The sequence below is a fragment of the uncultured Thiodictyon sp. genome, assembly GCF_903946935.1.
Classification (GTDB): Bacteria; Pseudomonadota; Gammaproteobacteria; order Chromatiales; family Chromatiaceae; genus Thiodictyon.
The window spans coordinates 1-43,921 of record NZ_CAJAXH010000318.1; the positions used below are offsets into that span (position 1 = coordinate 1).

Genomic DNA, 43,921 nt, shown 5'->3' on the forward strand with positions numbered 1-43,921 from the left:
GACGACCTTTGCCAGAAAATCAAAAACTTCATCGACTATTTCAACAAGACAATGGCCAAACCATTCCGCTGGACCTACCAAGGCAAGCCGTTGGCAGCCTAGCTTGACATGGTCCGAGCACTTTCATCCTGCGGTACTAGTGAGGAGGCGGCGATGGGCCTAGGCAGGCGTTGGTAAAACCGAGGGACACGGTTTTACGTGCAATTTACGTCCGCCCTGCGGCCTTGCGGTTAGACTGGTACGGCAAGCGTGACTCCCCCTAAGTAGGCCCTGTCCCCCTCTGCGTCTCTGCGTCTCTGCGTCTCTGCGTGAGACCTCTTGAAGAATCTCACGCAGAGGCGCGGGGGCGCAGAGAAGAAGGAAGGTTCCGTCTATCCCGCTTTAGGCGTCACTTGCAAGCTACGAGTGCTTATTGTTATTCAATCGGAATTTGAGGTTACCAAAATGAAGGCCGCGCATCGATCGATAACGCTATCCGTCACTGCCGTTATTGGCTTAATCGTAGGCATCGCAATTTCGCCATTAATTACGCACCCTACCGCTAATGCCGCCGCTCAAAGCGGTTTTGTGTTTACCGGGCGACTTCCAATCCCAGATGGTTCCAACGAATTTGATCGGTTCGAAGACAAAGAGTCTGGGGTCATCTGTTATTTAGGGAGCTCCCTTGTGAGTCCCTTGTTCAACTGCGTAAGAAAATAGCCCGTAGGTTGGGGTGAGGAACGAACCCCAACATCTTTGAATTGTGGGCCACCGCTAAACCGTGTTGGGCTTGGCAAAGCTCACCCCAACCTACAAGTGATTGCCATGCGCCACCCCATCGACCCCAAGATCGACTGCGTCTTCAAGGCCCTGCTCGGGACCGAGAACAACCGTCGGCTGTTGCTGCACTTTCTGAACGCTGTGCTGGGTACCGATCTGCCCGCGCCGGTGGTCGAGGTGGAGATTCTGAATCCCTTCAATGAACGCGAGTTCATCGACGACAAGCTGTCCATTGTGGATGTGAAGGCGCGCGACGAACAGGGGCGGATCTACCAGGTCGAGATCCAGTTGCTGGTCGTGCCTGACCTGCCGGCGCGTATCCTCTATGGCTGGGCGGATCTCTATAGCGCCCAACTCCAGAGCGGTCAGGACTACGGCGCGCTCAAGCCGACCTATTCGATCTGGTTGCTCGGCGAGAATCTGAGACCCGCGGTGCCTGAGTATGTCCATCGCTTGCGGATGCGCGATGAGCAGGGCCGCGGCCTGATCGATCACGGCGGTATCTGGCTCTTGGAGCTGGGCAAGTTCGCCGCCGGGCAAGGCGCGGGCGCGGAGGTCGATACCGAACTCAATCGCTGGCTACGATTCTTCACCGAGGGCGAGCGGCTCGACGAGAGTGAACTGCCCAACTGGATGCAAACCGAGGAGATGCAACAAGCCATGACGACCCTGAAGGGCTTCTCCGAGAAAGAGCGCGAGTATCACGCCTACCAGTCGCGCCAGAACTACCTGCGCCAGCAGCGCAGCATCCAACGCCATATGGATGAGTTGCAAGCGGCGGAAGAACAGGCGCGCGCAGCGGCAGAACAGGCCCGCGCAGCGGCAGAACAGGCGCGCGCGGCGGCAGAGCAGGCGCGCGCGGCGCAGGAACAGGAGCGGGCCGAAAAGGACGCCGCGCTGCAACGCGAAGCGGCGGCCCTGGCCGAGATCGAGCGGCTCAGACGCCTTTTGGCAGACCGGCCGGGCGACGAGTAAACCGAGTGATCACGGCCGCTTGCGGTATCACCGCTGTACCATGACCAAACGCCCCCGCATGCTGCTGATCGAGGACGAGGAGCCGATTCGGGTCGGACTCACGGACCTGTTCGTCTTCCACGGATTCGAGGTGCAGGGCGCGGCGGACGGCCCGACCGGGCTCAAGCTCGCACTCTCGGGGACCTTCGACATCATCCTGCTGGATGTGATGCTCCCGGGCCTGAACGGATTCACCATCTGCGACCGGGTGCGGGCGGTGGATCGTACCCAGCCGATCATCCTGCTGACCGCGCGGGGGGCGGACGAGGACATCATCCATGGGCTCAAGCTCGGTGCGGACGACTACGTTGCCAAGCCGTTCTCGGTCACTGAATTGGTCCTGCGCGTCCAGGCGGTGCTGCGCCGCAGTCAGGGTGCGACCGTTGAGACCGAGACCCTGCAACTCGGCGACCTCACCCTGGATGCCGCCAACCTGGTTGGGCGGCGCGGCACTCACGAGGTCCCATTCACTCGCCGGGAGGTCGAGATCCTGAAATATCTGGCGGCCAACCCCGGGCGCGCGGTGCCTCGGGACGAGCTGCTCACCCGGGTCTGGGGGTATTCCCGGGGCTGCGGCATCGAAACCCGCACCGTGGATATCCATATCGCCAAGCTGCGTCGCAAGATCGAGCCGGACCCGGCGCTCCCGCGGGTGCTCGTCACGGTGCGGGGGGTTGGCTACCGGCTGCTGGTCGGGGCCGCCGCGGTCTTGGGATGAGCCGCGACGACACCGATCGGGCACGCACGCGCCTGCGGGTGTGGCTCGGGGGCTTTTTCGTCGCCCTGGCCCTGCCCAGTGCGGCCCTGGTGGACCGGGCCTACGATCAACTCAAGTGGGAGTCTTTCAGAGTGCAGCAGGTCGCCGCCGAGGACCTGGCCGCGCGGGTCGACCAGCGCCTGAGCGAGCTGGTGCGGGTGGAGGACGCCCGCCCGGTGGCAGACTATGCCTTCCTGGTGGCCGACCCGGCGTCGCCGCAGGGCCGCCGCTCGCCGCTCGCGGCCCTGCCGGTGACCGCCGGTCCCCCGGGGTTGGTCGGCTGGTTCCAGGTGGCGGAGGACGGGCGCTTCAGCAGCCCCTTCCTGCCTGAGGGGTCCGCCGTCGTTGGCTTGGCCCCCGCTGAACTCGCCGAGCGTCAGGCGCTGGCCGCGCGCATCGAAGGGGTGCTGATTGGTAATCGGCTGGTGGAGCGGGGCCGGGGTGGCGATGAACCGCCCGGTCGGTCGCTCGCTGACACCGCCGAGCCCTTGCCCGCGCCGGCCACTAACCGGGTGGCCGAACAGGCGCAGGGCGCGCTCGACCGGGGCGCCGCGGGGGCTGCCACCAAGGCGATGGCCGCCGCGCCGGCCAAGGCGCAGGCACCCCGGGAGCGACTGTCGCAGCAGGCATTCGAGCGGTTGGGTACCCAGCGCCAAGCCGCTAGTGCCGCTGCCGAGTCAGACGCCGAATACACCCAGCACGCGCCAAACGCCCCGGTGCAGGGGCTCGGGCGGGTCGATGAACTGACCCTGGACTCGGCCCTGGCCAAGCGCGCCGCGCCGGCCAAGGCAGCGCCGCCGGCACCCGCAGCGGCGCTCCGTGCCGAGCCGCCGGCACCGGCCAAGACCGCTCCCACACCCGTCGCGGGCGTGAGCCGGTCCAAGGACGAGCGCGCCCGTGCCCCGCTGGGTCTGTTCGCCAACGCGGTGCAGCCGTGCGAGCTGGGCCTGCTCGGCAGCGGTCACTTCGTGCTGTTCCGTGCGGTGCGCCAAGGCGGGGGGCGGATCATCCAGGGGCTCCTGATCGAGCAGGGACCCTTCCTCGCCGCCGTCCTCGCCGAGCCCTTCCGGGCGACCTCGCTCGCGCGTACCACCGACCTGATCGTCGCCTTCCGCGACGCGGTACTCACCGCCTTCCGCGCCGCGCAGGGGCGGGAGTATGTTTCCAGCGCCCGCGAACTGACCGGCGCGCTGCTCTATCGCACCCGGATGCGGGAACCCTTCGGTGGGCTGGAACTGATCTTCAGCGTCGGCCGGTTGCCGGTGCCTGCTGGGGCGTTGGTGATCGGCTGGGTGGGCGGGCTGCTCGCCTTGGTCTTGGTGATCGGGACCTGGTTCATGTACCGGCTGGGCCTCAAGCAGATCGCCCTGGTGCGCCAGCAGCAGGCCTTCGTCTCCGCCGTCAGCCACGAGCTCAAGACCCCGCTCACCTCCATTCGACTCTATGCCGAGATGTTGCGTGCCGGCTTTGCCGAGGAGGATCGCCGACAGGTCTATTACCGCTACATCCAGGAGGAGAGCGAGCGCCTCTCGCGCCTGATCGCCAACGTGCTGGCGCTCTCCCGGATCGGCCGGGACGCATTGACCGTGTCGCCCCAGGAATTGGACCTGACGCAGTTGATGACCCTGGTACAGGAGCGGGTGGCGTCCCAGGTCGAGCGGGCCGGCTTCCGTCTGGTCGTTGCGTGTGCGGCGGGCGGCACGGTGCGCGCGGACCCGGACGCCTTCGTCCAGGTCCTGATCAACCTGGTGGACAACGCGCTCAAGTTCGCCGCCCAGGGCACCGAGAAGACGGTCGAGATTCGCTGCGAGCAGCCGCGCGCCGGCTGGGTGCGCATCGCCGTGCGCGACTTCGGCCCCGGGGTGCCGCGTGAGTTGCGGCGCCGGGTCTTCCAGCTCTTCTACCGTGGCGCGGACGCCGGGGCGCGCGCCATCCCCGGCACCGGTATCGGTCTTGCCTTGGTCGAGCGCCTGACGCTGGCCATGGGCGGACGGGTGGATGTGGTCAACCGGGAGCCGGGGGCGGAGTTTCGGGTCGAACTACCTGACGAATAGCGCGATCAGAATGATGATTGGAATCGGGACGCCGAGAAAAAACAGGAGTATTGAGCGCATGATCGTCTCTGTGGGTGGGGTAGGTCTGAGGGGCCTCGATCATCGTTGCTGCCAGTCCGCTGTAATCTGCGAGTCTGCGGCAGCCGAGCGGTTGCCTTCCCTGGCCTGGATTCCGGCGTCCCGGCCGGAATGACGATCAAGGCCGTCAGAGGGCTGGTCAGCAATCGCGCTGCCGACCGCCGTAAGTCGCCGCGAAGCTGGCAACGAAGGCACCGCTGAGCAGCGAGATGAAAAGCCACAGCGACGCCGAGGCGGTCGTCTTGCGCGCCGTGTCGGCCGCTGCTTTGGCCGCGATTGCCGCAGCACTCTGGCGCATCTGCCAACGCAGGAGCGTCTGCGTGACCCGCTGCTCGGCGTCCGCCTGAGTCAGGCCCGTCCGTTGCGCAACGACCTGCCCAACGTAGCGAAGGTCTTCCTCGGGCAAGGTCGCTGTCGGCATGACATTGGCGAAGATCCGCGTCACTTCGGCCGTGGTTTGGTCCGCGCCGGCGGCGGATAAGGCGTCGCGTCCAGCGGGGAAGGCGGTGGGTGTCACCCCATTGCCGTCGCTTCTGAACAGTGAATCGATGAAGTAGCCGCCACCGTCACGGTCGGCGCGCGCCGGCGTGGTCCCAGGCGCCGTCGCCGTACTGGCCATGCCGTGGTCCCGGGGCACAGGCGGGGCAGCGCCGATGATCGATGCGATCACGGATGTCAGCAGCGCGGCGGTCGCCAGCGACGCGATGGCCCAGGCCAGGAAGCCGTGTGCGGTGTCGCGGAAAAAGACCTCGTCCGCCTGGACGGCAATCCAGCGTGTCCTCAGCCGGCCGGCGAGGTAGCCACCCATGCCGGCGGCCGCGACTTGAGTGAAGGTCACCCACAGAATGGTCGAGACACCGAAGGTCGTCGCACTTACCCCTTCGCGTAGCCAGGGTGACACGGAGGACAGACCTAGACCGGTTCCCAAGATCAAAAGAATCAGCGATAGCGCCGCTGCCGCTGCCGCCCCTGCCAGGATGGCGGCCCAGGATACTGCGCTGGTCTGTACCGCCTGGGGTGGCGCTTCCAGGAGTTCCACCTCAAGCGCTGGCGAGGTGCGTTCAATGGCAAACCGGTCGACAGTCGCGACTTGGGACAGGGGCATGGGGAGGCGTCTCCGGGAGGTCAAGGGAGACACAGTATCCTGTGCGTCGCGGCGGCGAATCGGTACGCCAGCGCACAGAGGGTGAATAGGCGCTGCCGCTGGGGCTGTGCGTATTCACAGCGATTCGGACAGGAGCGGCGTTTTTGCGCCGCGGAGGTCATGGACCTTGGTATAGAATCAGCTGCTCCGGCGCAGTTGCTCGGTGAGTTTCTCGAACTCGCGCCGTAGCTCCAGGTTCTCGAATGGCCGCAGCGCCGGAACCTGGCGGTTCATCAGTCCTTCGAGCAACTGCCGGCTGGAGCGCACCAGCCCGACCAATTCGCCGGAGACGCGTACCGTCTCATAGGTGTTCCAGGCGGTGGCGATGTCCTTCGCGAGGTCGGCGCGGGCGCGGCTGACCTGCGCCTTCTGGTCGTTGAGGTATTGACGATAGACCTGCGCCGCCTCAATGGTGAGGCGTTGGGCCTCCAGGTTGGCGGCCAACAGGTCGCGCTTGGCCGGTGAGCTGCGTTGCAGTTCCCGCGTCTCCCCGGTGAGTTGCTCGGCGCGGGTGATGATGCCATTGATCTGGGGGATGTATTGTTCGCCGATGGCGCCTTCGATCTGTTGGTGCATCCGCTCCAGTGCCCGCAGCAGGACCACATACATGCCGTAATAGCGCCGCGCGCTCTGGAGGTCTTCGCCGCTCTGCGCGACCAGGTGCTCCAATTGGGCAGTCACCGCCTTGACGTTGTCGAACAGGATGCCGAGATCGACCATATTGTCGCCGACGACAGTAGAGAGCAGGAACTCCACCTGTTCGTCTGAGAGTTCCACCCCCAATTGGCGCACCGCCGCGGCGAATTCACGCTTGACCGCACCGAGTTGGTCGGTGAGCCGTTTGATCTCGGCCTCCTGCTCGGCGATCAGGCGATCGTAGTCGGCGACGGTTCGCTTGATGCTGGACTCGGCGGGGGCGGAGACGCGCCGCTGGCGGTATTCGGCGATCTCGGCGCGGGCGGTCTCGATCGCCTCCTGGACGGTCCGGATGCGTTCGCGAAAGCGCTGCACCGGTGAGGTGGAGAGGATGGTTACCGCATCGTCGAGCAGGGCGTCGATGGCGGCCTGGTTGGAGACCTTGTCGGTACCGACCCAGGTGCTGTCGGGCAACCCGGGCTGGCGTTCCTCCAGCACTAGGGTTTCCTCCAGTTTGGGGACCACGCCCTCCCACACCTGGGGGAAGCCCTGCGGCTGGGGCCCGATGAGTCCCTGCGCATCCTGCATCGCCTGTCCCGCTAGGTCGCGCGAGCGCTGCCACCAGGCCCCGGCGCCCTCGCGGGTGCGTTGCCAGAGGTCGGGGTTGCTGCCGGCGGCCGGCGGTGGCGACTCCAGGACGAGCGGTTTGGTCTCGGCGGCTTGCGTACCGGCCGTGCCAGTCAACAGTGCAAGCAATAAGGTCCAAGCGGTACAGGGTCGAAGGTGAGACATAGTGGGCCTTGAGTGGGAGTATGGTAACCGTTCCGGCAAATACAATTTACTTGACCGCTGCCTAATGCGTATCTACAGTATGCCCATGATCACCTATGACGAAGCCAAGCGGGTCATCAATCGTCAGCGCCATGGGTTTGACTTCGTCGGCAGCGAGGTAGTGTTCGCGGGCTTCACGGTGACCCGCGAGGATGGACGCGACGCTTACGGCGAGATGCGGATGCAAACTTTGGGCCTATGGAAGGGTGTCGTCGTGTTCGTAGTCCATACCCCCCGCGGCGACCATGACCACATCGTTTCCATTCGCAAGGCCGAAAAACATGAAGAGCGCCTCTACTGGACCTATGCCCCTGGTTGATTGCACCGACTGGCCGCGGGTGCGCGCCATGACGGACGCCGATATTGAGCATGACGCCGACAGCCCATCCACGACGACGGCCGACTGGGATGGGGCGGTACTCAAGCAAGGCGGTGTCGCTGTGGGTCGGGTGCGGGCACGCGGTCCCAACAAGCGCCCGACCAAGGAACAAGTGGCGATCCGGCTCAGCCCCGATGTCTTGTCTGCGTTCCGCGCCGACGGTCCCGGCTGGCAGACGCGCATCGATGCAGCGCTGCGCGACTGGCTCAAGACACACCGCACTTCGGCGGGGAACTGAACATACGCCATCACTCCAGGACTCGATTCACATCCACCGCGACGGTGAGATCATGGGCGCCGCCGCCGTAGAAGATGCCGCGCATGGGGGTGACGTCCTGGTAGTCGCGGCCCACCGCGGTGGTGATGTGCTGCTCCCCGGGGATGAGATTGTTGGTTGGGTCGAAATCGACCCAACCTAAGTCCGGGATCAGCAGCGAGAACCAGGCGTGGGAGGCGTCCGACCCTTGGAGCTTGACCTGACCGGGGGGCGGCAGGGTTTCCAGGTAGCCGCTGACATAGCGGGCGGCGAGCCCCAGGCCGCGCAGCCCGGCGATGGCCAGGTGGGCGAAGTCCTGGCAGACCCCGCGGCGATGGGCCATCACCTCGGCCACCGGCGTACTGATGCTGCTGAACTGGGGGTCGTAGGCAAACTCGTGGAAGATCCGCGCCATGAAGTCGTCGGCCGCCTCCAGGATCGGCCGCCCGCGGGTGAATGACAGGGCCGCGTACTCACGGGCGGCGACATTGAGCGGGACCAGCGGGGAGGCGAGGGTAAAGACCAAGGCCGCATTCATCGCCGGCTTGCGTCGCTGGTGCAGGCAGTCGCGGGCCACCTCCCAGGCGGGGGTTTCCGCCGCTTCGGGCAGGCTCGGCGCACTCACCTCGACCTCGCTCACCGCGGTGACCTCCAGTACGTTATGGGACTGCTGGATGGAGAAATAATTGACCCGATTGCTAAAAAAGTCCTCGTGCTCGCGGTTGACCGCGGGCCCGGGGCTGATCCGCAAGGTACTGGACAGGCAGCGTTGGTGCGGACACTGGCGCGGCTTGAGGTGGACGATGCTGTGACACAGCGAGACCGCGTCCGTGTAGTCATAACGGGTCAGGTGACTGACGCGGAGCCTTATCATTTGACCACCCCGATGCGCCGCAGCAGACTGTGCGGCTGCTCCTCGTGACGGAAATATTGGGCGGTCAAGGCGTCGGAGATGGCCGCCAGATCGGCCTCCAGTTCCTCCAAGAACTGCTCCAGGACCAGCCGACGGTGCGACTGCGGGTCCGGCTGGACCAGTGTATCGAGTTCGGCCAGCCGCACGCGGGTGAGTGTTTTCAACACCAGTTTTTGCGTCAGACTGCGTCCCACCGCCAGTTCGCCCTTGGGCATCTCAGTCACCAGCCGCTCGAGTGCGACCAACTGATAGGCCAGCGCCCGCGGATTGCCCTCGTCCTGCAACACCAGGTCCAGCAGGGCGCCGACCCGGGTGCCGACATGATAGCGCCGCCGATAGGTGATGATGCTGTCGGTCACGCCGAGCACGGCCTCGATCAGAGTGGTCTCGTCCTGTTCCGGGGCGAGCGGGGTCAGGGTGGAGCGCAGCAGGGCGGTCAGTGCCGCGCCGCGCTCCAGCCGACGGCCGGTCTCCAGGAAGTGCCAGCCCTCATTGCGGGTCATATTCTCCTGGGTCAGCCCCGAGAAGGCGACCAGCGAGGTGACCAGTGGGTCGAGTTCGTCCAAGGCCTGGGAGGGTTGGGTGGGCGGGTTGCTGGTGAGGGCGCCGAGCCGCGACTCGATGTCGCTGACGATGCGCCAGGTGTCGACCGACAGGCGCTCGCGCACCGAATAGGCGGCATTACCCAGGGCCTGGAGGGTCTGTGGCAGCCCGCCCAGGCGGCGCGGGTCGGCGATCAGTGACAGCAGCTCCGGCAGCGGGTCGCGCAGACGCTCCTCGGCCCCCTCGCCCAAAAACCCGGGAAAGGACTGGGTCTGTTGGGTCAGTGCCTCGAGCAATGAGCGCAGATACACCTGCGCTGGGGGGACCGTGTCCACATCGATCCGCTCCGACAGCTTGAAGATGATCATGCGCAGCAGTCGCACCAGTCCCTCGGCCCGTTCCGCATACCGGCCGATCCAGAACAGGTTGTCCGCCACCCGGCTCGACACCTCGTTCTCCTGGATGACGGTCGGGCTCTGGTTCTCGCCGCTCACGAGCAGGCTCTCCTGGCGCTCCGGCTCGGAGGCGAGCACCCAGGCATCCTTGCCCAGACCGCCCAACTGATTGCCTACCAGGAGCGCATCGTCGGTGAGCGCCACCCGCCCCAGACCGCCGGGCAGCACCGTGTAGCCCTCGTCCTCCGCACACAAAAAGGTGCGCAGCGTGATCGGCCGCGGCTCCAGGCGCTGGCCGATCAGCACCGGGGCGGTGGACGGCTTGATCCGCTCCTGGGCGACGAACCGGTGCGGGGCGGCCTGGATGGACGCAATCAGGGCCTCGCGCGCATGGGGCTCCAGGCTGGCCGGGAAGACCCCGCGCTGGCCTGGGGGCTTGCCGGCCTGCTTGATCGCCAGGATGTCGAGGTTTTCGAGCACAAAGGCGCGGGCCTTGGGCTCGCCGCACCACCAGGTGGCGATGTCGCGCAGCAACAACTCCTCGCCCAGCAGGTGGCGGCACGCCTCGGGCAGAAAGGCCATCAGCCCCGGGTGTTCCAGGACCCCGCTGCCGAGCGCATTGGCCACCACCAGGTTGCCGGCACGCACGGCCTCCACCAGCCCAGGGACCCCGAGATTGGAGTCCTCGCTCAACTCCAGCGGATCGCAGGCGCTCCCGTCGATCCGTCGCAACATGGCGTCGATGCGCTCCAGCCGGCCCAGGGTCCGCAGCCACAGGGCGCCGTCGCGCACCGACAGGTCCCCGCCCTGCACCAGGGTGTAACCCAGATAATTGGCCAGGTAGGCGTGCTCGAAATAGCCCTCGCTCTGCGGGCCGGGGTTCAAGACCACCACCCGGGCGTGCCCGTCGCGCCCCGGGGAGAGCCGGGTCATGGTGCGGCGCATGGCGCGGAAGAAGCCGGCCTGGCGATGGACGTGCGAGTCGCGAAACAGGCTCGGCATGACGCGCGAGAGCACCACCCGGTTCTCCAATGCATAGCCGGCCCCCAGCGGGCTCTGGGTGCGGTCGCTGATTACGCGCCAGGCGCCGTCCGGCATGCGGGTGAGGTCAGCCGCGTAATTGACCAGCGGGCGCCGGCGCGCCACCTCCAGCCCGTGACAAGGAAACAGATATTCGCGGTAACCGTCGATCAGCTCGGCCGGCAGCAGCCCCCGGTTGATCAGCTCGCGCGGGCCGTAGAGGTCGAGCAGGATCTGGTTGAACAGCTCCGCGCGCTGCATCAGGCCCCGCTCCAGCTCCGCCCACTCCTCGCTGCGGATCAACAGCGGCAGCAGGTCCAGTTCCCAGGGCCGAGACATGCCCTGGGGGTCGCCGTTGAGGTTGTAGGTGACGCCGTTGTCGCGAAACATCCGCGCCGCCTCGCGTCCGCGCTCGGCGATACCGGCGGGGCCCAGGGTCCGCAGCGACTCCAGCACATAGCGCCACTGCGGGCGCACCTGCCCCTGCGCCGGCCGCATCTCGTCGAAGCAGCCGGGAATCGGCACGTAATCGTCAATCAGCCCGGGGCGGGCCAGGGCGGCGGCGAGGTTGGGGACAGACATGGGCACGGGCTCTCGGGGTGTCTCAAGGTCCGATTAGACACGCCAGGGGCTGGGGTGGCAAGACGCAATGTCCCCATGCCGGCCACCGCGCCCCGCGTCGGAGCGGCCCCCCGGCCGCGACGGGTCGCGATGACGGCCCGGTGGTTAGAATGGTGACCAAAGCCGGTCTTGCCTCCATCGCCGTCAGCCGACACACTAAATTTAGGTGCAGGTACCAGTCGTCGTTGTCTTCACGGAGGCCCCCCCGGTCGCGCCGATGCGGACCTGGCGCTCTTGCTTGCCGAGCGGCGCGTTGCGGCAGACTGTTAGCACGGCCTGGGTCCGCGGATCGACCCCGGTGGGGTAGAAGACGAGGCTGCGCTGGTTGGCCGTGGCCGTGCCGATCTTGAATCCGGCCGGCAGCGCCGGTTGGTACTGAAAAATAATCGCAGAGCTCCCGCCCGTCGTACAGGTCACGCTGGTGCTGGTGGTTGAAGGGCACCTGACGATCCACCCCTGTTCCCATCCGCCCGCGGTGGCGCAGGTGCTTCCATCGGTCGAGACGCAGAGCGTGATCAAGGCATTGCGCTTGATCGCCTCGCCTCGGGCCAGATAGGCGCTGGCCACCAACCGGTTGGCATAGGCGCTGAGCTTGCTGCCCAGCGTGGCCTCGTTGAACGACGGGGCGGCAAGCAACACCAGGATCGTCATGACCGTGACGGTGAGCAGTAGCTCGACCAGGGTAAAGCCACCGCTCCGACGATCGATCTGCCCCATCATTGTTGAATATACCAGTAAATCGTGCCCTTGGCCTGGCCGGCGCCGGCGGGGGCGGTGGGCTGCCGGGGCTGCAGGGGCGAATCCGGGTCGCCACCAAACAGGACGGGAACGATCGTGCCGTCATCCAACCGGACCTGTCCCGCCACCGGCGAGGGCGGCAAGCCACCCCCGGTCAAGGTCTCGAAGCGGGAGCCGGTGCCATTGTTACTGGCCGCCGTGACATAGTCGATATTATAGACCAGGGTGGTGCCCAGGTTTGCGGTGCATGCGCCGGCGACTGGGACCACTGGGATGTGGGTACTGAAGGTGGTGGTGCCGAATACCGTGACCGAGCTGGTGACCACCTGTTCGTGGGCGCTCAGGCCGAGATACCAACCCTTCGGTTTGCTATCGAGTTGGGCCTGGGTGGGGGTGTCCGTCGTCGTGATCGGCAACAGTGAGTTCAGGCAGATGCCGTTGTAGCCGCATCGGCCATTGTCCGTCCTCTCCGACGACAACCAGTCAGTCACCGTTGGCTTGTCGATTACCTTGAAGAAATAGTTATGCACGCCATAGGAGTAGCGGTCAGCGGGCGTGCAGCCCCTCGGCGGGTTGGTATCCGGGCAGAGCGCCGACGGCTTCACCGGTTTTTCCCGGTCCCCGGAGCCAATCATGAGTGCATAGGTGTCGGGGTTGCTGCCGACCAGAACCACATCCGGCGCAAACATGAATTTACGGATCGCCCGATAGTTCCAATAGGAGCCGCAACCCCCGTAGTAGACGTCGCCGGGGGTGTCGCAACCGAGCGCGGCAATCTTTCTGATCGTCCAGTTCTCTGGAGTCACGTTACCGAGCGGTTCATTGGCCGTGGTACCTGAGACCTCGGGCCCGGCGATGCGGTACAGGTTGCCCCCCATGTCAGACACGTAGATCCACTTGGCGAGGCTGGGGTAATCTGGGTCCGTGCTGGGATAGGGGACGTCGAGCACCTGGCTGACCACCGGGCGAGCGGTGTCGAAGGTCTTCAGTAACTTACCTGTATCCGCATCCATCACATAGACATGATCGCCATTGGTCGTGGATGCATCGTAGCAACTGGATGGGTCGCCATCCTCGCAGGTGTCATAGCCGCCGCCCATTACGAGCAGGGGCTTGGGCTTGGGTGGGCTCGCCGTTGACTGATAGCCCCCCGCCTTGATGACATGGGGTGCCGACCAGGTCTGACCGATATCGGTGAAATTGCCGTTGCTGTCGTTGCCGCAGCTCGCTGTCCCGGTCTGACTGGTGCAGCCTCTTTTCCACTTCAGGCTCGGGTTCGTCGGGTTGCTGACGTCAAAGGCATAGACCGCCCGGCCGCCACGTCGCATCGGGGCGAAGATCGAACTCGGGGGCAAGTCCGGATTGGCCGTGATCGTGCCGTCGATGCCGTAAGGCTTGCCGGACGCAGCACCGCCAAAATTACTGAAAACGATTGGGGCGTTGTTGTCGCGTAGCCTCTTGATCGAGGTGTAGAACTCAGGCGGCACAAAGCTCCAGAGTTCCTGGCCGGCAGTGAAGGCGGTCGCGCCATAGTTCGTGTCGCGGTTGCCATTGACTGCACGCAATATTCCGTCATTACCGCCGTAGAATACTACGATCTGCGGCGTCGCATTTGGGTCGGTTGGGTCGGCGTAGTTCAATGCCACCGGGCGCGAGTGCAACACGTCGCCATGGACTGAGGGTCGTATCCGATTGTTCTCGATGTCAGGGTCGGGCACGGCGACCAGGAACTCATTATTGTTATTGCGCCCCCTCTCCCACTCGATCAGTGTGTTTTTGGGTGTGCTGTTAGTGCTGTCGAGCAGGATCTGAGAGATCGCCGTATTGGTGGTGGCGAAGGCGGTCAAACCGCTCGTGTTACAGGTCGTCAAGCTGCTCGCGCACGTGTAGACCTGGCGCGGGACCGCTGTCGCCGTCACGGGCAAGGCCCGCAGCAGGTACCCCTGCGCCCCCTTCTCAACTATGCTGCCATCGGGGAAGTTGGAATCTTTCAACGCTGCGGCGTTCGCGTTCGGGGCCGCGGCGACGCCCAGGCAGGCGCCCAAGGGGTTGAACTTCCAATAGTCGTCCACTTGATTCGGGGTCCAGAAACTGCGGGCGCATTCGGTAATGAACCCGGTGTTGGCGTTGATCGCGACGACCTCATCGGCATCCACCAATTTCAGGGCGTTGTCGATCATCTTCAGTTTGTATTGTTTCAGGTTGCCGGGCCAGCGCGGGAGTTTGGTGGCATCCGGGCGGAACATGCCGACATACACCTGGTTGAGATAAGCCCCCTGGTTGCTGACGCTCACCGGCAGGCTGACCGATGTGAATACGCTGTTGACGGCCTGGATCTCAGACAAAATCGTCTGGAAATTGGAGACGATCATCGCCGAACTCTTCGCCAAGAAATATTTCCCCCCACCAACGATTGCCGCGCTCAACAGTAACTGTCTCAGTTCTTCGCTGGGCTTTTTGTTGTAGACATCCATAGTATAGGTCACAACATTCTGTTGGCCGAGTGCCTCGCTGACATCGGTCCGATACAGAAATCTCGCCCATTCGTCCGTGTCGCGCGAGTCTGAATCCGTGGCGTAGCCGTAAATCTGCTTTGTCGGGTCTTCGCCGACGTTCCTCAGCAGGCCCGGGGAATCTGACTCCTTCTTTAACCAGCCATTGCCGACCAGAATGATGAAGTTTTGCCCGCCACAGGTGTTTGACGCGGGACCGGCGGCGGGGATGTAGCGGGTCTTATCCGCATCGCTGAACGTATCCGGATCGCTAAACTCTTGTAATGGTGTCCGTCGCAGCGGCCCAAAGCCGGTCTTGCTATCGACTCCGCCTGCAACATTGTCATTGGCATGGGTCACCGAGGTGTAGCCGCCAAAATACTTGAACGCCTCGAACATCATGGTATCAAGGCCGGCGTTGGAGCTGGTCTTGTAAGCCGGTGTCGTGATGTGATTTCTAAAGTCATCGAGTATTGCGACCAATGCCGCTCGGTTGGCGACGGTCATGGGCTTCATTGCTGAAATCACATAAGCGCCAGCCGCCTGGTCGGCCAGAAACATGACCCCGATGTTAATAGGTGCGTCGACATCGCTGCTCGCCAGAGAATTGACGACCGTCGCCAAGGCGGCCAGCTCGGCCTCGCCCTGAGTGGGGTAGTCCGGCCATTTTTGATCCGCGGCCGCCCAGTTCGATGTGTTGTCAATCAATATCAGGACGTTTGGATACTCTTGGCTGGAACTCGATGGCGCCGCCAGAAACAGGTCGATATCCTCGGCCGTCGCGGGTAACGTCGCAAGCAGTAAGCAGGTGGCCAACACATAGCGTATGACATTGGTCTTCATGATACACTCCTGGTCATTGTCTGGCTTATTGTGGACAGGCCGCGGGTTTGATGGTTTGCAGTACCAATACGCGTACACCGCAACGTACCCGTACCACAGCGCCGCCGGCGTTGTCAGTGGCCTTGATGCTGGCGTCCAGGTCCCAGGTGGTGTTCCACCCGGTCGTCGCGGTTATCTCCACATTCACGCTGCTGGGTGCCGTGCTTTTGATCGGCAGGGCGCTAAGGCATGTCGGCACTGCGACCGTCACGGTGTAATCCGTGTTCCCGTCGTGGTCGATATCCACAGCGTAAGCTCTTTCCTTCGGTGACAAGGTGAAAGAGGAACTGAGCACCCGCGCAATCGCCTGGTTGGCGGCGGCGATGGCCTCATCGCGCGTTTGCATGTTGCCGACGGTCTTGAGGTTGGTCGTGCTCAGGTTCTGGGCGGTAACCGTCAGCAGTGTGATCACCGCGAGCAGGATCAGGCTGACCACCAGTATGGCGCCGCGTTGTTTGCCTGCGGGGTCGCGGTTCATGGCGTTTCCCGTCTGAAAGACACGTTGTTCAGGCGGATGGTGGTGGAAAAGACATGGCGCTTGTAGCGGGGGTCAAGGTTGCAGCTTGTCATGGTCGGGAGCAACTTCGCGCACAGGGTATTGGCGGTGCCGAGACGATAGAACTTGCCGTCTTTGTATCCCGGAGTGGGTTCCCGCGCGCGCACCAGAATATAGAGCTTGACCGCGGTGACGTTCATCAGTTGATCGGCGGTGCAGGCTGAGGTGCAATGCACGAAGCTGTCGGGCATGCCATCGCCCCGGTTGCTGGGACTGGGGGGGGTTCCCTGCCAGTCGACCGCCGCCCCATAGTTGATTGCGCCCCCCGTCTTGCTCAGATTGTCGATGCCCAGTTCCACCCGGAAGCCCTCGATCCCCTCGATCAGCGGGATCGGCGCTTGATGGGTCAGGGTATTGGCGATGCAGCTATTTGTCGTCGCGTCCACCTGGCAATCGAAGTCGGAGCGCACCAAGGTGGGGATGCCATCGCCGGTGGGCTTGGCGGTCGTCGGGGCCTCTATGGCATAGGTACGGACGTAATAGATATGAGAGATGAATTTACGCTTATCGGCGAGTAAGGCGCTGTTGCAGTGACCATCTTGCCGATCGAACGCGGTGCTCCCCCCAGTCGTGCTGAGTACATAACTGCCAAGTTGAGTGGGACATAATTTCGACTGAAAATACAGTTTGCCGGTCATGTCGGGATCGCAGTTTCCGGTCCCCGGCACGCAGGACTCGGCATGACGTACAACCAATATATCTGTATTGGCGAGTTGGTTAGTCACTACACTGGTGCAAGCCGCCGGGGTCGCTTGGTAGCCGTAAGCCTGGACCGGGATGCCAATGATCTCACGTTTGTAGTCGCGGGGTGGGTTAACGGTGGAATCGGTATTGGGGGAAGAGCCCCAGTTATTGTAATTCGCGCAAGGGTCGGGGACCCCCATGGGCACATCATCGGGGGGGGTGCTGGTCGGACTCAAGTCGCTGAACTGCGGCAAATAGGTGCCCCAGAATCCGGCCACGGCGAGGTCGCTTTGCAGCAACTGGATGGCGAAGCGGCCGTTCTCGATCAGACCGTTCATCTTGCTGATTTCGTTGTTGCTGCGGCTGCTGCTGGCAAAGAGCGCCAGCAGCGCCAACATCATCGCCAGGCCGATGGCGATCGCGATCATGAGCTCGATCAGGGTGAAACCCGGCCGCCATCCCGCGGGGGGCGGTGGGGCACTGACTGGGTTTGCCCGCTCGGTCACGGTGTCTCAATTCAGCGTGGCGAAGCGAACCAGGGTCGTGACGGTGCGCCGACACAGGTCATTATCGCAGGGTGAACGCGTCGTCCCATTTGAACCGATGAGCCCATTGTAGAGGCCTTTGCCGCAGGCGACGCTGTCGGGGGGGGCGGCAATGGGTGTCAGGCCCTGCCAGGCGACAGTCACGAGATACTCGTCGTTGCCGATGCCCTCGATGCAGCCCCGCCCGCCGACCATGGCGCCGAGCTTACTGGTGCCGGTCGTCTCACCCGCCCCCTGCAGCGCGTTGCACCATTCACTGATATCGATATCTTTGGGGGTGGTCGGGCTGGTGGCGCAAGTCGCGCCCTCGCCGGTTGTGGTAGCATAGGACGCGGCATCGCGACGGTTGCTGGCCAGGCGGCTGGCCATATCGTCGAGCAGCACCAGCGCCTGGGCGCGTTGATAGGACTCAAGCCCGGCGAGCTGGACGCGTGTCTGCAATTGGAGCAGTGGCAGCAGGCCCATGGTGAGAATGACGACGGTGACCAGCACCTCGACCATCGTCATACCGCGGTGGTGGCTTCGGGCGACAAATGTCTGTAGGGGTTTCATGATGTACGTTCGTTCGCGGCTGGCGATGCTTAGGCGGTATCACCATTTGTCGGTGGGGGTCTTGTTGCCGTTGCTGTCTAGCGTCAGATTGGGATTAGTGCCATGTGGGGGAAACTTCACGCTGCTCGCCCCTTTGCTTTCTTAACGATAGCGGTCCCGTGCGCCATAAAGCGAACATCGCCGGGTTCGCCAAACCGGTCAAGCTGACGTTTACAAAAAATTTACCGATTTATCATGTGAATTGGTTGCGCAATGATAATTCGCAATCGCGGGTGCCGGCTGGCCCGACTGCGGCGGTGTCGACGGGCGGTTGGAGGGCAACCGCCTGGGTCGGTTGGGCGATCGCCGCGCCCCGCGTCCGGTTTGCGTCGCGCGCGGCGTGCTAGACTTTTGGCCGTTGGTCCATTGCCCACCGGGCCCCGCCCGCTGGGCTAGTCCGGCCCCCGTTTGCCGGCGGACCATGTCGAGTATGCGGGGTGCCGTCGGGTACGGACACGCTGCGTCTCAGCCGAGCGGGGACCGGGTGGGGAGGCGGAACATGAGTCTGCACGGGACGAGGGGTATGACGCTGGTCGAGTTGCTGGTCACGGTGAGTATCGCCGTCATCTTGCTGGCGGTGGCCGTGCCGTCTTATCGGGCCCTGGCGCTGAATGGCCGTCGGATGGCGGTTGCCAACGAGTTTGTCCTGGCCTTGACCTATGCCAGGAGCGAGGCCGTCAAGCGCAATGTTCCTATCACTGTGTGCAGTCGGGCGACCAATGCCACCTGTGCCGGCAGTCTTGCCTGGGACAACGGATGGCTGGTGTTTATCGACGTTGGCACCGCCGGCAGCGTGGACGCCGCCGACCTGATCTTGATGGTCTATCCGGTGCTGCCCGGTGGGACGACCCTGCGGTCGGGGGCCAGAAAACGTGTCACCTTTCACGCGACCGGCTTCAGCGCGGGGTTCAACGATACCTTCCGTCTGTGCGATCGGCGCGGTCCGGCGGCGGGTCGCAGCATCGTCCTGTCCAATCAAGGACGCGTCCGAACCGAGCCCGGGGCGGCGACATGTCCATGATCATTGAGGTCGCCGCGCCGCCGCCCCGCTGGCCGCACGGCTTCGATCTGGTTGAGATATTGGTGACCATCGTGCTGTTCGCCATCGGCGTCTTGGGGCTTGCCGGGCTACAGTTGCGCAGCCTGAGCGACAGTCGCGCCAGTGCCTATCGGACCATCGCCTCGCAACAGGCCTACGACATCGCCGACCGGATTGCCGCGAATCTGGCCGGGGTCGCCGCGGGTTATTATGACAATCTCACCGCGACCGTCCCGAGCAATCCTCAGTGCATGAGCTCCGGTTGCAGCGTGGCCGACATGGCGCGGACCGACCACTATCAATGGCTGCGAGCGACCGCCGCTGTGCTGCCCGCGGGCACTGGTACAGTGCGTTGTGCGATCGGTCCCGCCCCTACCTGTGTCACCAATACACCCGGCTCCAACCGGATCTTCGATGTCACCGTGGCGTGGAGCGAACGCACCGCGGACGTCGACCCCGCCCGGCAATTCATCACCAGGCAATTTATCACTCGTTTTGCACCATGAATGCAATAAGTGTACGCTCGCCCGGCGCCGCTCTCACGGCTTCGATCGTGATCTCGGCCACCCAGGTGGCCACGCGGTCGTTGGTCCGCGCAGCGGACCCTACGGGTGCCGCCGCGCCCCGTAGGTTCGGCTGTGCGGATCGTTTGCCGCCGCTTTTAGCGCGTGGCCTGTCGCTGGTCGAACTCATGATCGCGCTCGCGCTCGGGCTGTTACTGATCGCCGCGGTCGGGACAGTCTACCTGGGAGGGAATCGGACCTATCGCGCCGAGCAGGACGCCGCACAGATTCAGGATGCCGGCCGCTATGCCCTGGATGTGATCGGACGCGCCCTGCGTCAAGCCGGCTATGCCAATACCTCGTCAAGCCAGGCAGCGGCGGTGGTTCCATTCGCCGGGACCGCGATCAAGCGTGTGAGTGCCGCCTGCCCCTCGGCGTTCACGATTCAATACGATGGCATTTCCGGCGACAAGGATTGCCAAGCCGAGACCATTGCGGCGGGCGAGATTGTCCAGCAGACGTTCTTTATTGGCGAGGATCGGGGAGAGGATCGGTACACTCCAGTGCCGGCCTTGCGCTGCGATGCGGTTCGCGGTTCTACCCCTTGGTTCCCCCCAGGCAACTGCCCGGCCGCCGATGCCGGGGCGGCACTGCTGAGAAATGTCGAGGATTTGCAGATCCTCTACGGGATCGATACGAATACCGATCAGTCGGCCGATCGTTATGATGCCGGCAATGGGGTGAGCGACTGGAGTCAGGTGGTCAGTGTGCGCGTGTGCATCCTGGTGCGGTCAGAGACCCCAGGCAGTGCCCCGTCCGGGCAAACGCATTTCAATTGTGCCGGGGCCTTGGGCACTGCCGCTGACGAGGCGGCGCGCTTTACCACGGTGACGACCGACACGCGCCTGCGACGCGCCTTTGTCGGCACCTTCACCCTGCGTAACCGCATCTCGGCCATCCCCTGAGTGCAACCGCGATGCTGAACTCCCCGCGACGGCGCTACCGCGGCATTGCCCTGCTCACCATGCTGGTCCTATTGGCCATGCTGACCATCATCACGGTCATCGGCGCCCGCCTGGCCGTCCTGGAAGAACGGATGGCCGGTAACACGCGCGATCGGGACCTGGCCCTGCGGGCGGCGGAAATGGGCCTGCGCGATGCCGAACGGGACCTTTTGAATACGGTGCCCGGCGCGAGCCGTGCCATCTCCGGTTGTAGCGGATTCTCGGCCGATTGCGGGAAAAGCACACCCGTGCTGACCGACGATGGTCTATGCTATAGCCGCGACGGCTATGCCGCACCGGTCTGGCAGACCACCGACATCATGAGCGCGGCGCCCAGCGTTCCCTACGGTGGGATTACGCAGGCCACGGCCATCGCCGGGGTCTACGCCCAGCCGCGGTATCTGATCGAATGTCTGCCGAAGCCGGATGGTTATCACTATCGCATTACCGTGCGCGCCCAGGGCAGCAAGCCCGGGACCACGGTGATGTTGGAGGAAATTTTTACCCCCGGTGAGCGCTGAGTCGCGGCCGTGCGTGCGTGCGCTCGCCAATAGCGAGGATCTTGCCATGAACGTCAAGCGCATCCTGTTCGTTTTACTCTTTGGGTCTTGGTCGCTGCCGAGCCTCGCGGCCCTGACCTTGCCGCACAGTCCGCTGTTTATTGCAGCCGTGGAGCCGCGCATCATGCTGGTGGTCTCGCGCGACCATCAGCTCTCGATGAAGGCCTTTACGGACTATACCGACCTCACTGACGATGCCTTGGTGGATAGTCTCTACAACGATACCATCAGGTATGATGGCTATTTCGATGCCGACCGGTGCTATAGCTACAATAACAGTGCAACACCGCCGCGGTTCGAGCCTGCAGAACCCGTCGCCGGCGGCACACACCAATGCGGCGGCAGCACCTGGAGCGGCAATTTTCTCAACTGGGGCAGCATGACACGTATGGACCTGCTGCGGAAAAATCTTTATGGCGGCTATCGCGTGAAAGATACCGTGGGGGAACCGTACGAGACGGTGCTGGAGCGCCAGTTTTTACCCGTGGATGTGCATGCATTTGCCAAGGTATACGCCCCGCCAAGCACCCCGACCCTCGCCATGCCGGCCATTCAGTCGCTCACCGGGGTGAGCGGCCAGACGGCGATCTCATTGTGCAACGTGACCGACACCGCGAGCACCACACTGACCGGGAGGATGGCGTTGCCCCTGCCGAGTCCGCTGATCAAGGTGGCGGCGGGGGCCTGGCCGCAATGGGATGCCGCCGAGGTAACCGAGTGTGCGGTGAATATCGGCAACAGCACCCAACCCACCGCGTTACTGGCGACCTATGACGCACGGGTGCAGGTGTGCGTCGCCGACAAGTTGGAGGCCAATTGCAAGCCCTATACCCACCCGATCACCGGGGTCGCGACCCTGAAGCCGATCGGATTGCTGCAGAAGTATGGGGATGTGGATGCCGACCGGCGCTCCCGCCTGGGTCTCATGACCGGCAGTTACGCCGCGAATAAGTCCGGTGGTGTGTTGCGTAAGAATGTGATGCCGATGACCAATAACAATAATGCCGACCCAGCCACCGGCGAGGTCTGCGGTAACAATAATCCGAATGATGAGATCGACGCCTGCAACGGTCAGTTCATCAACCAGGCAGCCACCGCGGCTGGCATCGTCAATACCTTGAATCGGCAGCATATCGCGGGATTCCAGTATACCTCGGGGGGACGCAACGGCTCTTACCAGTATTCCTGCAACAGTCCGGGAATATTGAGTTTTTCAAACGGTCAATGCGTGGATTGGGGGAGCCCATTGGGCGAGATGTATCTGGAGACGCTGCGCTATTTTGCTGCCGCCGGGCCCACGCCTGAATTCAATGTCAGCGACGCCGCCGTCCTCTCGTCGCTGCCCAAGGTAAGCTGGTCCGATCCACTGCCGCAGACGCAGTGGTGCGCGCTCTCCAGTGTCGTGGTGTTGTCCACCGGGCTCAATTCGTTCGACACCGACCAACTCACGTCCTTCACGCCGAGCGGCGGTACCCTGATCGACCCGGCGGCCCTGACCGTGACCGTGGGCGATGCGGCACACGAAGACATCAATGGTGGGAGTTATATGATCGGTAGCCTGGTCGGCGCTAGCGGGTCCAACGCCAACAATCAATGCACCGCCAAGACGGTGAGCGACCTGGCCCATGCCAAGGGGATCTGCCCGGAGGTCCCGAGCCTTGAAGGCGGCTACGCCATCGCCGGTCTGGCCTACGCACCCAAGACGATCGATCTGCGCCCCGATTATGCGGATCGACGCGCGGCCCGCTGGGGCGGCCCGCACCCGATCAATGCTGATTGGGCGCTACGTCAGCCATTCGACACCTATACGCTCCAACTGGCGGAGACGCTGCCGAGCTTCAGTCCGGCCGTTGGTGGCGGTCGGGTGACCCTGCTGCCGGCCTGTCAAGCAAACAGCAACGCGAGCACCGGTGTCTGGACCACGAATGCGACCGGCTGGCGTAACTGTTCGATGACCAACCTGGTCGTCGACGCCAATGTAACAAGAGATGAGGTGGGTACCGACACCTCAGCCAAGACCAAGACGTGCAGTGGCAATGGCATCACGGCCCAGTGCTTCACGATTACCTGGGAGGACTCCACCTGGGGTAATGACTACGATATGGACGGCATTGCGCGATTGGGCTATTGCGTCGGGACGGCCTGCGCCCGCTTCAAGATGCTGTGCCCGAGTACTGGCAGCGCGTATGCTACCATCGGTCCCTGGATGGTGCTCGGCGGGCAATTGGTTATTGCCACCTGTGCGACCCAGGCCCAGGCCGGCCACGCACTCACCTTCGGCTATATCGTCTCGGGGAGCACCAACGATGGGCCCTTCTACCCCATTCTGCGGCAGGGTGGTCAGAACTTCAATGTCGGCGCGCGCTTGCCAAGTAGCGGGGTGACCGCCGCCAGCAATGTCACCTTCAGCCAAGGGGCCTCCGTCGCTGGTCTATTGAAGAATCCGCTTTGGTATGCCGCGAAGTACGGCGGGTTCACCGAGTCCACGCCAAGCGCCGGGACCCCGGCACCGGATGTGCGCTCGGAGTGGGATGGCGATGCGGTGGGCACCCCCGGCTATGGAATTCCCGACAACTATTATGAGATCCGTAACCCGGCACTGCTGGCCACGGCCCTGTCGGGCATCTTCGATGCGGCCTCGCAGCCCGATGCGGCGGCCGCCTCGGTAGCCACTAACTCGAGCAATCTTCAGATCGCTGGACGGATATTTCAGGGGAAATTTTCCAGCGCGGACTGGAGCGGCCAGCTACTGTCTTACCGGATCGATACCAATGGCGTACTGGCGGCGATCCCGGAATGGGATGCGGCCGTCAAGCTCAACGCCCAGGATCCCATGAGTGGTCGCACGATCATTACCCGAGGGAGCGCTGGTGGTGTTCCCTTTGTGGCGGACAGCTTGACGGCCGCCCAGCTGGCCTTGCTCGATGTGGACGTCAACGGGGTTACCGACGGTTGTGGCTTGGATCGGGTCAATTATGTGCGCGGTAGCGATGCGCGGGAGGGGCCTAATGGGACCTTTACCAACGGGGCCTGTAGCGCGAGCAAGTTTCGTCAGCGCCGCACCACCCAATCGGGGCAGCCCGTCCATTTCAAGCTGGGCGATATCGTTCATTCCAGTCCTTGGTATTCAGGTGCCCCTCAGGCGGGGTACGCGGAACAGGACTATCCCGGGTACGGCGCATTCCGGGCGGCCAGGAGCGGCCGCACACCGGTGGTCTATGTGGGGGCCAACGATGGCATGTTGCATGGCTTCGATGTCTCGCTGGCGGTCGATGCGAGTCATCCGGATGGAGTACCCACCGCCACCGCCGGCAAAGAGGTGTTGGCCTATATCCCCACCGCGGTCTTGCCTAACCTCAGTCGTCTGACCGCCCAGACGTATAACAAGAACCACTGGTATTTTGTCGATGGCTCGCCGCTGCTGGCGGATGTCGACCTGGATGATTCACCTGCCAGCTTTGACTGGCGTACCGTATTGATCGGGGGCTTGGCTGGGGGCGGCAAGGGGTACTATGCGCTGGATGTCTCCGATCCCGCGACCTTCAGCGAAAGCGGTGTCGCCCCGGCGCGTACCGCGCTGTGGGAGTTCGATGATGTCGACATGGGCTACGTCTTTAATCTGCCGCCCGTGAGTACGCTCACGAAACAGGCGAAGCAGATTGTGCGACTCTGTACCGACGCCGGTAGTCCCTGCACCAATAGCCGTTGGGCGGCGGTCTTGGGGAATGGTTATAACAGCGTGACCGGCAAGGCGGCGCTCTATGTGCTATTCATTAATGCCGGCGTCGACGGGGCCTGGAGCTTCGGTGACTTCGTGAAGCTGGTGGCCGCGGCCCCGGTGGCCCCGGCGACCGACGGCAACAATGGTCTTTCCACCCCGGTCCCGGTCGATACCAATGGCGACGGTTATACCGACACCGTCTATGCCGGAGACCTGCAGGGCAATTTGTGGAAATTTCTGATCGGGTACAACGCGAGCGACCCGAGCGTGACCGGGAGCCCGACGACCTGGAAGGTGGCATTCGGCGGCGCGCCATTGTTTAGGGCGAGGGATAGCGCGGCGGTGCCCCAGCCAATCATTTCACCACCGGAGGTCACCGCACTGACGACTGGGCAGTTGATCCTCTTTGGGACCGGCAAGTTTCTGGAGCGCTCCGACACGACCGGCACCGCAGTCCAGACCTTCTACGGCATCTGGGACAAACACGATGGCACCACGACGGTCAGCTCCCGCGGACTCGATCTGCTCGAACAAAGGGTAACCGAGGTGGCCTTGCCCGGCGGGAATTACCGTATCCCCAGCCAACATCCGATCGACTGGCGGGTCGCCGCGGGGGACCCGGCGGCGAACTGTGCGGCCCCATGCACCCCCACCTATCTGGGCTGGTATCTGGATTTGCCGACCAGTGGGGAACGCACGACCGCCATACCGAGAGTGCTCGGGCGACTGCTCTTCTTCAATACCTTCATTCCGTCCACCGAGCCCTGCAATGTGGGGGGAACGGGTTGGCTGATGACGCTCGATTGGCGCAGCGGCGGTTTGCCGTCCTTTCAGGTGTTCGACACCAACGCGAGCGGGGAGATCGGTAGCGGCGACACACCGGTCGGGGGATACCAGGTGGGCGCGGTTTTGGGCGGCACGAATTTGATCGCCGCGGGGCGGGGCGGGTCCGTCGGCGTGGGCGTGTCGTCGCTCACCGGCGGGCGGTTGGTCTCGACCCTGATCAACTTCGGCGGCATGGTCGCCGGCCGTTCCAATTGGCGAGAAATCGTCCAGTAGTTTCATCTTGCGGGGTGGTGCGGGCGCCATGGCCGTTAGGTGGCTACCTCCAGGTTCGGCGAGGGGCGTTGCAGGAAGTTGCCCTGAACATAGTCCACTCCAGCGGTCCACAGGATGGTCAGTGACCGGGCGTCCTCGACCCCGGTCACCACGGTCTTGACGTTGAATTCCCGGGACAGATTGGCCAGTACCGCCAGGCGCTGCTGTTTGTTCTGGTCGTCAGCCAGACCTTTGGCGAACTCCGGGAGCAGGAGGACGAAATCCAGTGCGAGCCCCTGTAACAGCATCTGGGGGTGGTCGCTGGCGCCAAAGCGATTGACCGCGATCCGACATTTGATCGTCTTCAGGCTCTCGACGATCCGGGTGAGGCTGCTCAGGTTGCCATCCACCAGTGCCTCCTGGAATACGAAGGTGAGCCAATTCCCGCGGACATCGAACTCGCGTAGACAGTCGCAGATCCAGATCAGTATACCGGGATCGCGGAAACTATCCTCAGCCAGGTTGATGAAAAAGTTGAGCTGGTGTCCGGACCGGCGGTGCTCTCCCAAGGCCTTGATCGCATGGCGAATTGCCCATTTGTCGAGGCGCTCGATCAGGCCGCTGAGGATGGCCGCACCGATAAACTCCCGGGCCTCGATCAGCGTGTCGGAGGGGTCGTTCAAGCGCATCAGGACGCCGTAATTCTCCTGATTGTCCCCCATCAGACTGATGATCGGCTGGTAAACGAGCACAAAGCGATCATTCGCCAATGCCCACTTGACCATGTCGATCATCGCCGCGTCGCTGTCTGCTGCGCTCTGTTTGGTGCGGGCGGCCAGCGAGGTGCTCTTCTGGGTCCCGGTGGGGGTCCCCGTGGGTCGCACGGGCGCCGGGGCGCCGCCGCCACAGGCACGAAAGGCCTCGTCGAGCAGGTTGGCGGAGGGTGGGCTCAACCCCGCGATGACGATATAGCCGACGTCGCAGTTGCCTTCGATCTCCGACTTGGCACCCGCGGCCGGGGGTAGGCGCACCTGCGCGCGGATGCGTTCCGCCAGACCCTCGGCGCCGATCTCATCGAGCTCCGGGGCGAGGAGCCCGTAACTGTCATCGCTCAGACGCACCAGCATCCCGAGGGTCGCACACAAACGGGTCAAGGCGGCGGTGAGGCTGCCTATCAACTCCAGACCGCGGGTCAGTCCAACCTCCCGGAACAGCTTGGAGGTCTCGCGGATCGCGATATAGAACAGGGCAAAGGGCTCGTGGGCGCGGCGCTCGGGGCCCACCAGCGAGTCGATCGCCGCGATCAACTCGAGGTAGCTGGGCAGGCCATCGTCCGGGTTGTCGCCGCCCGCCTCGACCACCACAGCGGAGGGGTTCGCGACGCGCACGATGAGGCGCAGACAGTGTTCTCCATCGACCTCGGCGGGGGCGGCAGTGAGGGTTGCCGCAAAGCGGCTGGCATCGGCCCTGATACCCTGTACCCTCAGTTCAGCGGGCCCCTGGGGCGGCACCGACTGCCGGTCGCGTAGGAAGTTGCGGACCACGGATTGGTCTTTGGCCTCGATCAGGTCCAGCAAGGCGGCGGCCTGGGCGTCATCCACGGAGGGAAAGCGAAACAGGTTGAGATAGGCGGCGTTGGCGTGGACATGCATGCCCTCCTGGATGAAGGCCACCGCCTCCTCGCTACTCTCGACCAGTTCTCGCGCGCGCTCTTCACATTGGCGCAGCCGTGCCGCCAGGTCCAGGAGTTGGCGGCGCGCCCGCAGGTCCGCCAACTCGCGGCTGACCACCAGTTGGAGCTGCTCGGTATCGTTGCGGTCGGTGACGTCGCGAGCCCCGCTGTTCATCGCCCTGATCATGGACCTTGGCTCCCCGGCGCGGTCCGCGATGACGATCAATGGGACATCGCCCGCCAACTCCCGATGGCGCGCCAACACGGCGTTCAGCTCGACTGCCGGGTCGTAGGCACAGCAGACGATCAGGTCGCAGGCGCGCTGCTCCACCAGTTCCGCGATCTCTTCTGCGTGTGTGGTGTGGGTGCCGCGCACCGGCAAACCACCGTCGCGCACGGTCGTGATCAGGCGCTCAGCTTCGCTCTCCTGGGCGACCATGAGGAGCATGACGGCGGTTTGGGCTTGAGCGGGCATACGTCGTTAAGGGTTCGTTGTTGTTAGTCCAGGGCCATTATCGGCGCAGCGGGGCGGCGAGGGAAATATTGATTTTCGCGTTGTTCACGCACTGCTGTGCGGCGCCTGTTGAGCGCCGCCGGTCAAGCCAGCGGTCGCTTGTAGCCTGCACCCTCCACCTCACGCACCAGACGCGGCACCAGATACCCCGGCAGACGGGTCCGCAGGGCCGCCAGCAGGTCCAGCGCCACGCGATCCGCCACCGCGAAGTGGGCCGCTCCTTGCACCAGGTCCAATTGGTGCAGATAGTAGGGTAGCACGCCGCAGTCCAGCAGCCGTTCGCTCAATTGCGCGAGCGCGTCCGCAGTGTCGTTGACCCCGCGCAACAGGACACTCTGGTTGAGCAGGGTGACACCGCGCCCCCCCAGCGCCCGCAATCCGGTCTGCGCCGTGGCGCCGAGTTCCCGGGCATGGTTGGCGTGGATGACGAGGACCGGCCGGGGGTGCAGCGCGCCCAGAAGTTCGCCAAGCCGCGCCGTGAGCCGCGAGGGTAGCACCACGGGTAACCGGCTGTGCAGGCGCAGACGCCGCACATGGGGGATGGCGGCGAGCTGGGCGAGGAGGGTACACAGGGCGTCGTCACTGTGCATCAAGGGGTCCCCGCCACTCAAAATAACTTCGTGGAGCGTGGTATCTGAACGGATCGCCGCGATGGCGGTGGCGATTCGCGGGCCGTAGGCCCCCAGTTCGGCATAGGGGAAATGGCGACGGAAGCAGTAACGGCAGTGGACGGCGCAGCCGCCGTGGGCGATAAGCAGGGCCCGCCCCGCATACTTGCGCAGCAGCCCCGGGGTACAGGTGGCCGCACGGTCGCCCACCGGGTCGGTGCCGCATTCGGGCGCGGCGATCCGCTCGCAGCGCAGCGGCAGGACCTGGCGCAGTAGCGGGTCCTGGGCGTCGCCCGGGCGCATCAGGGCGGCGAACGCCCGCGGCACCAGCAACGGGAAGGGGCCGGGGGTCGGGTCCAGGTCGGGAAACTGATTCCGCCGCAGACCCAGCAGCGCGAGCAGTGGGTCGACCTGGGTAAATGCCGTCTTGAGCTCCGCGCGCCACGCCGCGGGCGCCACGGCGTCGGTCTGACATTGGGCCGTGCTTCGCGCTACCATGATCGGCCAATTTTCCACAGCTAACGAGGGCGACATGGCAAACTACAACACCAGTGAGTTCAAGAGTGGTCTCAAGATCATGCTGGACGGGGACCCGTACAACATCGTCGAGAACGAATTCGTCAAGCCCGGCAAGGGCCAGGCCTTCAACCGGGTGCGGGTACGCAACCTCAAGAACGGCCGGACCGTGGAGAAGACCTTCAAGTCCGGCGATACGGTGGAGGCGGCCGACGTGCATGATACCGACATGCAGTATCTGTACAACGACGGCGAGCAGTGGCATTTCATGGACCCGGCCAGCTACGAGCAGATGACGGCCGACGCCACGGTCGTCGGCGACGCGGCCAAGTGGATCAAGGATCAGGATATGTGCAAGGTGACCCTGTGGAACGGTCTGCCCCTGGCCGTGGAGGCGCCGAACTTTGTCGTGTTGCTGATCACGCAAACGGATCCTGGCCTCAAGGGCGATACCTCCGGTGGCGGCGGCAAGCCGGCGACCTTGGAGACCGGTGCCGTCGTGCGCGTCCCCCTGTTCGTGCAGAGCGGTGAGTTGGTTCGGGTGGACACCCGTACCGGCGAATACGTCTCCCGCGCCAAGGAGTGAGCCCGTCTCCCGACTGGCCGCCCAGCGCCGCCCTGGAGGCGATCCGGGCGCGGGCCGCGATGCTCGCGCGCCTGCGCGGCTTCTTTGCGGTCGCCGGCGTCCTGGAGGTCGAGACCCCCATCGCCGCGCGCTGCGCCGGGTCCGACCCGGCGCTGGATAGCCTGGTGACGTGCTGGCATGGACCGGGCTACCCGCGGGGACTGCCGCTGTATCTGCAGACCTCGCCCGAATTCCCCATGAAGCGTTTGTTGGCCGCCGGACTCGGTCCCATCTATCAGATTTGCAAAGTCTTTCGTGACGGCGAGCGGGGTCGTCTCCACCACCCTGAGTTCAGCCTGCTGGAGTGGTACCGACCGGGCTGCGGTTACCAGGCGCTGATGGACGAGGTGGCCGCGCTGGTGCGCTGCGTGCTTGAGCGTCCCGACCTGCCGAGTGAGCGCATCACCTATCGCGGGCTCTTTCGTGAGCGGTTGGGGCTCGATCCCTGGGCGGCCGGGGTGTCGGCGTTGCGCGCGCGGGCGCTGGCCGCCGGGATCACGGGGATCGAGTCCATGGAACTGGATCGGGATGGTTGGCTCGACCTGTTGCTGACCCACTGCCTGGAACCCGGCTTGGGGGTGGGGCGCCTCACCTTCCTCACGGATTACCCGCCGAGCCAGGCGGCCCTGGCCCGGCTGCGGGTCGATGAAGTGGTGGTGGCAGAGCGCTTCGAGCTCTATCTCGATGGGGTGGAACTGGCCAACGGCTTCCAGGAATTGACCGATGTCGCCGCGCAGGCGGCGCGTTTTCACGCGGACCAGGACACCCGCCGCCGCCAGGGACGCGTTACACTGCCGCTGGACGAGTCCTTCCTCGCGGCCTTGAGCGCCGGGATGCCGGAGTCGGCCGGGGTCGCCCTGGGGCTGGATCGGTTGCTGATGGCGCACCTGCACGTGCGCCACATCGACGCCGTGCTGGCCTTCCCGGTGGAGCGGGTTTAGCCCCCGAAGCCCTTCTGGATCGCCTCCACATCCATGGCTTCGATATACTGCTGCACCGCGGCAGCGTCCTGCAGGCCGCTGCCCTTGGCCTGAATCAGGAGGCGGTTACCGATCATCAGGGAAACCTCATACTCGTCGGAATCCGGCGCATGTTTGGTGATGCCCCGCTGTCCTTTGAACGTGTAAGGCTTGGAGCCCGGGTCCGCCTGCATCATGAAGGGTGAGGAGAGGAACATGGTCAACATCGGCAGCAGCGGGGAGTCGGCCGTCACGGTGACATTCACCTCGGCGCCGTCTGCGCGAAAATAGCGCCGGGTCAGATTGATGCCGGTGATCATCCCGGCGAGTCCGCCGGACTGTGATTGTCCCGGATCGGCCTGCCAACCGGCGAGCGGCTCCGGCAGCAATTTCAACAGGTCCGCCGTCTGCCGCTCCTTGATGGCGGCGACGGCGAAGTTCAGGGTGTCCGCGGCGGTGCGCAGATCACCCGCGTCATAGGCCTTGCGGGCGGCGTCGAGTTGCTCGGTGACCTGATCGGCGCGCGCCGCGGCGGCGAGGGTCAGGACGGCGGCGAGGGCCGCGTTGAGCGGCGTGCGGTGTCTCATTGAGGGTCCTCCGGTTGGGTCCAAGAGCGGGCCTGGGGTATTATGGCGCGAACCCGCCGCGCCTGCGCGAATCCTTGGCCCAAGGTACGTCGCGTGCATTGTTGGCGCCGCGCCCGGTCCTCACTTATCATGCCTGCATTGCTGCCTCGCACCTGACCCGGCGGCCAGGGCACCAGCACCAGCCACGGTCGAACACACGAGATGGATCATCATGCCTGACGCCAGTTGCACCAGCGATCCGCTGGTCTGTTTCCTTGGGTCTAACCTCAGCCTCATGGAGACCCTGCACACCCGCTTGGCCGAACACCTGATCAACCTGCGTTCAGCCGAGAACATCACGGCGCTGCGCTCCGCGGCGGGTGCCCATGCGGCGATCATCCTGATCGTGGAGCTCGACGGACTACCCGTCGGACGCACGGTGTCGAGCGTCCTGGATCGGCTGGAGGGGGACACCGGTTGCCGTCCCGAGTTGCTGTGTCTGGTGGGGCAGGCGCTGTCCGCCGAGCGTAGCGTCGAGGCCTGTCACGAGGCGTTCGCGACCTTCCAGGCGCCATTCGATACGGCGCTCATCGTCGCGCGCGTCCTCGAGTGGGTGGCCGCCCGGACGGTGCGGCGGCAACGCGTGCTGATCGTGGACGGGCTGCCCGAGGAGGGGGACGCGATCCAGGCGATTCTGCGCGGTGCCGGCCTGTCGGCAGACCAGGCGACCGAACCGCGGCAGGTGGTGCGGGCACTGGAACAGTCGCCGACCGACCTGGTCCTGTTGGATCTCAACCTGCCCGGGGGCGCCAGCCGACGACTCACTGACGCCATCCGCGGCCACGCGCTACTCTTCAACCTGCCGATCCTCTTTCTCTCGGCGGCCGCCGCGCCGCAACAGCAAGGCGAGCTCTTGCGCCTGGGCGGTGACGAATATCTGGCGCGGCCAGTGGCGGCCGAGCAGTTGCTGGCCGCGGTGCGCGGGCGGCTCGCCAGCGTGGCGGACGCCCCCGCCGACAGACCCCGGGCGAGCGACGGTGCGAAGGTGCCTCAGTTGCTCAGCCAGACCCAACTGATCAAGCGCCTCGATCAGGCCATCCTCAATCATGCGGTCCCAGCGGTCGGCCAGGCCGTCCTGTTCGTTCGGCCAGACGATTCGGCGGCACTGGCGGCATTGGACGCGGCGGGGCGCGATCAGGTGTTGAGCCTGGTGTTCGAGCTGGTCTGTCGCCAGGCGGGCGGCGCTCTGCTGGGTGGCTCACTGTGTGAGGACGGGTGCTATGCCTGGCTACACTGCGCCGGCGATGCCGAACTGATTGAAGTGGCCAATCTCATCTGCAAGAGTGCCAAGGCAATGCCCCTGCCGGCTAGGATCGGTCAGGTGTCGTTGAGCATCGGGATGGGTTTCTTCACGCCCCCGCTGGATAACGCCTTGACCCTGATCTCACGGGCCGAGGCCGCTGGCGAGCAGGCGCGCAAGGCGGGGGGCAATCGGGTCCATCGCGATTCCGGCGGGCGGCGGCCGGCGGCGGCCGGTGCCCCCATCCTGGAACTGTTGCAGCGTGCGTTGAATGGATCGGGGTTTCGGTTGGTCTACCAGCCCATCGTTTCGCTGCGCACGAGCACCCATGAACGCTATGAAGTGCTGCTGCGGCTGCGCACGCCGCATGGCGAGATTATGCCGCCCCTGACCTTCCTGCCGGTGGCCGCCGAGCACGGTCTGCTGCCGGCCCTGGATCGCTGGGTGCTGGCGGGCGCACTCGCGACCCTGCGGGCGGAACGCGACACCGGCCGGCGGACCCGTCTGATGATCCACCAGACGGCCGCCAGCTTGGCTGAACCTGGCTGGCTTGCGTGGTTACGCGACGAGATCGTGCGCCTGCACCTGATTCGTCAGCGCCCGGTGCTGGAATTCAACGCCCGGGATATTCTGGCCGACGAGGGCCAGGCGCGGTTGCTGTTCCCTGAACTAGCCAGGTTGGGCATCGAGATCTGTCTGGCCGGTGTCACCGACACCAAGGAGACCATCGAGCTGATCTCTCGTCTGCGCATCGGCTTTGTCAAACTGGCGCGTGAACTGGTCGACCGGGAGTCGGGGGCGCGCCTCAATGGGCTGGTCGGGCGCATGCATGGCCACGGGCCGCAGGTGATCGCGGCGGGCATCGAAGACCCGGAGGCCATCGGGCGCGTCTGGTCCAGCGGAGTGGATTTCATCCAGGGGAACTTCATCCAGTTTCCCGAGGAAACCCTGAACTTCCAATTCCATGAAGAGGTGCTCGGCTAGGTGGGCCGTCGGCCGCCACGGGCTTCCCCATGAAGCTGCTTGCACTCGATACCAGCGGCGACGCCTGCTCTGCCGCCCTGTACCTCGATGGTGCGATTGAGCAACGCCTGGAACTCGCCCCGCGCGGACACGCGCAGCTGATCCTGCCAATGATGCAGTCACTGCTCGCGTCCGCCGGGATCGCGCTGGGGGCACTGGACGCCATTGCCTTTGGGCGCGGGCCCGGGTCCTTTACCGGTGTGCGGATTGCGGTGGCGGTGGCCCAGGGAGTCGCCTTCGGGGCGGGACGGCCGACGGTCCCGGTCTCTACCCTGGCCGCGCTGGCTCAGGGCGCGTTGCGCCGCAGCGGCCGACGCCGGGTGCTTGCCGCACTGGATGCGCGGATGGGCGAGGTTTACTGGGGTGCCTACGAGGTCGACGCGGACGCCGTGATGAGGTGCGTCGGCGCGGAGTCGGTCGCGCCGCCCGGCGCGGTCCAGATACCCCCGGGCGACGGCTGGTACGGGGTAGGTCCCGGCTGGGCGGCCCATCGCGAGACCCTCGCGCAGCGCATCGGGAGCCGGCTGCAGGGCGTCTGCGCGCCGGCGCTCTGCGAGGCCCGCGACCTGGCCCCGATCGCGGCGGCCGAGTTGGCGGCGGGGCGTGCGGTGGCGGCGGAACTGGCGCGACCGGTCTATCTGCGCGAGCGAGTGACGTACCCGGCGGCCCGGGTCGGCACCCCGATCTAAGCGCAACGATCGCTGCCGACGACGGTCTCAGGGTTGGGCGGGCACCCGGTGGATAGCGCCGTCATGCGCATGATCGTCCTGATGGTGACAATGGCGCTTGAGACAACTCAGGATATAGGTCAGCAGGAGGCCGCCGACCACCGCGAAGGCCAGGGCGCTGGCCCCTGCCCGCGGGCCTACCTCGGGAATCGAGAGTCCCAGGGTAAGCCACGTCAGGAATGCGCTGATCGTTGCGATCATCCCCACCACAATGAATGGCAGGGGAGAGTTATTGCACTTAGAACAAAGCTTCATGGTCGACTCGGTGGTTGCGGGTGGGTCGCCTGGGTCCCTGGCATCGCAGGAAAGGCAATGCTAACTATTGATCTTATCATTATCTGGAAAATCTTTACAGAAAAGACTCAATGCGTCCATCAAGCGACGGCGGAGTCATTCAGTGTTTTTGGCCGGAAAGCATAGCGGAATTGGGAGATAGTGCATTGTCGATCATCAATCCATGACCCCACGCCCGCCGTGCGCCGAGGAACTGTGGTTGCCTGATCGTGGACCGGGGCCACGCCGCCAGTTGGAGCGGATCTATGCCGCGGCCCTCCAGGCGGTGGACGGGCGGGCGGCGGTGCGCCGGGCACTGGTGACTGGGGACATGGCCGGCCCCTGGTGGGTGATCGCCGTCGGCAAGGCCGCCGCCGCCATGACACTGGGCGCACTGGATTGCCTGGGGTCGCGGTGTCTGGGTGGGCTCGCGATCGAGAAGACCTTGCCGCCGGACCTGCGGCCCTTCGTCGCCCACGGCGTCGACTGCCGGATCGGCGGTCATCCACTGCCCACCGGGGCCAGCCTCGCCGCTGGCGAGCACTTGCTCGCGGCCCTGGCGCGCACCCCGCCGGGGGCGCGGCTCCTGTTCCTGATCTCCGGCGGTGCCTCCAGCCTGGTCGAGGTGCCGGTGGCCGGGCTGGGATTGGCGCAACTGGAGCGGCTCAACCGCTGGCTGCTGGCGAGCGGCCTGCCGATCGGGCCGATGAATCGGGTCCGCACGGCGGTCTCGCGCATCAAGGGCGGCGGACTGCTGGCGGCCCTGCCGCCGACGCCGCGGCGGGTGCTCGCGATCTCCGACGTACCCGCGGATGACCCGGGACTGATCGGCTCCGGCCTCCTGGTCCCGGCGTCGACGGCGGCGCTCGCCGTGGCACTGGCCGGGCTCGACCTGCCGCCCTGGCTGCGCACCTGGGTCGAGCTGGGGCTCGCCCAACGCGCGGCCGCACCGCGTCCGGGGCCGCCCATCGAATTGGTCGCGACGCTCGGGCTGGCCAAGTCCGCCGCCGCCGCGGCGGCGCGGGCGGCCGGACTCCCGGCGATGGTCCACCCGGCGTTGCTCGACGGCGACGCCGCCCAGCGCGGGGGTGAACTGGCCCGCCAGGTGTGCGACGGGGTACCCGGGGTTCAGGTCTGGGGGGGCGAGACGACGGTGCGCCTCCCACCGGCGCCGGGACGTGGCGGGCGCAATCAACACCTGGCCCTGGCGGCGGCGCTGGAGCTGGCCGGTCACGACGATTGCTGGCTGCTCGCCGCCGGCACCGACGGCAGCGACGGCCCCGGCGAGGATGCCGGTGCCCTGGTCGACGGCTGGACCCTGGCGCGCGCAGCCCGCGCGGGTCTCACCGGCGCGGACTGTCTGGCCCGCGCCGACAGTGGCCGCCTGCTGGCCGCCAGCGCCGACCTGATCGCTACCGGGCCGACCGGAACCAATGTCATGGACCTGGTGCTGGGGCTCAAGATGCCGCGGCTTTGAGCACCCGTTAGCGCTCCGTTTGCGTGAGCCATTCGGGCTAGCGCAGGAACGAAAGATCGCTGCGCACGTCGGGTTCGACATCCGCCCGGATACTGTGGATCGCTGCGGTTGCCGCTTCCTGTGTCGGGAATGCGAGTGGACGTCCGCTGGATTCTAAGCAATAAGGCCCCGACGCGCGTGAATGCGGCATAGATCAGCCAGGAGGGGGAGACCTGGCCGGAGAGACCGGCCGGCAGGTCGCTCGCGTTTTCGATCCGTTGGAGATAGACATGCTCCGCGATGCGGAGTGCTTGCAGACTGGTCGGACGAAGTTGAGTCGCCATGGGATTCTCCCGGGTTGAAAAGCATCGACAGGCTGCGGAGCCTAGCAGGAGCAAGTTGAACGCTTCCTGAAGGCGCCAGGTTGTGCGGCGTGAAGTTGCTACTTCGCTTTGGGCTTCAATGTGTCGATCTCAAGCGTCCTCGGCCATGTCCCGTCCCGGGGTTTGAGCCATCCCGGGGCCAGGGGTGTTTGGCAGAACCATGGCGGCCCGCACCCTGACCAATCCGGCGCCGGGGGTAGTCTGCGCGCACCGCAGTCGCTGGGCGCGGGCGCGGGGGTGTCCGGCGACGGTTTGGTCCACCAGGCGGCAGCGAGGGTGGTGAGCAGGTTCAGGATCAGTAACCCCGCCAACAGCCAGTGCCAGCGCGCCGCGGCGGGCGCCGGAGGTGTTCGCTGCGGTTCGGTACCGGAGTCGACGCCCGTTGCTGTGAGTCGATCGAGCCGGCCCTCCAGCCGCCATAGGGCGCCTTCGATACCAGGGCGGCGCAGCACATTGAGCAGGAGTGCGCGATAGTCGCCCGGCAGTCGATCCAGATGCTCCACCAATGCCGCTAGATTGGACTGGTCGGCGCGGGTGGCGGGGAGCAGGACGAAGGCGCCGGGGGCCAAGTCGAGGGGGTCGGGTCCGAGCGGTTGGCGTGCCGGCTCCTGGCCCGGGCGCAAGACCAGCAGCTCGGTGGCCGGGTCGTACCCCGGGGCGGGGATGGTCTCGACGCGCAGTTGCAGGGCGGCGCCGACCAGTCGGGTTTCGGCGATGAGTCCCCCGTCGGCCGCGTCGATCCAGGGGCGGATGGTTTCGATCTCGATGGCCAGGGCGTCCGTCGCCGCTCGGTGCAGCGCGCCCCGGCAGTACACCTGATAGAGCGTCTCGCCGCCCCCGTCGGTGTGCGTCCAGGTATACAGGTGGCAGGATGCGGTGTCGCGGTTGCAGAAAAAGGCGAGCCGTTCGTTCATCGATCCGCTGCTCCGTTCGTCGGTTGGGGCCAGATACGCTCAATGGCCTGGGTGCGCCAGGCCCCGGCGAGTGCGGCCGATTCGGCCGCGGGCAGGGCGTCGCGCTCGGCGTCGATCAGGCCGAGCGCCGCCTGCCGGGTCGCCTCCGCGAGTGGGCCGCCTGGCCCGGGGCGGGCGGGCGGCGCCGTTTGCTCCAGCACGCTGCCGAGCAGTCCCTCCCACCAGCGCGGGTCGCGGCGCAGTGCGGCGCAGTGCGGGTGATACATCAGCCAGTGCGCCAGGGTGCCGGCCTGGCGCTCGGGTTGGAGGATGACGGCGACCTGCAACAGGGGCAGGATGGGCCGGTCATCCGCGCGTGCCGTCCAGTCATAACCGGCGCTGTCGCTGGCGAGCACCTGCTGGAGGGTGTGCCAGCCGTGCGCGATGAGTGGGCTGGTGCGGTCGCGCCGCGGCGCGGGTAACTGGCTGATCGCCCGCCAGAGCGCGACCAGTGGGTGTGCGTCGGCGCGGCGCTCGCCCCCGCTCGCCGCGTCCCGCAGCTGCTGGCCCAGTTGCGCCAGCACCGGGCTCTGCGCCGACCCGCCGGACAGCGCGGCGATGACCTCCCCGACCCAGGCCCCGGGCGGCGCGAGCTGCGCCACCAGCAGCGCCCGGTCGTCGGGGTCGGCGCAATGCGCGGCCAGGTCCTGGACCTGGTCGGCCTGGAAGGGATGGACCCAGGGCCAGTGGGTGTCCGGCTGGGTCAGCAGGCGGACCTCGTCCGCAGTGAGTGTATCCAGGTCCGCCAGTATCTGGCGCCAGGTCTCCCGGGTGACATCCACCAGGGGCTCATGCAGGGCATCCTGCGGGCCATGCGGCCGCTCTAACCGCCACTGCGGCGGGCGGCCCCTGGCCTGGTCCTCGCGCAGGGGCGTGAGTGCCGGGCTGGCGATCCAGGCGAGGGCGAGTCGGTGCCGGGTCGGGGCGTCCAGGGTCGGTGCGGCGTGCCGTCGCCAGGCCAACCAGGCGCCGGCCTGGAGCAGTTGCGCCGTGGTCTGCTGCGGGGTCTGCTCCATCAGGGTTTGGAGCCGCCGCTGGTAGGCGGCGATGGCCGCCCCCGCGCCCTCGGGCAACAGGGCCCCGAGCGCGATCAGGTCGCGCCCCAGCAGCCGCCGGCCGATCGCCTCCTGCTGCAATAGCAGGGCGGCAAGCGGCGGGGTGGGTCGCACGTGCAGGCAGCCCTGGGCATCGAACAGCGCGTCGGCGTCCAGGAGGTCCCAGCGCCCGGCGAGCAATTGGGCCAAGAGCCCCGCCGGATCGGGGACCTTGGCGAGCCCCGCGGTCGCCGACCAGAAGCGCGCCCGCAACGCCCCGGCCTCCTGCGGCCTGGTCCGTGCCAAGGGCGCCGCGAGGTCGAGATAGAGCAGCGGATGGGTGGCCGGATCGAGCCGCCCGAGCGCCCCTTCCAGGTCCTGCGCGATGGCCTCCAGGCCCGCCGGTGCGGCCCCCAGTCGGGCGAACAGTTGGGGCGCCTGGTCGGCCAGGGCCGGCGGGTGGCGAAGTAACTGCCGCGCCAGCGTCGTGGCCTGGGGTACGTTCAGCGCCGCCAGGTCCCCGCACTGCCAGGGGGGCGTCAGCACACCGGCCGCGCCCGCCTCCAGCAAGAGCTCGAACAGGCCCGGCTGGTCCAGCCAGTCGAGTAAGAACGCTGCCTCGCCTTGGCGTATACCGAGCGTTCCGGCTTGATACTCCGCCCGCAACGCGCCGGCCAGCGGGCCGCCCGTGGCCGCCAGGTCCGCGATGGCGAGGGGACCGGTCAGGGCGGCCGAGCGGGTCGCGCAGAGCAGCGGCGGGGAGCGCTCGCACAACTCCAACAGGCGGCGGCGCTTGGCCCCGTCGCTCGGATTCCACCAGGCGGAGAGCCCGGCATCGAGCGTCGCGCCGCGTTGCTGGAAGGCGGCGATGAGTGCGTCCTGGAGCCGGCGCTCGCCCGCGCTGAGGTCCTCGTCCGCGCGCAGGATGAAGCGAATCAAATGGTCCGGTGGGAAGCGTGCCCAGTCCGGCGGGGGGATCAGGGCCGCCCAGGGGACCTGCGGGTTGGCGCGCGCCTGGGCGAGCAGGAAGTTGGCGAACAGGCTGCCGCAGTGGGCCGCGGTGCCGGCCAGCGCGACGGCCAGGTTATAGGTGAGGGTGACCCAGTCGGTGAGCTCCGGCCCGGGCAGGTCGCCGGGGTCGGCCCAGAGCCGATCGAAGCGCTCGCCGAACGCGGTGAGATGGGTCGGGAAGCGTTGCGCGCCCTCGATGACGGCGCGGGCATAGTCGCTCAAGCCGGCCGCCGGTGCGGGTCCGTCGCGGCGCTCGCCGCTGGCGTCGAGCAGCACGGCATGGCGTTTCACCGCGCTCAGGGCCGCTCCGCACAGCTCCTGGGGAATCACCAGGAGGTCCGCCGTCGCACCCGCCCCCAGAAAGGAGTCGGGGGCGCGGCTGAAGCACCGCACCCGACAGCGGCGCCGCAGCCGCTGCGGGAGTGCGCCGCGGGCGAAGGCGACGATCTGCGCCAGTGGCGACCCGGTGACGAACTGCGTGAGCGGCACGCCCAGGATCACCGGCCAGCCGGTCGCCATCCCGTGGAACAGGTGGGCGATGAGGCTGATCGCCAAGTCCTTGTCCGCCAGGGTGGGCGCCAGGCCGCTCGGGGGTGTCGGGTCGAGGTGCGCGCCGCCGTCCGGCCCTGCCTGACTCAGAAAGGCCGCATCCTGGCCCAGATAGAGGCCTGGATCGAAGCCGCCGGTACAGGCGGTGAGCGGCCAGGCGCGCGCGTGGGCGAAATAGGCGTCGCGCCGGTCATACTTGCCCGCGGCGGTGAGCCGCACCACGAAATAATAGGGGCCGGCGGGGAAGCAGGACCAGCCAGTCAGCCGCTCCTGGAGTCGGCCATAGTCGCCGGGGCTGGCATCCAGGGTTAGCCACTGGCGGATGGTGCGCAGCAGCTCAGGGTCGGCCAGCAAGGGTGCATCCGCCGCCAGGTACTGCTCGCCGCGCTTGATCGGCGCGCCCGCCTCGCCGATGCCTTGATCGGCCTGGCCGCGGCAGATTGAGTAACTGGGTGGAATCACGGATGCTCCGGGCAGAATTGTCGGTTGCTTCTGCTACGATAGCGCGACTGTCTCAGGCGGAAAACAGTAGCGTGCATTTGTGAGGCCGGCGGTGAATCAGTGTGGGGTTGCAAGCGGCTCAGGGCCGGGGGCCGCGGGCTCCCGATCCCGGCCTTGTGTGCGCCGGCCAGGCCCACGCTGGCGCTGGTTGTCACTGTGGCTGATCGGTCTGCTGTTGAGCGCGTCGCCGGCCGCGGCCCTCAAACTGGAGGTGGAGGTCAAAGGCTTGGAGGGGGAGCAAAAGGCCAACGTACTGGCCCTGCTCGCCATCTATCAGGAGCGCAACGACGCGGCCCTCAGCGGGGCGCGGATGCAGGTCTTGCATCGGCTCGCCCCCGAGCAGATCCGCGAGGCCTTGACCCCCTTCGGACTCTATCGTGTCGCGGTTAAGGATAGCCTCACGGCGCCCACCGACCGCCGCGGGGCCTGGGTCGCCACCTATGGGGTCGATCCCGGGCCGCCGGCCAGGATCGCCGCCGTCAACTATCGGATTGTCGGCCCCGGGGCCGAAAACCCGGCCTTTCCCAAAGAGTTTCCCATGAAGGTGGGGGATGTGCTGCTGCATAGTCGCTATGAACAGGCCAAGTCCGACCTGCGCTACGCCGCCTCTTCCCATGGATACCTGGACTACCAACTGCTGGAGCATCAGGTCCTGGTGGACCCAGTCAGCAATGGGGCAGTGGTCAACCTGGTGCTGGAGACCGGCCCACTCTATTTCTTCGGCCCGGTGAGTTTTACCCAGGACCTGCTGAACGAGGGCCTGTTGCGGCGCTTTGTGCGCATCAAACCGGGCGAGGTCTACAATCCGGACCGATTGGTGAGCCTGCAATCGCGGCTGCTGGCGACCGAATATTATAGTCAGGTCGTGATCCAACCCCATAAGGACCTCACCGGCAAGAGTCAGGTGGTGCCCATCGAGGTGATCGCGAGCCGCAATAAGGCCAACAAATTTCGGGTGGGCGCAGGTTTCGCGACCGATATCGGCCCACGCCTCAGCCTGGACTGGCATCGCCGCTATCTGACCCCCAGTGGCGACAAGTTTCATACCTTACTGAGCCTGTCCCCGGGTCTTTCACGCTTCGACTTCGACTATCGTATACCCATTCGCGATCCGCGCCGCGACTATTTCCGTATCAACCCGAGCTTCTCCCATTACGATAACAGCACCCAAAAGGGCTCGATTGCCTTGATCCACTTTGGTCAATCCATCGTCATCGGGGACCGCTGGCGGCGCGATCTGGGGGTCGACTACCGCTACGAGAACTATGAGATCAACGGGGTGACACAGCCCGCGGTCAATGAGCTCGTACCCAACGTCTCCTGGGCCAAGACGGTATCGGACGACCCGGTCTATACCACCGATGGCTATCGCATCAAATTCACCGTATTGGGGGCCGTGGGGGGGATTGTCTCACCGAACTCCTATTTGTCCGGTCTGCTCGACTTCAAATGGATCGAGCGGGTCTCGAAAAAGTATCGCGTACTCACCCGCGCCGACCTGGGTGCCACCTGGGCCGCCAGTGTGAACGACCTGCCGGCCAGCCGCCGCTTCTATGCCGGCGGCGATAGCTCGATCCGGGGTTGGGGTTTCGATGCATTGGGCCCCAACAATCCGCTCAACGACCAGACCGTCGGGGGGCGTTATCTCGCTGTCGGCAGCCTGGAGCTGGAGCGCGAGATCAAGGGCAACTGGAGCGCTGCCGTCTTCACCGACTTCGGCAATGCATTCGATCCGGCCTACCCGGAGGTCTTCAATCAGAGCGTGGGGCTGGGCGTGCGCTGGCGCTCGCCGATCGGCCAGATCCGCCTCGACCTGGCCTTTGCCCTCACCACGGGTCAGGGTCCCAGCACCTGGGGCCTCCCGCCGGCCCGGCTGCATTTCGTCATCGGGCCGGATTTGTGAATATGCGGCAAAATGGCGCCTCGCCCGGCTACTCTACGAACGGGACTGGGACCGGCAGCGGATCATCGACCTCTTCGCCGTCATCGACTGGATGATGCGCCTACCCCCAGCGCTAGAAAACAAACTCTGGCAGGAACTCACGACCCTGGAGTGTAATAAAACCATGCCTTACGTCACCTCTGTCGAACGCATCGGATACCAGCGGGGCCACTTGGAAGGCCGCGAAATTGGCCGTGAGGAAGGCCGTGAGGAAGGCCGCGAGGAAGGCAGGCATGTGGAAGCCTTCGCCCTAGTCCAAAAGTTGCTCCGCCGCCGCTTCGGCTCCCTGCCTCCGGAAGTCGAGGAGCGCATCGTCCCCTTGCCGCTGGAACGCATCGAAGCCCTCGGCGAGGCGCTGCTGGACTTCACCGCCGTGACCGACCTGGATGCCTGGCTGCGTCGGCACTGAGCCAGCCCCTGGCAAGACCATCGGAACTCCGTCCCTGGAACGCGCCCGCGACACCCCCGCCGCGGTCCTGCGTACCATTGCCGCCCGCAGCCTGGCCGAGATCGAAGACGCGCTGGTCAAGGACCGGCTCAACGCACTGGCTTGGTTCGCTGCCGCCGGACTGCTGGAGATCAAACTGGCGCTGCGGATCACGGCCCAGGGTGCCTAAGCCCGCGGACTCTTTCACGCCAAGACCGGCGTCTTCTCCGACCGACCCCAACCAAATCCGCGAGCCCGGCCCCGGCGCCACCTTAGCCCCGCCCGCCGGACTCGAACTGCGCCCCTACCGAAGGACGCCATCCGCGCCTGGAGCAAGGCGGGCGGGCGCTGCGTCCTGCCCGCTCTGCGGATCCCCCACCAAGACCTTTTTCGTGTACTGGATCAGTCCGATGAGTGCCGTATCCGAGATCGGCGTCGGCGCCAGACACTGATTTTCGCCCCGGGCGTCGCAGCGGTAGCGCAACACCACATGATTGCTGTCCACGGCCCCGGTCCCGGTCGCCTCATTGGCGCGGCTGCCCCACAGCAGATCGGCGACCTATGGGGATCGGCGATCAAGGAGGTCTTGGACTTGTGGGCGACATCGAAGGCATCTGCGACGTCGTTGACGAAGCCCTTGGAGTTGAACATCAACTCCTAAGAGTTGCAGCAGGGGTGCGTGCGCCTCGCAGTAGGGGCAATCGGAACGGAAAAAGAACCACAGCGATTCGCCCTACATCGACAACCGGCCCTTGCGCGATCCCACCAAGCCGGAGTTGCGCCGTTATACCGCTGTGTATGTCCTCAAGGAAAAAGAGGTGGGGCAGTTCAGCGACGAGTTGGTTGTGAATTGCGCGCCTTGATGTGTACGCCTTGAGCGACGAGTCAGGCGCCTGGCCAAGATAGATAAGGAAGCTATCGCACAACACTCAGGTCCAAGAAACCAAACGGGGCCGGATCAGTTCTTGGTGTCGCCAGGGGGGCAGTTCCCACGGCAAATCCGTTCTAGCCCGCCGTGGCTGGCCGTCCCCGCCGACGGCGGGAATTTTCGGTCATGCCCAGGTAGTCGAACACCAGGCGGACGTTGCGTGCCAGGCGCTGGATGGTGGCGGCGACGGTGTCGCGGGA

General features: G+C 65.4%; 35 protein-coding genes. 18 read left to right on the forward strand and 17 right to left on the reverse strand.

Going from position 1 to position 43,921, the window contains the following annotated elements:
- The first annotated feature begins 804 nt into the window (after nt 1–804).
- From QZX93_RS26935 to QZX93_RS26945, 3 genes are read left to right on the forward strand one after another with little or no spacing between them, the layout of a single operon-like run.
- Nucleotides 805–1,734: an Rpn family recombination-promoting nuclease/putative transposase gene (locus tag QZX93_RS26935; protein ID WP_295383961.1), complete on the forward strand. Its 930-nt coding sequence runs from the start codon at nt 805–807 to the stop codon at nt 1,732–1,734.
- A 40-nt stretch (nt 1,735–1,774) separates the two neighbouring features.
- Nucleotides 1,775–2,491 carry a response regulator transcription factor gene (locus QZX93_RS26940; protein WP_295383962.1) on the forward strand — a complete coding sequence of 239 codons (717 nt, stop codon included), beginning with the start codon at nt 1,775–1,777 and terminating at the stop codon, nt 2,489–2,491.
- Complete coding sequence (locus tag QZX93_RS26945; protein ID WP_295383963.1) at nt 2,488–4,584, forward strand: HAMP domain-containing sensor histidine kinase; 2,097 nt, start codon at nt 2,488–2,490, stop codon at nt 4,582–4,584. Before QZX93_RS26940 ends, QZX93_RS26945 begins: the two co-directional genes overlap by 4 nt.
- A gap of 217 nt (nt 4,585–4,801) precedes the next feature.
- Here the strand turns inward: QZX93_RS26945 and QZX93_RS26950 are convergent, their stop codons facing one another.
- Both QZX93_RS26950 and QZX93_RS26955 read right to left on the reverse strand, forming a co-directional pair.
- Complete coding sequence (locus tag QZX93_RS26950; protein ID WP_295383964.1) at nt 4,802–5,767, reverse strand: hypothetical protein; 966 nt, start codon at nt 5,765–5,767, stop codon at nt 4,802–4,804.
- A gap of 177 nt (nt 5,768–5,944) precedes the next feature.
- Nucleotides 5,945–7,234 carry a hypothetical protein gene (locus QZX93_RS26955; protein WP_295383965.1) on the reverse strand — a complete coding sequence of 430 codons (1,290 nt, stop codon included), beginning with the start codon at nt 7,232–7,234 and terminating at the stop codon, nt 5,945–5,947.
- Between the two features lie 85 nt (nt 7,235–7,319).
- Between QZX93_RS26955 and QZX93_RS26960 the strand changes: the two genes are divergently transcribed.
- Nucleotides 7,320–7,592, forward strand: a complete 273-nt coding sequence (locus QZX93_RS26960; RefSeq protein WP_295383966.1) for a BrnT family toxin — start codon at nt 7,320–7,322, stop codon at nt 7,590–7,592.
- The gene (locus QZX93_RS26965; protein ID WP_295395036.1) at nt 7,579–7,890 is read left to right on the forward strand and encodes a BrnA antitoxin family protein; all 312 of its coding nucleotides are present in this window, start codon (nt 7,579–7,581) and stop codon (nt 7,888–7,890) included. Before QZX93_RS26960 ends, QZX93_RS26965 begins: the two co-directional genes overlap by 14 nt.
- 10 nt (nt 7,891–7,900) lie before the next feature.
- Here the strand turns inward: QZX93_RS26965 and QZX93_RS26970 are convergent, their stop codons facing one another.
- The 7 genes from QZX93_RS26970 to QZX93_RS27000 form a co-directional block, all read right to left on the reverse strand.
- A complete protein-coding gene (locus tag QZX93_RS26970) occupies nt 7,901–8,779 on the reverse strand; it encodes a transglutaminase family protein (RefSeq protein ID WP_295383994.1) in 879 nt (292 codons plus the stop codon).
- Nucleotides 8,779–11,361, reverse strand: coding sequence for a circularly permuted type 2 ATP-grasp protein (locus QZX93_RS26975; protein WP_295383968.1), 2,583 nt, complete (start codon nt 11,359–11,361; stop codon nt 8,779–8,781). Before QZX93_RS26975 ends, QZX93_RS26970 begins: the two co-directional genes overlap by 1 nt.
- 201 nt (nt 11,362–11,562) lie before the next feature.
- A complete protein-coding gene (locus tag QZX93_RS26980; protein ID WP_295383969.1) occupies nt 11,563–12,120 on the reverse strand; it encodes a GspH/FimT family pseudopilin in 558 nt (185 codons plus the stop codon).
- A complete protein-coding gene (locus QZX93_RS26985) occupies nt 12,117–15,473 on the reverse strand; it encodes a PilC/PilY family type IV pilus protein (protein ID WP_295383970.1) in 3,357 nt (1,118 codons plus the stop codon). Before QZX93_RS26985 ends, QZX93_RS26980 begins: the two co-directional genes overlap by 4 nt.
- A 25-nt stretch (nt 15,474–15,498) precedes the next feature.
- Nucleotides 15,499–15,990 carry a pilus assembly PilX N-terminal domain-containing protein gene (locus QZX93_RS26990; RefSeq protein ID WP_295383971.1) on the reverse strand — a complete coding sequence of 164 codons (492 nt, stop codon included), beginning with the start codon at nt 15,988–15,990 and terminating at the stop codon, nt 15,499–15,501.
- The gene (locus QZX93_RS26995; RefSeq protein ID WP_295383972.1) at nt 15,987–17,258 is read right to left on the reverse strand and encodes a PilW family protein; all 1,272 of its coding nucleotides are present in this window, start codon (nt 17,256–17,258) and stop codon (nt 15,987–15,989) included. The genes QZX93_RS26990 and QZX93_RS26995 overlap by 4 nt, the downstream gene beginning before the upstream one ends.
- A gap of 6 nt (nt 17,259–17,264) precedes the next feature.
- Nucleotides 17,265–17,849 (reverse strand): prepilin-type N-terminal cleavage/methylation domain-containing protein, encoded by a 585-nt coding sequence (locus QZX93_RS27000; protein WP_295383973.1) that lies wholly within the window; start codon nt 17,847–17,849, stop codon nt 17,265–17,267.
- A gap of 538 nt (nt 17,850–18,387) precedes the next feature.
- On the opposite strand from QZX93_RS27000, the gene QZX93_RS27005 reads away from it, so the two are divergent.
- From QZX93_RS27005 to QZX93_RS27025, 5 genes are all read left to right on the forward strand, one after another.
- Nucleotides 18,388–18,909 carry a GspH/FimT family pseudopilin gene (locus QZX93_RS27005; RefSeq protein WP_295383974.1) on the forward strand — a complete coding sequence of 174 codons (522 nt, stop codon included), beginning with the start codon at nt 18,388–18,390 and terminating at the stop codon, nt 18,907–18,909.
- Nucleotides 18,900–19,433 carry a type IV pilus modification protein PilV gene (gene pilV, locus QZX93_RS27010; protein ID WP_295383975.1) on the forward strand — a complete coding sequence of 178 codons (534 nt, stop codon included), beginning with the start codon at nt 18,900–18,902 and terminating at the stop codon, nt 19,431–19,433. The genes QZX93_RS27005 and pilV overlap by 10 nt, the downstream gene beginning before the upstream one ends.
- Nucleotides 19,434–19,576: 143 nt before the next feature.
- Nucleotides 19,577–20,395 carry a PilW family protein gene (locus QZX93_RS27015; protein ID WP_295395038.1) on the forward strand — a complete coding sequence of 273 codons (819 nt, stop codon included), beginning with the start codon at nt 19,577–19,579 and terminating at the stop codon, nt 20,393–20,395.
- Between the two features lie 11 nt (nt 20,396–20,406).
- Nucleotides 20,407–20,955 (forward strand): PilX N-terminal domain-containing pilus assembly protein, encoded by a 549-nt coding sequence (locus tag QZX93_RS27020; RefSeq protein WP_295383977.1) that lies wholly within the window; start codon nt 20,407–20,409, stop codon nt 20,953–20,955.
- Between the two features lie 46 nt (nt 20,956–21,001).
- A complete protein-coding gene (locus QZX93_RS27025; RefSeq protein ID WP_295383978.1) occupies nt 21,002–25,774 on the forward strand; it encodes a PilC/PilY family type IV pilus protein in 4,773 nt (1,590 codons plus the stop codon).
- Nucleotides 25,775–25,809: 35 nt separating this feature from the next.
- Here the strand turns inward: QZX93_RS27025 and QZX93_RS27030 are convergent, their stop codons facing one another.
- Entirely contained in the window at nt 25,810–27,900 is a 2,091-nt protein-coding gene (locus tag QZX93_RS27030) for a bifunctional diguanylate cyclase/phosphodiesterase (RefSeq protein ID WP_295383979.1), read from the reverse strand.
- A gap of 122 nt (nt 27,901–28,022) precedes the next feature.
- Entirely contained in the window at nt 28,023–29,045 is a 1,023-nt protein-coding gene (epmB, locus tag QZX93_RS27035; RefSeq protein ID WP_295383980.1) for an EF-P beta-lysylation protein EpmB, read from the reverse strand.
- Between the two features lie 34 nt (nt 29,046–29,079).
- Here epmB and efp point away from each other — a divergent pair, with 34 nt between their 5' ends.
- Nucleotides 29,080–29,649, forward strand: coding sequence for an elongation factor P (efp, locus tag QZX93_RS27040; RefSeq protein ID WP_295383981.1), 570 nt, complete (start codon nt 29,080–29,082; stop codon nt 29,647–29,649).
- Nucleotides 29,646–30,629, forward strand: coding sequence for an EF-P lysine aminoacylase EpmA (gene epmA / locus QZX93_RS27045; protein WP_295383982.1), 984 nt, complete (start codon nt 29,646–29,648; stop codon nt 30,627–30,629). The genes efp and epmA overlap by 4 nt, the downstream gene beginning before the upstream one ends.
- Here epmA and QZX93_RS27050 read toward each other — a convergent pair.
- Nucleotides 30,626–31,234: a hypothetical protein gene (locus QZX93_RS27050; protein WP_295383983.1), complete on the reverse strand. Its 609-nt coding sequence runs from the start codon at nt 31,232–31,234 to the stop codon at nt 30,626–30,628. The two genes, epmA and QZX93_RS27050, sit on opposite strands and share 4 nt — an antisense overlap.
- Nucleotides 31,235–31,445: 211 nt before the next feature.
- Between QZX93_RS27050 and QZX93_RS27055 the strand changes: the two genes are divergently transcribed.
- Both QZX93_RS27055 and tsaB read left to right on the forward strand, forming a co-directional pair.
- On the forward strand, nt 31,446–33,497 hold the full coding sequence (locus QZX93_RS27055) for an EAL domain-containing protein (RefSeq protein ID WP_295383984.1): 2,052 nt from the start codon (nt 31,446–31,448) through the stop codon (nt 33,495–33,497).
- Between the two features lie 29 nt (nt 33,498–33,526).
- Nucleotides 33,527–34,225, forward strand: a complete 699-nt coding sequence (gene tsaB / locus QZX93_RS27060; RefSeq protein WP_295383985.1) for a tRNA (adenosine(37)-N6)-threonylcarbamoyltransferase complex dimerization subunit type 1 TsaB — start codon at nt 33,527–33,529, stop codon at nt 34,223–34,225.
- 27 nt (nt 34,226–34,252) lie between these two features.
- Here the strand turns inward: tsaB and QZX93_RS27065 are convergent, their stop codons facing one another.
- Nucleotides 34,253–34,465: a hypothetical protein gene (locus QZX93_RS27065; protein WP_295383986.1), complete on the reverse strand. Its 213-nt coding sequence runs from the start codon at nt 34,463–34,465 to the stop codon at nt 34,253–34,255.
- A gap of 256 nt (nt 34,466–34,721) precedes the next feature.
- Between QZX93_RS27065 and QZX93_RS27070 the strand changes: the two genes are divergently transcribed.
- Complete coding sequence (locus QZX93_RS27070; RefSeq protein ID WP_295383987.1) at nt 34,722–36,014, forward strand: DUF4147 domain-containing protein; 1,293 nt, start codon at nt 34,722–34,724, stop codon at nt 36,012–36,014.
- A 421-nt stretch (nt 36,015–36,435) separates the two neighbouring features.
- On the opposite strand, the gene QZX93_RS27075 is transcribed toward QZX93_RS27070, so the two are convergent.
- Together QZX93_RS27075 and QZX93_RS27080 are read right to left on the reverse strand one after the other, a co-directional pair.
- Nucleotides 36,436–37,290 (reverse strand): hypothetical protein, encoded by an 855-nt coding sequence (locus QZX93_RS27075; protein WP_295383988.1) that lies wholly within the window; start codon nt 37,288–37,290, stop codon nt 36,436–36,438.
- Nucleotides 37,287–40,385, reverse strand: a complete 3,099-nt coding sequence (locus QZX93_RS27080; protein ID WP_295383989.1) for a hypothetical protein — start codon at nt 40,383–40,385, stop codon at nt 37,287–37,289. Before QZX93_RS27080 ends, QZX93_RS27075 begins: the two co-directional genes overlap by 4 nt.
- A gap of 187 nt (nt 40,386–40,572) precedes the next feature.
- Here QZX93_RS27080 and QZX93_RS27085 point away from each other — a divergent pair, with 187 nt between their 5' ends.
- The 3 genes from QZX93_RS27085 to QZX93_RS27095 all read left to right on the forward strand — a co-directional run bounded on the left by QZX93_RS27085 (nt 40,573) and on the right by QZX93_RS27095 (nt 42,983).
- Nucleotides 40,573–42,327, forward strand: a complete 1,755-nt coding sequence (locus QZX93_RS27085; protein WP_295383990.1) for an autotransporter assembly complex family protein — start codon at nt 40,573–40,575, stop codon at nt 42,325–42,327.
- 163 nt (nt 42,328–42,490) lie between these two features.
- The gene (locus tag QZX93_RS27090) at nt 42,491–42,775 is read left to right on the forward strand and encodes a DUF4351 domain-containing protein (protein ID WP_295383991.1); all 285 of its coding nucleotides are present in this window, start codon (nt 42,491–42,493) and stop codon (nt 42,773–42,775) included.
- The gene (locus QZX93_RS27095) at nt 42,753–42,983 is read left to right on the forward strand and encodes a hypothetical protein (RefSeq protein ID WP_295383992.1); all 231 of its coding nucleotides are present in this window, start codon (nt 42,753–42,755) and stop codon (nt 42,981–42,983) included. The genes QZX93_RS27090 and QZX93_RS27095 overlap by 23 nt, the downstream gene beginning before the upstream one ends.
- A 114-nt stretch (nt 42,984–43,097) precedes the next feature.
- Here the strand turns inward: QZX93_RS27095 and QZX93_RS27100 are convergent, their stop codons facing one another.
- Complete coding sequence (locus tag QZX93_RS27100; protein ID WP_295383993.1) at nt 43,098–43,298, reverse strand: hypothetical protein; 201 nt, start codon at nt 43,296–43,298, stop codon at nt 43,098–43,100.
- A gap of 54 nt (nt 43,299–43,352) precedes the next feature.
- The gene (locus QZX93_RS27105; RefSeq protein ID WP_295383995.1) at nt 43,353–43,517 is read right to left on the reverse strand and encodes a conjugal transfer protein TraF; all 165 of its coding nucleotides are present in this window, start codon (nt 43,515–43,517) and stop codon (nt 43,353–43,355) included.
- Nucleotides 43,518–43,921: the final 404 nt, after the last annotated feature.

Coding starts and splice junctions, on each gene's coding strand:
- QZX93_RS26935 (WP_295383961.1), top strand. CDS start 805: ATGCGCCACCCCATCGACCCCAAGATCGACTGCGTCTTCAAGGCCCTG.
- QZX93_RS26940 (WP_295383962.1), top strand. CDS start 1,775: ATGACCAAACGCCCCCGCATGCTGCTGATCGAGGACGAGGAGCCGATT.
- QZX93_RS26945 (WP_295383963.1), top strand. CDS start 2,488: ATGAGCCGCGACGACACCGATCGGGCACGCACGCGCCTGCGGGTGTGG.
- QZX93_RS26950 (WP_295383964.1), bottom strand. CDS start 5,767: ATGCCCCTGTCCCAAGTCGCGACTGTCGACCGGTTTGCCATTGAACGC.
- QZX93_RS26955 (WP_295383965.1), bottom strand. CDS start 7,234: ATGTCTCACCTTCGACCCTGTACCGCTTGGACCTTATTGCTTGCACTG.
- QZX93_RS26960 (WP_295383966.1), top strand. CDS start 7,320: ATGATCACCTATGACGAAGCCAAGCGGGTCATCAATCGTCAGCGCCAT.
- QZX93_RS26965 (WP_295395036.1), top strand. CDS start 7,579: ATGCCCCTGGTTGATTGCACCGACTGGCCGCGGGTGCGCGCCATGACG.
- QZX93_RS26975 (WP_295383968.1), bottom strand. CDS start 11,361: ATGTCTGTCCCCAACCTCGCCGCCGCCCTGGCCCGCCCCGGGCTGATT.
- QZX93_RS26980 (WP_295383969.1), bottom strand. CDS start 12,120: ATGATGGGGCAGATCGATCGTCGGAGCGGTGGCTTTACCCTGGTCGAG.
- QZX93_RS26985 (WP_295383970.1), bottom strand. CDS start 15,473: ATGAAGACCAATGTCATACGCTATGTGTTGGCCACCTGCTTACTGCTT.
- QZX93_RS26990 (WP_295383971.1), bottom strand. CDS start 15,990: ATGAACCGCGACCCCGCAGGCAAACAACGCGGCGCCATACTGGTGGTC.
- QZX93_RS27000 (WP_295383973.1), bottom strand. CDS start 17,849: ATGAAACCCCTACAGACATTTGTCGCCCGAAGCCACCACCGCGGTATG.
- QZX93_RS27005 (WP_295383974.1), top strand. CDS start 18,388: ATGAGTCTGCACGGGACGAGGGGTATGACGCTGGTCGAGTTGCTGGTC.
- pilV (WP_295383975.1), top strand. CDS start 18,900: ATGTCCATGATCATTGAGGTCGCCGCGCCGCCGCCCCGCTGGCCGCAC.
- QZX93_RS27020 (WP_295383977.1), top strand. CDS start 20,407: ATGCTGAACTCCCCGCGACGGCGCTACCGCGGCATTGCCCTGCTCACC.
- QZX93_RS27025 (WP_295383978.1), top strand. CDS start 21,002: ATGAACGTCAAGCGCATCCTGTTCGTTTTACTCTTTGGGTCTTGGTCG.
- QZX93_RS27030 (WP_295383979.1), bottom strand. CDS start 27,900: ATGCCCGCTCAAGCCCAAACCGCCGTCATGCTCCTCATGGTCGCCCAG.
- epmB (WP_295383980.1), bottom strand. CDS start 29,045: ATGGTAGCGCGAAGCACGGCCCAATGTCAGACCGACGCCGTGGCGCCC.
- efp (WP_295383981.1), top strand. CDS start 29,080: ATGGCAAACTACAACACCAGTGAGTTCAAGAGTGGTCTCAAGATCATG.
- QZX93_RS27050 (WP_295383983.1), bottom strand. CDS start 31,234: ATGAGACACCGCACGCCGCTCAACGCGGCCCTCGCCGCCGTCCTGACC.
- QZX93_RS27055 (WP_295383984.1), top strand. CDS start 31,446: ATGCCTGACGCCAGTTGCACCAGCGATCCGCTGGTCTGTTTCCTTGGG.
- tsaB (WP_295383985.1), top strand. CDS start 33,527: ATGAAGCTGCTTGCACTCGATACCAGCGGCGACGCCTGCTCTGCCGCC.
- QZX93_RS27065 (WP_295383986.1), bottom strand. CDS start 34,465: ATGATCGCAACGATCAGCGCATTCCTGACGTGGCTTACCCTGGGACTC.
- QZX93_RS27070 (WP_295383987.1), top strand. CDS start 34,722: ATGACCCCACGCCCGCCGTGCGCCGAGGAACTGTGGTTGCCTGATCGT.
- QZX93_RS27075 (WP_295383988.1), bottom strand. CDS start 37,290: ATGAACGAACGGCTCGCCTTTTTCTGCAACCGCGACACCGCATCCTGC.
- QZX93_RS27090 (WP_295383991.1), top strand. CDS start 42,491: ATGCCTTACGTCACCTCTGTCGAACGCATCGGATACCAGCGGGGCCAC.
- QZX93_RS27095 (WP_295383992.1), top strand. CDS start 42,753: ATGCCTGGCTGCGTCGGCACTGAGCCAGCCCCTGGCAAGACCATCGGA.